The sequence below is a fragment of the Thermodesulforhabdaceae bacterium genome (genome assembly GCA_037482015.1).
Taxonomy (GTDB): Bacteria; Desulfobacterota; Syntrophobacteria; order Syntrophobacterales; family Thermodesulforhabdaceae; genus JAOACS01.
Genome location: JBBFKT010000001.1, coordinates 654,584 through 712,254, shown reverse-complemented (window position 1 = coordinate 712,254; position 57,671 = coordinate 654,584). Strand labels below are relative to the sequence as shown.

Genomic DNA, 57,671 nt, shown 5'->3' with positions numbered 1-57,671 from the left:
TCTCGAAAAAGGAGCTCTCCACGTAGCAATCAGCGATCCTTTTGATCAAGTTGCTATAGAAGGCATAACATCTTTTGCGGGAGCGAGATTTAAGCCTTTTATCGCTCCTGAAAACGAACTAAAAAAAATGATCGAATGGCATTACTATTTTCTTGAAACTCCCGTGGACAAAGAAATAGAAAAAATTCAACAAACTCTCGTTCGCAATCCATCAGCGAACATCCCGGTAGATGATCTGATAAGAAACATACTTGTGCTCGGCATAGTGAACAGAGCAACAGACATACATATTTCTCCAACTGCTCAAACCTCAAGAATATTCTACCGAATCGATGGACTGCTGGATTTAGCCTTTGTCTTTCCCATAACCGTTCACAGCCGACTTGTCAGTGCTATTAAAGTTCGCTCAGGAATGGACATAGCCGAACGGCGTCTCCCTCAGGATGGTAGAATGAGCTTTGAATTCCTCGGCGAGTCCTATGATCTCAGGGTTTCAACCGTTCAGCTACCACGTGGAGAAAACCTGGTCATTCGCCTTCTTCCCACACGTTCCACAATTCTTCATCTTTCATCACTTGGATTCAGCTCTGCTGAAGTTGCCAAACTGGAAGAACTTTTTCGAAAGCCTTACGGGATGGTGCTGGTTACAGGTCCAACAGGTAGCGGAAAGACGACAACCCTTTACTCCGCTCTTCGAATGATTGACGTAATTCATCTCAACGTTCTTACTGTGGAAAATCCCATAGAATATAACTTTCCTCTAATCCGACAAACTCAGACCCTGGAAGAAATCGGTTATGATTTTTCAACGGCTATCCGTCATTTTATGCGGCAGGATCCTGATGTTATTCTTGTAGGAGAAATCCGTGATGAAAAGACTGCTCAAATGGCTATAAGAGCCGCGCTAACCGGGCATCTTCTTCTGTCCACAGTTCACGCTAACAACGCCATTTCGGCAATTCCAAGATTGAGAGAGTTTGGAATAACCCCGGAAATGCTTGCATCCACGCTTCTCGGGATAACTGCCCAGCGCCTCGTCCGAACTATTTGTCCTCATTGTAAAGAACTTTATAAGCCTGAAACCAGGCTTCTTGCAAAATTCAACCTTCCCCCTGAAGGAGAATACTACCACGGTAAAGGATGCCAGCACTGTCGCGGAAAAGGTTACATAGGGAGAACTTCAATTACTGAAATCATCATCGTTTCTGAAAGACTGCAGAAGCTCATTGCTGAAAATGCTACGATTACTGCAATGCTTGATGTGCTGAAAGAGGAAAATTTTCAAGATCTTAGAGAGAGCGCTAAACAAAAGATTCTTTCCGGGATAACAACCGTTGAAGAAGCCAACAGAGTTTTAGGATAACGGCGTCATGCCCCTTATCAGGTATAAAGCCTTTGATCCAGGAACTGGAAGTATAAGCGTTGAGAGGGACGACTGCGAGGATATTCGCGAACTGATCGCCAGACTGCGAACGGAAGGAAAACTTCTACTTTCCTACAAAAGGGAAAGGCGCTTACTTCCAGAAAAAAAGGTTTCACGGCTTGAAATGGCTGAGATGTGCAGAAATCTTTCATTTTTGATATCAGCTGGGGTTCCTATTATTCAGGGGCTTGAAGATATTGCCGCCATGACTGAACACAAAGTCCTTGCCAGGACTCTAAGGCGGGTCGTTACCGATATACGAAGTGGAATGTCTTTTGCCGAAAGTCTTGAACAACACAAAAAAGTCTTTCCCCCCATTGTTAGAAATCTTGCCGCAATAGGCGAAGCGACCGGAAAGCTAGAAACCGCAATGTCTGAAGCTGCTGCGCATTTAACCAGAGTTCACGAAATCATCACTCAAAGTAACAGAGCAATGATCTATCCCGCCTTTGTAGTAAGCGCCATTGGTATTGCTCTGGGGGTCTGGTTTTTCTACGTTCTTCCCAAAATCTTTGCGGTCTTTCAGGAAATGCATATACGTCTTCCTCTGGCAACGAGAATTCTCATGGAAGTCGTTAAAATACTTAAACAATACTGGCTTGTTGCTCCTGCACTGGTTGCCCTGATAGCGATATGGATAGCTCTTGCAAGAATTTATGAACCCATAGGCTACAGGACAGAGCAATTTCTTCTTAAGGTTCCCATATTACGGAATGCAAAGCGGCTTTCTATAATGGCTTTCTTTTTCGAATACCTCAGTCTAATACTGGAAGCGGGGATAGATATTCTCACGGGGCTAAAAATCATGGCGGAAAGCGTCGAAAGCAGGATAATGAAGCGGATAATTCCTTCTATATCTGAAGATATTCAGGCAGGTCGCATGTTTTCAGAATCATGTGATCGAACAAAATTTTTCAAACCCATGGAAATTCGCATTATGCGAATAGGGGAGGAAAGTGGGAAACTCCCGGAACAACTTAAGATCCTTGGAGATTTCTACTACAAAAAGCTTATTGAATTTGTAGAGGCTTTACCCAAAATTATTGAGCCTCTGCTCATAACCGTAGTGGGCATAGTATTTCTCATCATAGTAGTTGCACTTATGGGTCCTGTGTATGAACTAATATCGGCTATAGGGAAGGCTTACTAATGCCTGGTGATTATCTATCTTTTTTTGGACTGAGCGACCACCCCTTTCGGCTCACGCCCGACACCCGGTATTTCTTTCCATCTTCAAAGCACAAAGCTGTCCTTGAAGTAATGAAATACGGCATAGATAGAGGCGAAGGGTTCATTGTCGTAACAGGGGATCCCGGAGCAGGCAAAACGATGTTACTGAGAGTTCTCTTAAAAGAGCTCGACCCAAATTTTGAAACAGCTCTTATTATTGCTCCTACCCTCGAACCAAAGGAACTTCTTCAGGCTATACTTGAGGATCTTGGGGTAGATTTTAACCCTTCAGATACCAAAGAACGACTTGTAAAAAAATTCCGCGATTATCTGCTGGATCTTGTAAACAAGGGAAAAAGACTACTTCTTGTAATAGACGAAGCGCAAAATCTTCCACTTTCAAGTATTGAAGAAATAAGACTTTTATCAAATCTGGAACTGGAAGACAGGAAACTTTTTCAGATACTTATGGTGGGCCAGCCTTCACTCGCATCTAAACTTAAATCGCCTGAACTATCTCAGCTTGCTCAACGGATCAGTGTTTGGGAACATGTGGCTCATCTGTCATCCGATGAAATGATTTGGTATATTCAACACAGGCTAGGAAGAGCCGGAGGAAGTCATATCCCGATAGAAAAGGGGGTTGAAAAGATATTACATCGCACTACCAGGGGAATACCCAGACTTATAAACAAAGTAATGGACAGATCTTTACTTGTTATGGCGGCAAAGTTTCAGCGAAGACTCACAAAAGATATTGTAAAAGAGGCAGTTCGATCTCTTGGTCCCACGCTTGACGATACCGGGATTAAAGGAAGTTCCTGGAATTGGGTCACTGTGGGATTGATTTGCCTATCGGGATTGGCTTTGGTTTTTGTCGGCTTTCTCATCTGGTGGTTTTTGGGGAAAAGACCATGAGCGATATTCTGGTTGCCACGCAGCGGGGAAACTCTTTTTGGGGTCTTGAATTTAAGAAAAAAAGAAAGGGGCAATTTTCTTGTTCCCGGGTAAAATCTTTCAATCCTGAAGAGCTTTCAGGAAGGCAAAATGTGACTGTGGTGGCGGATATTCAGCCTTTCCACTACGCTCGAGAAAGAGTCACCAAAGGGCCTCCTGAAGCCATTAGAATTCAATTGGTAGAACGAGTTGAAAGAATTGGAATTTTTAGAAATTCTCCCGAAATATTTTATAAACCGGAAACAGAAAGAGGTATGTATGTTGAATGTTCAATTTGTGCTGTAGATCCAGATCAACGTGATCTACTTCTTGATCAGTTAATAAAATACCGCATAGGTCCTAGAAGCTTATTCCATACGGCTATTGCAACGTCTGCATTCGTGCTTGATCAAGTTCCGAATGAAAGTGTTATCGCCGTTCATGGAGATGAAAAAAGCGGATGGATTATAATAACAGATTCCGCAGGAATAAGGTATTTGAGGAGTATAAAATTTGACGAGTTTCTGGGATTGTCTGATGTTGCCATTAAAGAAGAAATCGATCTTGCCGCTGGACAATACCGCCGCATGACGGGGTTAGATGTCACAAAGACTCTGGTTTTCGGCTCTATTCGGGGATTAATTCCAGAAGCAGATTCTCCGAGTAGATTAAAATGGTGTCCTGACGCTAACGAAGAAGATATTGCACAATATCCAGAACTATTTGGAGCGTTACTGGTTCCAGCGGAATTCATGATGTTACCGAAGCTGTGGGTTAGCTGGAATAAACATTTAAGCTGGGCAAAAAAGGTTGCCGTAGGAATGACTATCCTGGCGGTGACGAATGGAGCTCTGGCGGGATACTTCTTCAGAAAGGAACAGCAGATAAAAACATCAACGACCGTAAAAGCTCAGATTATCAGGACAAAGTCGGAAGAACTCACCAAAAAAATACCTTTTGAAAAGCTGAAACTCGTGGATGCTTACAAGAACTCTCTGGAAGCGTTTAAACGTGAACCCAAAATGGATGAATTTATAGCCTGGCTCGTTAACACCATTCCTTCCGATTTCAAGATAACACACATGTCGATTAAAAAATCTCTTCCTCAGCCGGGTAGTGCTCCCACGCCACAAATCACACCGTCACCTGCTACAACTTCTGGTGGGGAATCTGGAAGCTTCAGCGTAACAATATCGTTAGGAGCAATTACAAATTTCGAGGAAGCTCATCGAGTATTTCAAAATATTCTGGAAGCGGTGCATTCTCGATATTCTGTATCAAAAAGTGGTTTCAGATTTAATGATCGTGAGAACACAACTGAATGTAACTTCGAATTGAAATTGTGACGCTTTATGGTAATTATTTAAGCGGTGGTGAACTCTAAGGGGCTCAAAAAACCAAAATGAAAGTTGAACAGGCAGTATGGAACATCCATCGTAAAATTTTGATACTTTATATATGTGTTCTCTGCCTGTTAATTTTAGCTTCAGGATTTGCTATAAAAGAAGCTGTAGCTTATCGGTATGCTCTAGCCCTTGAAAAATCTATTCAGGCTGATGAAAAAAAATTGAACGCTCTTGAAAGATTTGTGGAAGAAATCAATCGCTACGAAATTCCTTTAAGCCGTCTTGGTCCACCAAGAGAAGCCACTGTGGAAGAAGAAATTCTGCTTGAACCTTTTGACAGCTTTTTAAGCAAGCTTTCGGCTATTTACGAAAATCAGGGTTTCTTTTTCTTAGAATCGATGGAAATAACAACCTGTCTTGAAATAAAAGATATGAAGTTAACTCGCAAAGAAAAGTGTGTCCCTACAGCCCGCATAAAAGGCAAGGTGGTGACCTTTACTCATGGAACGTTTTAGATCGATTCTTCCATGGATTGTTATTTGGTTACCCGCTGCAGCGGTTGTTGTAGTGTTTGGAATTGTGGGTGCGATAAGGTTATTATACGCAAAGCCTCCCACCTTTCCATCACTTGTGGGATCAATTCCCCAGACATCTCTGGCAGTCGTTGAAGAAAAAGAAACGCAACCTCGCCAATACGTTTACGACACAGCAAAAAAAACTCCCTTTATTGTTGATGTGACAGTAGAAGCCGCGAAAATACCCGAATCTGCCCAACATCCCAAAGAAAGAATACGTCTTACAGGGGTCTTTGTAGTAAACGGCAATAAAATGTGCCTTATTAACGGCACGAGCTACAGAGAAGGAAACAATATATACCAAAGAGGCACTGTGGCACACATTGGTTTAGACAACGTTATAATAAGGGTCAACAATGAAGAAAAAACCCTTCTGGTGGGTCAGGAAGCCGAAATATAGTTTTTTTCTTATGGCTATGATCTTGCTCTGGGGATGCACATCCACTGGAGATAAAAAGCCTGTCTATACTCAACCCAGTTATCAAGGTCCTGTGGGAGGAACAGTATCACAAAAAACAGAGCAGCCCTTTTCACCAGTTTTCAAAAGCCTTTCTCCGATTGATTCCAAAATTGTTTCCGTCTCGGTCGTCCAGGAGGACTACCATAATGTTCTTTTTTATCTTGCTAGAGAATCAGGACTCAATCTCGTTATAGATCGAGAAGCTGAAGCATCTATACCGCCGGAAAACAGGCTTATTACGGCTGAACTACAGAACTTTACTCTAAGGAAGGCTATCGACGCTATCACGGAAATGCTCAACGTTGGATACACCATAAAGGATGGAGTCTTGCGAATTCAGGCGACTCGGGAAGAAGTATTCAATCTAGGTTTTATCCTTACTCTGCGCTCATCAAGGTTCAACCTGGGAGGAGATGTGTTAGGAGGCGGCACTAGGAGCACTGGAGGCACGGCAACAGCCGAAATCGCCAATCCCCTTTCCGGGCTCTTTGAACTCAGCGGTGAAACCACCAAAGAGGGAAACGATATTTATTCTTTTATAGAAAAAAGCTTAAAAGATGGACTTTTGTCAAAGGACGGAACTTTTATTCTCGATCGCTTCACAGGAACTCTTATGGTAAGAGACCATCCCCGCAATATCCATAATGTCAAAACATTCATAGATCATCTAAGAACTCGCTACTCAAAACAGGTGATCATCGAGGCACGAATTGTCGAGGTAGCCTTAAATAAGGCTCATGAATTTGGAGTTCAATGGCAAACAATCTTGAATGAAGAAATAGGTCAAAAACCAACCGTATCCAGCGTAACTAACCTGTTTTGGGGATCCGGAGACGAAGCAAAAGCGCTGGTTGCTCACGTTACTGCTGCTCCATATTTTGAGGCCATCTTAAGAATGATAGAACGATACGGCACGGTAAACATCATATCAAATCCCAAAATCAGAGCAATGCACGGACAACCAGCTCTTATCAGTGCTGGAACATCCATTGCCTATGTAAAATCTATCAAGCGGGAAACCACCGTAACCAGTGGCACGGAGACCAGAGAAACCACTGTTGAAACATCCGCCGTTTTCGATGGCCTGGTCTTCGGGGTTATCCCATACGTGGATCAAGACGGTAGTATCCTTCTTCATCTGGTCCCAATAAAAAGCGATGTAGTGGCTCTGACTGAACGAACAATCGAAAATAACACTATTACTTTGCCTACAGTTAACCTGCGGGAAACCAGCACAGTTGTTAAAGTAAGACCGGAAGATATGGTGATTATTGGCGGCATTATTCTCGATAAACGCAAAGAAGATCATTCCAGGGTCCCGATTCTTGGCCGCATTCCCGGAATCGGGGCATTATTTGGACAAAAAACCAAGTCTCAAGAAAAGGTGGAACTGATTATTCTGCTCAGGTCTAGGGCAATGGTATGAGCCGGCTTTATGAGATAATCCGCCAGATGGAGGAACGCTCTTCTTCGCCCATTTCTCACCAGGAAATGGTTGTTATCTCGCCCCCAGAAGAAGACTCTCAGGTTAGAAAATGGTGGCGATCTTATCGAATTGCCGTTCTGGTTGGAGTTGTTACTATTTTTGCCGTTGCAGGGATCACTGTTGGACCTCGCTTGATTCCGGATGTTGCAACCAAAAGTAAAAGTGGCTTACATGAACATTCCCATGTTGCATCTACAAATTCTTCCGCTCCATTCCCCAGTATGGGGTCTTCTTCAAAAGAATCTTCCCAGGAACTTTCCTCGGAACCGGAAAAATCAGAAAAAAAGGATACACAAACTTCGGATATTAACTATGCTCAATCCAACGAACCATCTATCAGCAAAGAAAATGAATCTCTCAAACAAGAAGATCCATTATCAAGCAAGGATAAAATTGTCTCACCTGAACCAGAAAAAACAAGCGATTCTAAGAAAACAAAGGCTCGGTCAACAAAAACACAGGTGGAAACCAACAAAAAGACTGGAACACCTCGCCGTATTGATTCTCCTAACCCCAGTACACACACCGCCAGTAGGGACTCTATTCCCGTAACTCCAACAAAAACAAATTCAGAAAAACATACTACGCCACAACAACACCTCGCCAGTGTAGCAGCACCTCAGAGCGGCATGATTGTGCTGGCTGAAGAAGCCAGACAGCGTGGAGATATTGACGAAGCCATGCAGCTTTACAAACAGTATCTGAGCTTATACCAGGATCCCTATGTTATGAACAATTTAAGCGGAATACTGATTACAAAGGGGCAAATCAAAGAAGCCGAACAAATTCTCCAGGAAGCCTTTAAGCTTGCTCCAGCCGACCCGGACATTGCAGCAAATCTAATTGGAGTCGAAATAATGCTTGGAAGATCAAATCAAGCCTGTGAAATTTTCTCTAGATTCAAAAAAGACTCAACGCTGGCACCGCCGCCATCTATTAAGGCTCTTGAGCCTTATCTCGCCAATTGTCAGTAGTAGAAGAAAGGTTCTTATATTTTTTAGATCGAGGGAAAAATCAAAAAATCACTCTTTGCACCATTCCATCAGAAGGGCTTTTTCACGGCCTGAAGGGGTTAAGTAATAGCTCCGTCTTTCACCCACGACTTTGAAGCCATGACTTAGATAAAGCTTTAGGGCCGGTTCATTAGACGCTCGAACTTCTAAATGAATGCATCTAATCCCCTTTTCCAGAACAGCCTTCTGAATAACCCAGGAAAACATCATACTTCCTATACCACAACCCTGATGTTCAGGATGGACAGCAATGTTAAGAATTTCCATAAGGTCATGGATAATTCTAGAACAGACATACCCGATAATGTTTTTATTCATGCAGGCAACCCAGGAATAGCTTGCAGGATTATTGGCTTCTTCCGCGAACATCTCCGCAGTCCATGGTTCATACTGGACTTTCTGCTCAATTTCCAGGATCTCTTCGATGTGATTATAATCGAGGCGGTAAAAATCGAGTTCTGTAGTCTTACTCTGGTTCGAGCAGTTCATTAGCTCTTGCGATGTGTCTTTTTCCATACTCCTGCACCAGAGCTGCAAGCTCGCGCAAACTGTGATTATTTCTAGCAGAGTATGCTTTTATAATCATAGGAAGATTGACTCCGCAGACTACATCCACCTGAGGACCCGAAAAAGCGAGAGCAACATTCGTTGGGGTTCCTCCAAAAATGTCCGTAAGCAAAAGAACTCCTTTTCCCTGGTCAGCCTCTTTAATTTTTCGTTCTACTAAAGAGAAAACTTCCTCGTGAGACATCGAAGGATGGATTGAAACTGCGTGAAATCCGTCCATTGAACCAACAATCATCTCAGCCGTTTTAAGTAACGCATCAGCAAGAGAACAGTGAGTAACTATTAAAACACCAACAGACGAGGACGCATCAAGCCTATTCATGCCCAATATCCCTGTGAAACACCTTAACCAGGTAATCCTTTTCGGCGAACCATTTTTTGAAATATTCAGCCACAGCTACCGATCTGTGTTTACCACCTGTGCATCCAAAGGCAATCGTTAAATAGCGCTTACCCTCTTTGACATAGAGAGGCACAAGGAAATCAAAGAATTTTTTAAGTATATCTAGAAAAACCGTGGTTTCCTCATGCTCCATAATCCATTGGCTCACTTCGGGAGCACAACCAGTAAGGGGCTTAAGAGACTCTACAAAGTATGGATTAGGAAGGAATCTAAGATCCAGGACAAGATCTGCTTCTGCTGGAACACCATATTTGTAACCAAAAGAAAGAATCTGAACGGCAAGTTTTCCCTGTTTTGGATCGAAGGAGTAAGTTCTGAAGATAATTTCCTTCAGCATGTGAACGGAAAAAGTGCTGGTATCAATAATTCTATGGGCTCTAGTTCTAAGTTGTGAAAGGAGCTTCCTTTCTTGCTCAATAGCCTGCACAAGAAAACGTTCACTCTCCGTCTTATTTGACAACTCCAATGGATGTACTCGCCTCGTCTGACTATATCTACGTTGAAGCACTTCCGTTGACGCTTCAAGAAATAGAATTTCTAACGCATATCCTTCTCGCTCTATTTCATCAAAAACTTTCTCGTATCCGGCAAGAAAACTCCTTTCTCGAATATCTATCCCCAGAGCGATCTTCTCAATATCAGCCATCTCTTCTTTGCAAAGCTTTAATAGAGCTGGAAGGAGGGGAATCGGAAGATTATCGATACAAAAATAGCCAATATCTTCAAAGGCTTCAATAACTGTGCTCTTGCCAGATCCTGAAAGTCCCGTAACCACTACGATGCGAAAATTCGTTATCATGGTCGAAGCACGTCACGAACCGTTGTCATACTGTTTGATTACATCGAGAATTTCCTTACGAGTTCTAGCGTGAAGAAGCTTCTCCTGCACTTCTTTATTTTTGAGGAGCCGTGCAATCTTAGCTAGAACTTTTAAATGCAAACCAGGACAGTTTTCCGGAGCAAGAAGAGCAAATATAAGATAGACAGGCTTGGAATCCATTGCGTCAAAATCTACACCTCGGCGGGATCTAGCAAAGAGAAGCACCGGAAGAGAGCGAGAACAATCGGCAAAACGGTCTTGGGGCAGTTTACCGTGGGGGATAGCAATTCCATCCCCCACTCCTGTGCTTCCTAGCCTTTCTCTTTCCATGAGCACTTGAAACACTTCTTCGGCATTGAAAGAAGGATAACACTTAGCCAGTGTATTACTTATCTGCTTCAAAAGTTCGGTCTTTCCCGAGGCTTCTACCTCAGTGATAATCCCTTCTTCGGACAACAAATCTCCAATTTTCATATGACTATTACCCACGTTCCTCGCGAGCCCATCCGTTATAGAGTTAGGTTTCTATAAGCCCGTAGTAACCGTCTCTACGTTTATAGAGGACATTAATACGTCCCGTATGTCTATTCACGAAAACCAGAACATCTTTTTTAGCCGAATTAAGTTGAAGCACTGCCTCTTCTACATCTATAGGTTTGGGATCATAAGATTCAGAGTAAATAACAGGCTCATCCTCATCTATGGCGCCTCCCGGCACCACTGTTAAATTATTCTTTCCAGCAGATCGAATATTTCCTGATCTTCTTCGTTTTTCAAGTTGTTTTTTGATTTGAGCTTCCACGGTATCAGCAAGAAGATCGATAGAATTGAAAATATCTTCTGTTTCTTCGGAAGCATTAATGTTTATCCCGTTTGAGTTTATGCTTACCTCAGCTATCTGTCGGAACTTTTCGGTTTTCAACACTATACTGACCTCTATGGGTTCAGTAAGGTAGCGCTTAACACGCCCTATCTTTTCTTCTGCATAAGCTCTAACCCGCTCTGATGGTTCCATGTGTCTGAAAGTTACGTTGATTTGCATGGCTTCCTCCGTTGTTGTGTTAGTGCATACCGAAATGTGTTCATATCATATAGCATAGCATTAGAATGTGGGTTTCTTCCTTTTATGAGAAGGCAAAATGTTCATCATTTCCCTGTACTTGGCAACAGTTCTTCTGGCTATCCTAATTCCCTCCTTTTCCAACATGTTTGCAATCTCTTGATCACTGTAAGGATTGTTAGGATCCTCGCTTTTTATAATAGTTCTAATCTTTTCCTTCACAGTCTCTGAAGCAACATCCTCCCCTCCTTCTGTTCTTCTAACAGAGCTGTTGAAGAAATACTTCATCTCAAAAAGCCCGTGGGGAGTCTGCATGTATTTGTTTGCGGTAACCCGGCTGACTGTGGATTCATGCATACCTACATCAGCCGCTACATCGCGAAGTACCATGGGTTTTAAGTAACCAAGGCCTTTTTCGAAAAATTCTCTTTGTAATCGAACAATGCTTTCGGCAACTTTGTAAATCGTTTTCTGCCTTTGATGAATACTTTTAACAAGCCACGTGGCAGAACGAAGTTTATTCTGGATGTAGTCTTTTGTTTCCTGGCTTAATTTTTCTGGATGTTTGAGGCATTGAAGATAATAAGGGCTAATTTTAAGCTTTGGAATTCCTTCATCGTTGAGAAGAACCACAAATTCATCATCAACCTTTACCACAAAAACATCTGGGCTTATGTATTGAGGTTCTTCATCAGAATAGGCTCGTCCAGGGCGAGGATCCAGATTTTGAATAGCTTCCACAGCTACTTTTAGTTCTTCGGGGCTACATTTAAGCCTGTTAATGAGAGCCTGATAATTTTTCGTCTCAAGATAGTGAAGATAGTTTTGAATAATCGTCTCTACTAATTCATTTCCGGGTATCAAATGGCGAGCTTGTATGAGAAGGCATTCCTTAAGATCTCTAGCAGCAACTCCTAAAGGATCAAAAAGCTGAACGGCTTTGAGCACTTTTTCTACTTCCTCGGTGGAAGCATTTGTAAGTTTTACAATTTCATCAATGGTAGCTTCAAGATAACCGTTCGGGTTAAGATTCCCTATGATCTCTTCACCAATCTCTTTTTCCCGCTCCGTGAGGTTCGACAGGTTCAACTGCCATAAGAGATGTTCCCGCAAGGATGCTGGTTTTGTAAGGCGTTGTTCAAAAGATGGAAATTCTTCGCTTTCTTCCCATTCTCTTAGTCCCACAGTAGCCGATGAAGAGCTATATTCATCAGCAAAAGTCTCCCAATCAAAGTCGTCTTTTACTCTTTCGGATATTTCAACCTCCCTTACTTCTTCAGACTCTGACGGAACTGAGACATCGCTTTCAACATCAGAAACTTCTTCAAATTCTTCAACCGAGTCCACCTCTTCAAGTACAGGGTTTATTTCCAACTCCTGTTGAATAGTCTGGATTAACTCAAGGCGAGAAAGTTGGAGAAGCTTGATCGCCTGCTGAAGTTGAGGCGTCATTACAAGCTGAGGAGCTAATTTGAGTTGTTGTTTGAGTTCAAAAGCCATAACTTTTACACTCCAACTTTATGCTATGTTTGTAAAAACTACTGGTTGTTTGTTTTAGAACTCGTCACCAGCTAACAACCAATAGCCAGTAGCCAAGGAGCTGATAGCTAATATAGTGAAAGTATCCGCCTGGCTGCTACCCGTTGGCTACTTTTTTCAAAACTCCCCTTTAAGTTCTTACATCCCCCAACCGAAAAGACTCCCCCAGGTAAACTCTTCTCGCCTGTTCATTTGCAATTATTTCATCAGGGGTTCCACGCCCCAAAACTCTGCCTTCGTAAATTATATAGGCCTCGTCACAAACACTAAGAGTAGCACTAACATTATGATCCGAAAGAAGCACTCCAATTTTCTTCTCTTTGAGAGACTTTATCGTTCCCTGCACATCTTTAACCGTTATGGGATCTATACCTGCAAAAGGCTCATCCATAAGTATAAAACGAGGATTGGTAGCGAGAGCTCTACAAATTTCCACTTTTCTACGTTCCCCACCCGAAAGCCTATCAGCTTTTACATTTGCCACATGTTCCAGACCAAATTCCGCAAGCAGATTTTCCGTCATCTCTTTACATTTTTTCCTGTCTCTATTGAGCATCTCAAGAACGGCCATGATATTCTCCGCCGCCGTTAACCCTCTAAACACTGATGACTCCTGAGGCAGATAGGTTATGCCCTTAAGGGCCCTTTCATATATAGGATAACCGATAAGATTCTCGCCGTCCAAAAAAACTGCTCCTTCATCGGGTTCTACTAATCCCACAATACAGTAAAAGGTTGTTGATTTCCCTGCTCCGTTCGGCCCAAGTAGACCCACCACCTGTCCTTGATACACGCTGAGGCTAACATCGTCAACCACTCGTCTTTTGCCGTATCTTTTGACAAGCCCAACTGCTCTAAGTCCTTCGTCTCCCATATACTAACCATCTACTTCGAAGTCTTGCCGGCTTGGGTCTGACTTGGAGTAAGAATCACCTGAACAGGTTTTTCCTGTCCCCCTTCCACTACACTTCGGCCTTCCTTCAAATAGATCGTGATCATTTGTCCAGAAATACGATCTTGTCCCTGAGCCACCACAGGATTTCCAACTAGAAGCACTTTCTGCGGGCCAACGTAATAGATCGCCTTGTCAGATGAAGCCACTTTGGTGCCCTGCACTATTCTAACGCTGCCCTCAAGTTCTATCCTGTCCAACTGTTCTCCAAGAGGTTTATCCATAACAACTTGTTCTCCCTGTTTGCCGTAAATATAAAGGCGATCTGCTGTTATCGTTACATCATCACGTCTTACCACCACATGACCTTCAAAAACAACAACTCTCTTTTTCTCATCAAATACCATACGATCGCTATTAAGCTGGATGGGAGAATCATTCTGAAAAGCTTTCTCTCGCTGAGCCAAAGCAAAAGAACCCCATGTTAGACTCACCAAAAACATCACTAACAGAACAGCTTTCTTCTTTGCCATTTGCACCTCAATTTACTATTAAAGGCTCTAACATTGCGACCCTATCATGATCGTCTTTTTACCTTCTTCTTTTTTCGCCAAATACAGATTGCAATTCGACCTTAACTCCACCATCACCATAACCTTTACCTTCTTCCAGATTATATCTCCACTTTCCCACCTGTCCATTGAGCCAACTGGATGAAATCACAAGGGAGGAGTTGGACGAAAGCTCTTTTTCTCTGTTACTGTAAATGGCCCTTTCTGTTTTAAGAACGGCGCCATCCGGAAGTGTTACTAAAACATTACCCGAAAGTTCAATATCCTTAACCCCAGCCCAAAATATTCCTTTGTCGGCAGAGAGCTTAATAACCTGACCGTTTTTCAAGTAAAACTCTGCCTGAACATCTGCCAGGATGCTCTTCTTTTGGTCCAAGAAAACATTAACTTCCTTTGCCAGTATCTTCCAGCATTGCCTTCCATCTTCCCCGATTTCCGTATATTTCATTCCTTCAAGTCTTATTCCACGGTCGCTTCGTTCCGAAGATGTTTGGGAATCTTTGGAAGGTTCGGCTACCCTTTGAGGAACTTCTTCTTTTTGATGCCACGCAAAATAAACAACCATTATTAAAATCAAAACACCTAGAATCCCAGCCTTCTTGGCTTTCATAGGTTTCCTCTTATCGGGGCGGGTTAGAACCCATCCCTTACCCGAAAAAATGTCGCCACTAACATATAGTTTCTCTATTCTTCAAAATATCGTTTTGTTACCTCTTTCCAAAAACCTTTTACCTGAAGGACTATTTCGCAAACCTCCCGGCAGGCTCCTCTTCCCCCGGGTTTTTTTGTTACATAGTGAGCGTAAGGAAAAACGTGAACGCTTGCATTGGGAACCGCTACCGACCATCCAACACGCCTCATAACCGGAATATCTATTAAATCGTCGCCCACGTAGCCAATTTCTTGAGCCTGGAATCCCAGCCTGTTGGTTATGTCCTCGTAAGCTTCTAATTTCCGCTTGATGTTTTGATACACATACTGAACACCTATTTCCTCGGCCCGCATCTCTGTAACCTTTGAATAGCGCCCTGAAAGAAAGGCCACTTCAATGCCTGCTCTAATAAGAAGTTTCAATCCATGTCCATCCTGGACATCGAAAATTTTCATTTCTGATCCATTGTCGAGGTAAATAATGGATCCGTCCGTAAGAACTCCATCCACATCAAAAACCATAAGGCGAATCTTCTTGACTCGCTCAATGTTATCACGCCCAAGGCGTTCTATAAGAATATGTTCGTAAGTTCCAAGAGTATCCATGTTTCTCATCCATTTTGTAAAGACAGATCAGATAAATGCCTTTTCTTTGGCATTTGCCTCCCACGAATAACTTCAAATATAGCCACAAGTTCCTTTAAGCATTGCGAAACATCTTCAAGACGGAGAGAGTTGGGTCCATCGCACAGAGCCTTTTCAGGAGCTGGATGAACTTCCATAAAAATTCCATCAGCCCCCACCGCTACAGCAGCCCGAGCCAATAGAGGAGCATATTGCCTATCTCCCCCGGAACAGACTCCCAATCCCCCAGGCTGTTGAACACTGTGGGTAGCGTCAAACACTACAGGAACTCCAAAGTTTTTCATTATTGCAATTGATCTCATGTCCACTACAAGATTGTTATAACCAAAAGTGGTTCCTCTTTCTGTGACAATTATTCGGTCGTTGCCGATAACTCTAGCTTTCTCTATCACTTTGTCCATATCCCAGGGAGCCATAAACTGACCTTTTTTAATGTTAACAATTCGATCTGTTTGTGCAGCAGCTACTAGGATATCGGTTTGGCGGCAAAGGAAAGCTGGGATTTGAATCACATCGCAAACTTCTCCAGCCATGTGAGCTTCTCTAGGGGAATGAACATCTGTTAACACAGGCACTCCAAGTTCTTGTTTGAGCCTGAACAGCCATTGTAGGCCTTTTTCAAGTCCAGGACCGCGGAAAGATTTAATAGAAGTTCGATTTGCCTTATCGTAGGAACTCTTAAAAATGTATAGCACCCCAAGTTGCTGGCAAAGATCACGAACATTTTCCCCTACTTCCAGCATCAACTCATAACTTTCCATTACGCACGGGCCAGCTATAAGGAAAAGACTGTTGCCTTGTTTAATTTGATCCCAAAGCGATTGATTCTTCATTTTCTTGACTCTGCTAATTCAAGAGACCTACCTACGAAAGAAAAAAACAAGGGATGAGATTCCATAGGGCGAGATTTAAATTCAGGGTGAAATTGGCAGCCCAAAAACCAGGGATGATCTTTCAATTCCACAATTTCCACAAGGTTTCGATCCGGTGAAAGTCCTGTAAATCTCATTCCATGCTTTTCGAGAATTTCTCGATACTCGTTGTTGAACTCAAACCTGTGCCTGTGTCTTTCCCACAGTTCCTTTACGCCGTAGGCTTCAAAGGCAAGGCTTCCTTCTTCAAGCACACATGGATAGGCGCCAAGCCGCATAGTGCCCCCGAGATTTGACATCTCATCACGGCGAATTCGCTGCTGACTCTTATAATCAAACCACTCTCTCATTAAATAGATAACCGGATTAGGGGTGTGGCTGTTAAATTCCTGGCTATGAGCGTCGTGAAGACCAGCCACATTTCTGGCAAACTCAACAACGGCAAGTTGCATACCAAGACAAATCCCGAAAAAGGGGATCTTGTTTTCTCTAGCATATTTTATGGCTTTGATTTTTCCTTCTATACCACGATTTCCAAAGCCGCCTGGCACCAGAATACCGTGAACGCCTTCCAGAAGAGCTTCCCCTCCTTCTTTTTCTACCTCCTCCGAGTCTATATAAACCAACTCCACTTTGGCATCCTGTGCCCATCCGGCATGATAGAGGGCTTCGTTAAGGCTCTTATAAGATTCCTTAAGATGCACGTATTTTCCTACTATGCCTATACGAACATCTCTGGAGGCGTTACGAATCCTTGCAAGAAGCTTCTCCCAATCATCCAGAACGGGGGATCTTGTCCAGATGTTTAGAAGCTGGACAATGCGTTCATCAAGTCCTTCTTTGTGGAGTAAAAGAGGAACCTCATAGATACAATCTACGTCAATGGCTGTTATAACTGATTCGGGTTCGACATTACAAAAATGGGCAATCTTAGCTTTGAGGTCTGATGAAAGATGGCGTTCGGTTCGGCACAGAAGAATATCAGGCTGAATACCGATGCTGCGAAGTTCCTTTACACTGTGTTGAGTGGGCTTGGTTTTCAGTTCTCCCGAACTTTTAAGGTAAGGAACAAGAGTTACATGAATATAAATGACATTTTCACGTCCCACATCGTTTCTGAACTGTCGGATGGCTTCCAAAAAGGGCAGGCTCTCTATGTCTCCCACTGTCCCGCCGATTTCAACAATCACTATATCCTCATCATTTACAACTCCTCGGATTGCATTCTTAATTTCGTCAGTAATGTGAGGAATAACCTGAACAGTGCTTCCTAGATAGTCTCCTCGGCGTTCCTTGTTGATGACAGAAAAGTAGATACTTCCTGAAGTGTAGTTGTTCTTTTTTGACATTACAGCATGAGTAAACCGCTCGTAATGCCCTAGGTCGAGATCAGTTTCGGCACCATCATCCGTTACATAAACTTCACCATGCTGGTATGGGTTCATAGTTCCAGGATCAACGTTGATGTAGGGGTCTAGCTTCTGAAGAGTCACTCGTAATCCCCGGCTTTCCATTAGAGCGCCAATAGACGCCGCAGCCAGCCCCTTCCCAAGAGATGAAAGCACTCCTCCCGTGATGAAAATGTATTTTGGGTGCCTCAATTTATATCCTCCATGTCGCATTTTCTCACAGTATCGTAACAAACAAAGATTTTTCGTTACACCAGACCATAAATAAAATATTCTAGCCAACCATTTCACGAAAACTTTTCGCTAATTCTTCAGGCGTAGTCGAAATAATCTCGTTTTCCATAAGCTTTTGAAGATAATAGTCGTCGGTGCGATAATGTGGGACAAAGTTCTGTCTGCAAACAAGTCTTATAAATGCACCGTAATAGGGAGAATCATCTCCAAGCGGGCTACCAAAGAGCGAAAAGTTAAAAGTAGAAAAACCCAACGAGTAGTAAAACTTAAGGCTCAGGGACACACCGCGAGAAAGAGCCGCCACATCATCCTCTTCCCATTTAAGAATATTGCCTTTTTCTGGAAAGATGCCAAGTATTTCGTTTGTTCCAATTGGAGAAAAAGCCATAATCCAGTGACTCTCGCCAAGCTTCATCACATACCGCTCATTCTTTTCACTCTCCACTTCCACCAAGTCCTTCCAGTAGGATCGACCATTCTGGTCGTAATAGCGACGAGAAGCCTGGAGAACTCTTTCCTGATGTGTTGAAGGGACAGGGGATATTAAAATCTGAACATGAGGATGAAAAACGCTGGATCCGGCAGGAGGCAGGTAATTAGCGTTGATGGTGGCATAAACCATTTGTGGATCCTTGCGAAAAACTGTCCTGACAAATTCTAAAGACACACTAAAAGCGTCCGACAGAAGATCTTCTGGAAAATTGTCAAGGCTTCGGTAATGATCTACCCCAAGCATAATAACGGCATGATAGGACGATGTAGGGAAAAGGTTCGGGAAAAGCACCACTTCGCCTTTTCGAAGCCTTCCACCGGATATAAGATCTTCTGGATATTTTGGAGTCATTTTCTCCCATTTGCCGTCACAAAGAAAACAGGAAGGTCTTGTCGCATCAGCAATGGACTGAACATAAGAGGGATCTGGCGCAGGAAAGAGAATATCTTTCTTGCCCTGAATAGCAGGACTGAAAACGCTCACATGCCCAAGAAGGGGATCTTTTCTGAATTCAAGCATTTGTTCATCAAGTTCCCAGTTTTTGAGAGGATTCCTAAAAGGCGCAACACTTCGAAAAGTCCAAAATTCCAGTGCCATTCCTTTACCCTCCTTGCTGGAAATTCATCGGCTCTACATACTCCCGAATTTTCCCGCTTTCCACAGCTTCAAAGAATTCTTCAGCCATTTGCCTTCCTGCATCCACTCCCTTCATCCAGTAAGACAGCCGATCAGCGTCTCTGCCCTTAAAAGCATAGAAATCATTTCGATCGGGTATCTTACCACCAGGAAGACTTTCAACCAAAGCTTTTGTAGGGCAAACAAGAAGGACTCGAGACATATTAGCACGACTCGGCATCCTGGGACGATACTTATCAAACCATCCTGGAATAATCCGATCAGTGTAATGAGGGTAAAGAACAAAAGAGTTGTCATTAAGGCTGTAGGGCAAATCGAGATGGTAGTCTATAAGCCCGCCATCACGATACACACCTGGAGGTGCACCGGGAATGTCCCGAATTGACTTCATAACCAGGGGTATGGATCCTGAAGCAAGTAGAGCTTGCCGGATGTTGTTTTCGGAAAACGGAATGATTTCTGTCGAAAACAGATCATTTGAAAAATCCACTGGAAGCTGATCTCTAGGGTCGGCAAAAACCACTCTTTTAAGGAAATACCTCATGGCGCTACGCTTTATTAAATTAGCAAGTCCAATTATTGCCACAGCGAAAGTCAGAGTAAAAGTATCGTCGGAAAAACCTACTTTTTCATGCCTTACAGCAATAACAGAAAGCCTGCACAAAGGGTTCTTAAAGGGTTCCTGCCGCCTATCCTGCGGCAAAAATCTGTCGAGTATTCTCAATGTCTCAAGAGTTATTTCCTTAACCGATGGGTTTAGAGAATATCGCTGGCTTATATAGGCATCGAAAAATTCGTCAATTGTCCGAACTGGATCTCTGGAACTTAAAGCTGTCAGCCGCCAGGCACCTATAGAGGACCCGATAAGATGTAGAGGCGTTCCATCCATTCCAATTTTACGGTGAACGATGAGCGAAGCCAGATGTCTATCAAAATGGTAAAGAACAAGCCACTTAGGTCCTCCAGCCGCACCTGCAACAATTCGGATGTTACTAAGTTTGATCCCTTCATCTCTAATAACAGGTAAAATAGAATCCCCCGCTAGAACCCTCACATACCGTCCCATGAAAACCTCCACACGAGTAGAAAAATAAAATGCCAGCTATTCCATATCTCAGCAGGGGCTTTTATCACATATCATCCCCACGGGCAACCATAGGGGTAAGATGTTAAAAATAGGCTGTTCGGAAATTATCCTTTATTTGGAATCTTTTTAAGCCCTTGCGTTTTGATTACGCTGGAACAAGATCGTTGATTAAAATAGCGCATCATGAGTAGGGGCATGGCATGCCATGCCCCTACGATACTCTGATGACAAACATGGAATACTCAAGTCAGAGCCTGTTCAGTGCGGATGATGTGTTCATAATAATTGCATTGCCAGACGGGCGCGCCGGGCGTCCTTCGACATTGGTTGATAGGGAATCGTGCGCGAAGAATGGTTCCGTTAAGCGGACGTCTTGGGCGCGAATCAAATTGTGCCACGGAGAATTCGTTGTCATGCCCAACCGCATTCACGGCATTTTGTGGATTGTGGACAGCGCGATGGGAACCGGTCGTTGGGATAGGGGCGGTCAGCTTGACCGAAGGCGGCGGTAGGATATTGGGAGGGTCGCCGTCCTCGGCGACCGATACACAGGGAATTAACCCTGTTCTCGGCGACCGATGCATTCGAAATTTTACAGTTCCCTGTGGCCATTAGTAATATGGCAGTTGCGCTTCCCTTCGCTCGCTGTGATCAACTCATGGGAGGACTTTCAACCCCAGGAGTACGCTCATGCCGGGCGCTCCTACCAATGTTTTTTTACAACACATTCCACGAACGACCTTGACAGGATAAAAAGAATTTGAATATTGTGGCAGCAGTAAAATTGCAAGCCTGGGGGGTAGGTAATGGGCAGAGCTTACCGATGTATAAAGATAGTCTTTATATCCTTTGCCGTGGTTATGGCGAGTGGGGTTTCACATTTTGCGTGGAGCGAAAACGGAAAATCCATCACACCGTTAAGGCACCTTGCCATTCCTTACGCCAATTTTAATACGGGATACGGCACAGGATTCGATATGGAAATCGTGAAGTTGTTTGCTCAAAAAATAGGCAGACCTTACGAATATGTAGAAACATCGTGGCAAAACGTAATTTCGGATCTTATCGGAAAAGAGATCTCCGTAACCGGCAACGAAGTCACGTTAGGAAATAACGTCCCCATTAAGGGCGATATTATTTGCACTGGGTTTACAGTTCTTCCATGGCGAGAAAAAATAGTGTCTTTCTCAAACCCAACTTTCCCAACTCAAGTTTGGGTTGTGACGTCCAGCAAATCGCCCCTTGTTCCCATCAGCCCCTTTGGTAATGTGGAAAAAGACATAAAAGCCACAAAAGAAATATTGAAAAACCGAACTGTTATGGGAATCAAGGGCTTATGTGTAGATCCTGTGCTTTACGGTATAGATAAAATAGCTACCGTAAAATACTTTGATGGAATTCTTAACGATTTGGCTGGGGTCGTTATAAAAGGCGATTCAGAAGTTATAATTCTGGATGCACCTGATACTTTTGTTGCTCTTCAGAAATGGCCTGGACAAATTAAAATATTAGGTCCAGTATCAGAAAAGCAAACTATGGCTTGTGCTTTCCGAAAAGAGGATAGGGAAATGCTAGAGTCTTTCAACCAATTTCTTAAAGAAATTCAGGAAAGCGGGTTTTATATGAAGCTTATTGAAAAATACTATCCAGCTGCACCTATCTATTTCCCTGAATTTTTCCAGAAGTTACAAGGACAAGCAAAGAATGAGGCGAAAAATAATAACTAGTATCCATATTCTATTCGTTATTTGCGCCTTTTTACTGTGCTACATTGGATATATTCTATTCGTGAACTTCAAAACCGAGTTGCAGCGAGAAAGGTTGCTTTCAGAACTCTTCACCGCTGAAGCAACGCATATAAAGAACCAGACTGATTTCCTGCTAACTGTATATGACAAAATTATGAAAGATCTTAGCTCGGATATACGTGTCGCTGCTTACTTTATTAGTAAACGTATGGGAATGAGCGAGGCCTACGGATTATGGATTTCCAAAATGGAAGCTGTAAAGTCTCTTGAGGAACGTTACTGCCAAAATATCCCGGGTTCTATATGCCTTGATACCATGATCCTTATTGATAATGACCAAAAGATTCTCGCTTATGTTGGTTCTTCAGAAGTTTTAGAAAGTATCCCCGAGGAAGCGTTTTCAAAAAAAGAAAATCTCCCTGTGCCATCTTATGGAATGATTTGCTCTGTAAGAAACGTAATGGTTGAAAATCAAAAAGAAGGTTACGTTATTGGTTGTGTAAAAGATGGGACAATACTAGGTGAATTTAAGCGCTACGCTGGCATTAGAAGCAAATTTGTCGAATTAGCAAGTTTTGAATGGGCAAATAGAACTGAAAAGCTGGTTTTCTACTGGGAAAATGGATCTGGATGGAAGCTGATGTGGAAAGATGGGGAGATAGACTCTCTCAAGCCGCATAGAGAAAGTAAAGCGTTAAACTTTGATCTCCATGGTGGAATTGGACAACTCTGGGTCTATTCTAGACCTTTACCTGCAGGCGTCCAGCATATGATGGCCTACATTCTCGGGATTGGTGCACTTCTATGCCTGACCATCATAATCCACAGCTTAAGACAATTTATCGGTCAACTCTCAGATCTGAACCTTAAACTCAAACAGAAAGCCAAAGAAGCGGAAGAAGCCAGTCAAGCAAAGAGCCGTTATGTCTCCTACATTTCCCATGAAATAAGAACTCCTTTAAATTACATCCTGGGATACGCTCAGATGCTGGTCGAAGACCCATCCATTCCTGAGGGCAAACGACACTTTCTTCAATCCATTGTTCAGGGCGGGGAGCTAGTTATAAAAATCATAAATGACGTTCTGGATATTGCTAAGGTAGAAGCAGGAACTTTGGATTTAAAACCCGAACCTTTCAGTGTGAAGGATTGCTTCCAAGAAATTGCACAGACGGCAAAGCTCGGAGCCATTCAAAAAGGCATTCGCCTTCAGTTCATGTACAACTGGGAAGGCGACTTCAAAGAAGATGTCTGGGTTATTGGGGACAAACTAAAATGCCAGCAGATTATGATGAACTTCTTAAGTAACGCTATTAAAGTCACCCCCGAAGGGGGCACAGTTAAGGTAGAGACAAGAGTGGAAGAAACAGACGACAAGAAAATCAAAATATCTGTTGATATTCATGATTCTGGACCTGGTTTATCTCCCGAAGAGCAGGAAAACCTTTTCATCCCCTTTTACCAGACCAAAACGGGAGCAAAACTCGGAGGAACCGGACTGGGGTTGTATTTTGCCCACAAACTTGTTGAGCTTTTAGGCGGCAAAGTATCGGTAGAAAGTGAAATTGGTAAGGGAACTTTAATTCGCTTTAAGCATGCCATTGGAAAGAGCCACTCCGCTCGACCACCTGGAAGAAACAGCGATAAATGATCAACATTTTTCATCAGAAGCCATCCCAATGCCACCATTTAGAGTTATCATCTGCGACGACGATCCCGGAACTAGAGAACTATTTAGAAATTGGTGCCGAAGTGTTAACCTTAGGGTGGAAGATGCCGAGGATGGAAAAACCCTTTTTGGAAAACTTCTCGTATTTAAGCCCCACATCATCATTCTCGATATAGAGTTGCCTGATATAAATGGAATCACATGCATAGAAAAAATCCGAAAAGATAACGAATATAAATCAGTTAAGATCATAGTCATCACAGGCAAGGCTTATGCAGGCTATGAAGAAAAGGCTCTCAAGGCTGGAGCTGATGCTTTTATGTTAAAGCCCGTCAATCCAAAAGAGCTTTTCAAGACTATATCGGAATTTTACAAACCAGAAGCGGCCGATGGATCCATATTGGACGATAAAGAAATACCAGAAGATCTCGTTGAGGAACTTAAACGTCTCATACTGAGAGCGGACATCCAGGGATTTACCCGAAAACTAAAGGCATCTTCCACTCTAATACGTCAAGAACTAATCAGTTCACTTCTCAACCTGGCTAGAGACTATCGTTATAACGAAATTATTGAAACCCTGGATAAAAGTCTAACCAAAGGGAAAGAATCCAATGGGGATGTTAGCAAACAATCTATTCCAAGGCAGTAATGAAGGGACTCAACATCAACCCTTCAAAGGTAACATCCTTGTAGTGGACGACACAAAGGAAAACCTTGATATGCTAACTTCCCTTCTGTCTCTCCAGGGCTATCTTGCCAGACCTGTTCCTAACGGAGAAATGGCTCTCAAAGCATGCGAAATAGATCCACCGGAACTTATTCTTCTAGACATCAACATGCCTGGTATGAACGGATACGAAGTAGCAAGGCGCTTAAAAGAAAATCCAGCCCTAAAAAACATCCCGATCATTTTTGTCAGCGGCTTACACGAAGAAAGAAACATCCTTCAGGGGTTCAAATTCGGAAGTGTGGATTACATCGCCAAACCCTTTCGAATAAATGAACTTCTTGCCAGAGTAGAAACTCACCTGAAGCTATACAGAACACAGCAAGAGCTTGAACTATATTCGAATCATCTGGAAAAGCTGGTTCATCAGCAGGTGTCAAAACTAACGGAGGCTTACAAAGCAACGATATTCGCCATGGCAAAGCTTGCAGAATACAGGGACGACAACACAGGACACCACATTGAGCGAGTGCGCCTTTATGTTAAAACGCTTGCTCAACAACTGGCTGAAAAAAGCCCGTATAAGGATGTCATAACTGATACGTTCATCGAAAGAATTTTTGAAGCGAGCCCGCTTCACGACATCGGAAAGATTGCAATTCCTGATGCAATACTGTTAAAACCAGGGCGGCTTACTCCAGAAGAAATGGACATAATGAAGCTTCACACCGTGATTGGAGCATCGGTGCTAAAAGATGTTTATTCAAAACATACTTCTAATGAGTTTGTAGCTATGAGCATAGAAATCGCCATGAGTCACCACGAGCGATGGGATGGTAAGGGATATCCTGAAGGACTTAAAGGTGAGCAAATTCCTTTGCCAGCTCGCATTGTTGCTCTAGCTGACGTTTACGATGCTCTAAGGTCAAAACGCCCCTACAAGGATCCCATGTCTCACGAAAAGGCATTGGAAATCATTCAATCGGAAAAAGGTGGACATTTTGACCCACACGTGGTTGATGCTTTTCTGGAAAAACACACGGTCATAGAAGAGATATCCGAAACTTTAAAGAATGGCTACAACCATGTTGTATTGGGCAATTTGGCAGATGCATTTAAGAGGGCATGACCGAAGAACTTAAGTTCTCTGATTTTTCTTGTCTCATAAGGGAGATCCACATGACATTTCCGGTTTATTTTGTTGGGTCTGGACCCGGAGATCCAGAACTTATTACGGTCAAGGGCAAAAGATTAATAGAAGAAGCGGATCGTATAATCTATGCTGGATCGCTTGTGTCAGAAAAGCTTCTTTCTTTTGCAAAACCCCAAGCGCTTCTTATTGACAGTGCTTCCCTTACACTTGAAGATACTCACGCATTGATAGTCGAAGGATACCGTAATGGAGAACTTGTGGTTCGTCTTCATTCAGGTGATCCATCTCTCTACGGAGCCATTCACGAACAGATGGCGTTGCTTGAGCGAGAAGGTATTCCATACGAGGTTGTCCCGGGAGTATCAGTAGTTTTCGCCGCAGCGGCAAAACTGAAGCGAGAGTTAACCGTGCCAGGGGGCTCCCAGACTCTAATTCTAACAAGACTCGGCGGGAAAACCCCTGTGCCGGAGAGAGAATCTCTTAAATCTCTTGCATCTCACAGAGCAACGCTTGCTATATATTTGAGCGTGCAATCCATTGAACGAGTCGTTGATAACCTTTCTGAAAGCTATCCTTCCGACACGCCCGTAATTGTTGCTTATCGAGTTGGATGGCCCGATGAAGCCTTCATATGCGGCACTCTAGAAAACATCGTTCAAAAAGTAAAAGATGAGGGAATTACTCGCCAGGCATTGATACTTGTGGGAGAAGTCTTCGGCAAGCTGGACGAAACCAAACGCTCTCTTCTATACGACGGTAGCTTTTCTCATGGCTTCAGACAGGCAAGACAGTGAACAAATCGCTATCGTGGCAATAACCAAAGAAGCCATAGAGCTGGCTTTACGGCTTGCTGATATTCTGAAAAACGCTACCGTCTATATCTTTCAAAAAAACTACAATGCCCTAAAAGGCTATTCGGCGGCGGTCAGGCCATTTGACAATATTTCTTCAGTATTTCCCGAGATCTGGAATCGCCACAATGTGATCATTTGCATAATGGCAACCGGTATTGTAGTCCGCACTGTTGCATCTCTTATAAGAAATAAAAAATCCGATCCTGCCGTATTAGTTATAGACGAACAAGGCAGGTTTGTTATAAGCCTTCTTTCTGGCCATTATGGCGGTGCTAATGCCTGGGCACAGCGAATGGCGGAACTTCTGGGAGCAACTCCTGTTATCACAACATCATCTGACGTAAAAGGTAAGATAGCTCTCGATTTACTGGCACGAGACAATGGGCTTGTTATCGTAGAACATCCTGACGATCCGTCGATAAGTCTTGCCGCTACCATGAGACGTCTTTTAGACGATGAGCCTATGTGGATATTTGACCCCGAAAGTCGTATTGTTTCTCAGCTTACAAAGGACTATCCATCGTTAACCAGCGTGCCGGAATCTTCCTTGCTGCGGAAGGTTAATACTTACGGAATATGGGTCTCAGAAAGACTTCCTCCAGAAGATCTCAGATGCCTTCGGTTTCATCCCAAAAATCTTATTGTTGGAATAGGCTGTAACCGAGGCACATCGGCAGACGAAATAGTCTCGCTAATAAAGAAGGTTTTACAGCAAGAAGGGCTTTTCATCGGGTCTATTCAGGCTCTCGTCTCAGTTGAAATTAAACAGGATGAGGCAGGACTCAAAGAAGCTTCCGAAAGGCTGGGTGTCCCGCTCTTTTTTGTTTCCATAAAAAGCCTTGATACCGTATCTGTCTTAAACCCATCAGAAATCGTGAAAAAACACATAGGAGTAAAAGGAGTATGCGAAGCCGCACCGATAGCTCTAAACCCCTCAGCTCAGCTGATAGTGCCGAAGACCAAATCGGCAAACGCAACGGCTGCAATAGCACGGGTTCCCTTTCAATTGTCAGCTTAGGACCCGGAGCCCCAGAATACATGATCCCTGAAGCTATGGATGCGTTGAAATCTGCCGATATTATTGTCGGTTACAAAACTTATATTTCACTTATTCGGCATCTATTTCCATCTAAGACTTTTATCAGCAAGGGCATGCGTCAGGAAGTGGAAAGATGTCGTATCGCCATCGAAAAAGCCTTGGAAGGAAAGGATGTTGCTCTGGTGTCCAGTGGCGATGCAGGAATTTACGGTATGGCTGGCCTTGTGCTGGAACTGTGCAAGGAAAGTGGAATTTTGGCAGCGCGAGAGTCCATAAACAAGGAAAATTGCAAATCCATCGAGGTTAGGATTATTCCTGGAGTGTCTGCCCTTAACGCAGCGTCATCCATATTGGGAGCCCCAATAATGCACGATTTTGCTTCCATTAGCTTAAGTGATCACCTTACTCCGTGGGAACTGATTGAAAAAAGGATTAACCTGGCTTCTGAAGGGGATTTCATCATCGTGCTGTATAATCCCAGAAGTGCCACCAGGCCTCACTTGCTGGAAAAAGCTATATCCGTCATTAAAACCCACAGATCGCCTGAAACGCCGGTTGGAATTATATGGCGAGCAATGAGAGAAGGTCAAAAATCTCTAGTTTGTTCTCTTGATACAATACCAATAGAAGACGTTGACATGCATTCTGTTATCATCGTTGGTAATAGCCAGACCTATGTATGGAACGGCTGGATGATTACTCCGCGAGGATATAAAATTCAGAGCGAATAAAGCCAAGTAGAAGGTATTGGTTCAAGTTAAAAACGTAAAACGCAATATTTACGACCGATTTGATATTAGGCGGAAAGATAATTTCTGGCTCTTGCCAGAGCCATAAGCGGGAAGTAGTGCCGATACATGTTGTAATTGATCATGAAGCCCCGACTCAGTTCAACCCCCTGCTCAAGCGTTTTGCCATTCTCATCAAGAGTTGTTCTGGCTCCATGTCCATACCCAGGGAAACCGGTAGCCGTGTAATATGGCTCATCCCACGTGCCATCCCTTTGGGTATCTACAAGAAAGCCAATCCCCCTACGAACGGCTTCTTCGTAACGGCGATCTTTAGTAGCAATTAGACCAAGGATTGCCCAGGCAGTCTGGGACGGCGTGCTGGGCCCAACACCTCTTAAAGTGGGATCCATGTAAGATGCTGGAGTTTCTCCCCATCCTCCATCTTCATTTTGATGTTCTACTATCCAGTGGGCTGCTCTACGAATGTAAAGAGAATTCATATCTTCTCCCAGAACGCTCAAAGCCTGAAGGACTGCCGATGTGCCATATATGTGATTAACTCCCCATCTCCCAAACCAGCTTCCGTCTTTTTCCTGTTCGGATTTGATGTAGCTAAGGGCTTTTTTTATTGCCGTATCCTGAGCCGTTCTTCCTAAAGTGGCAAAGGCTTCCACAACATGAGCCGTAACATCTACACTTGGAGGATCAAGCACTTCACCAAAATCGCAGAAAGGAATACGTGTGATTAACCAATTCGTGTTGTCTTTATCAAAAGCCGCCCATCCACCATTTGAAGACTGGAGGGCTCTAACCCATTGTTCTGCTTTGACAAGAGCGGTGCGGACACGTTGAGCGTGGGAACTACTAAGGCTTGGAAGCATTCTGGCAAGAGCTATCAGCGCAACCGCCGTATCATCGACGTCGGGATACCACCGATTAGCCATTTCAAAAGCCCATCCACCAGGTTCTGATTTGGCTTTGTAATACCAATCGCCTTTTTCGAGCACCTGGTTTTCAAGAACCCACTGAGTAGCAGATTTCAACATGGGAGCTACAGATGGGTAATCAATACCAACATCCAGTAAAGCGACCATTGCAAGCACAGTATCCCAAACAGGAGAATTACTTGCCTGAATATGCCAACCACCATCTTTCCAGTAGGACCAGTGAGGCTCATCCAGAGCTTTTAGTCCCTTTGCCATGATGGGATGATCTAAAGGAAAGCCTTCGATATTAAGAGCAATAAGCCCATACACCCAGGGAGGTTGAATACCGCCCCAGGCTCCATCAACTTCCTGATGGCGAATAATCCATTCAAGACAAAGCTTTATAGCCGTCTCTCTTCCTATTTTTATCGGAAAGGCGTTGTAACGAGAAAATGTTCTGTCAATCCAGTAAAAGAAACTATCCCATGAGAAAAGCCGATCCGGCTTCTTCAGGCTTGGCTTTATAACATCACGCCCATCCGGGAAAAGCTCATCAAGCCGCAAACCTGGTGGAAGATGCTTAACCGGACGTCTTGCACACAAAATCATTAAAGGCACGAGAGTAGCTCTAGCCCACGAAGCGAATTCATAAATGTTTATGGGGAACCAATGTGGGGCAAAAATAAATTCTGGCGGTATGGTAGGGGTTTTTTCCCAGGGCCATTCACCAATAAGAGCAAGCCAGTATTGAGTAAAAACTCTTACGGAGTTTACCCCTCCATGGGAAAGAATCCAATCACGAGCCCTACGAAGAGCTGGATGATCAGCCGAAAAGCCAGCCGAACGGAGAGCAGCATAGCATTCAACCGTGGCATTAATATCGCCTGCTGGAGCATTATAATAAACTTCCCAGGAACCATCAGGTCTTTGAGCATCAAGAATGGTTTTTATCAGACCTTCTTTCTTCACGGGATCATCAATACCCAGCAGATAGAAAGCGAGGAGCCATTCCGCTTCCATGCAGCTATTAGACTCGAGCCATCCCATCCAGTATCCTTCTGGCTTCTGAGCATCCTTAAGCCACTCCACCGCTTCCTGGATGGATCGCTCTAGCTTGTCCGGCTTTACATCCCTGCATGCAACTTCCGCCATAAGCCCCTACCCTTCTATAGCCATTGCCTATTTCCCTTCTTCCCCTTCCTCGTGCCAAGCCCCAACTTTGTAACTTATAAAAACTTTTAATACATTATCAAGGTATCGGCGGTCTAGATTTTCGATCGCCTTATCTAAATTTTTTTCTTTTTCGTCTCCAAAAAGCTTTACAAGGTTAGATCTATACTGCCACCAGAAAATGGTGACCGCTTCTATCATAAGAGTGAACATGTGAGGATCGATAGCGGGATTTATTACACCAGCTTCCTGAGCTTTCGCAACTTCTTGAGCAAGCAATTCTATGCTTTCTTTTTCTCCTGGCCATAAATCTGTATCGCCTTCCAGACAAGCCCATATGCTAAGCCGAATGATGTTTTCATTATCTTTTACAAACCAAAAAAAAGACTCAATGCCTTCTGAAAGAAACCGTTCGGGTTTGATATTTTGATCAGTTTCGGCAACCGACCTATGAGACCACCTTTCCCAGAATCGCTCAATCGCTAGCCTTTTAACCTCGTGATAAAGCATTTTCTTGCTACCAAAATGATGATGGATGAGCGCTTGAGAAACGCCGGAAGCCTCGGAGATGTCACGCATAGAAGTGCCTGCAAATCCGCGCTCGGAAAATAACTTTTCCGCCGCGTCAAGGATCGCCTTTCTAGTAAGATCCGAGTCTCTATCTCTTTTGTAATCACGCACTTCCTGCAACATCTCCCTTCAAAACCCCAACATATATTGATTGATCGATCAATAAATTTCATAAAATTTTGTCACCAAAAAGTCAACTTGTTTATAAATAAGGTTAAAAACTTGTTACCAAATTGCTTCATTACAATCCCCAGATCCCAGCATACTCTTTCCTACCTTCTCCTGCCCAAATAGGCGTCACTCAATATGCCCGGCACAACAGGAAGTTCCTCAGCAGGGGGAGGAAGAAAATCAAAAAACTTCCCGATAAAATCCATAACCATACGGAAGGTCGCCCCCCATAAAATTTCCGTAGCCACCCCGTCCTGGTGTATAAAACAAAGAAAATCCTGGTAGTGAATATTCACTCCGGCATCCAAACGTTTGGGATAGTTGTAAAGACGATAACGAGCATACCTCGATGGATCTAAAAGTTCCGAAAAGGGTATCCACAAAATCTTCTCTACCTCATAGGAATTTTCCATCATCATTACCGAAGATGCGCTAATCACTCCAACAACCGGCACTATTACCTTTCGGAACATAACAAGTCGGTATGGGGATAATACTCCACATACCTTTACCTTGAATGGATTAAGTCGAATTTCCTCCCAGGCTTCCCTTAGAGCAGTTACAGCGAGTAGGGAAATAGCTTTTCTTATTTTCAGGGGATACTTTGACAAACTGTCGTGAAAAACCATAAGAAACCGAGCAATTATATTATCCAGCGGCCTTTTAATGCCCCCACCAGGAAAACACAAATCCCCCGGTTGCACCACATAACGAGACCGCTTATTTAGAATAATCCCAAGCTCTTCGTTAACGCCTTCGAGCTCCATCTTCTTCCTTCTCTTGGGATCCGAGCATATCAAAAACAAAACAGCCGTAATCTCACAGTCCTTTCCCTGAGGATTCAATAAATAGTCGCTAATTTCGCCAAAGGTTTCCCAAGAGAGATCTTTATAAAGCACGCTCGAGATGGTCTCGAACAAATGCTGAACATTATTTACAGACCATGTCTTAACTTCTCGCATTTCTTCCATTCTTCTTCCAACACCTTCGCTGAATAATTTCGAGCCACACCGGCACCAAAACGCCTTTGAAAAGCCTCTGGTGTAAAAACCATAGCCTTATGTCCAGCAAGAAGCCACTGGAACCTGCGAGTCATTACCTTAATGTCCTCATCGTCCGGATGAGACGCAACGTATGCTTTCAGGCGATTATAGTGTTCCACATGAGGAGCAATAAGGCTTTCTTTCAGTTTATCCTTTTCAGGCGATGCATAACACCGATCCACCCTTTCATCTAAACACATAACAAGTCCCAACGCCATTTTTACGTCATCTAAGCGATAAAAGCTCAAAAAATCAGGTGGAACCAGTCCATCAAGTTCCTTTGTCACTTCTTCCATTCGTTCCTTAAGAAGGTTGCCTGATACAACCCCATGTCCTCGCTCAGTGTATTTCTGGATTTTCCTTCGGACGGCTTCTCGTTTTTCAATAAGAGCCAACACAGCTTCAAGCCTTTCCATTCCAAGCGTAAATAGATGCTTTCTTACAAATTCCACCTTTTCCGCTACCCTTGCCCAAACAACGGTCGAAATTGGAACGAGTTCCGGTATGGAAAACACATCGGCGATAATGAACTGCCTTAGTTTTTCGTTAAGGGCGGGCATTCCTCCATTTGAGACCATAAAAAACGCTGCCTGATGGAGTTTTTGCGGGATGATCCAGGATGAGGCATATTTTGACAACACAGGACGAATAGCTTCCTCGAACAGCCTGAGGAGTCCTCTACTCGTTTCCCGCTGAGCTTCCGTAGGCGACCTAAAAAGCCTAACGGCCACACCAGCGTCCTTTCCTACATCCACTAGCCCCAAATAGGCATAAACCGTTCCTATTGAAGGCTCGTTAACAATTTCAATGCGATCCGGAAGAGATTCATCAAAAAATTCTTTGATCCCCGTCCTTTCCCAACGCTTTTTTGCTTCCTCCCATCGATCATCCTGGTAGTCTCTTGGAGCCTTTTCAAGAAAATCTTCTACATTTCTCCCTGCTGCTCGCACTTTTCCCGAAGAGTCAACTACTTCTATTCTGAAAGAAAGATGAAAAGGAATTTCAACTCCTGCCAACTCTCCAGGGCTTATTTTTAATCCTCTAACAGCTTCTAAAGCCTCGGAAAGGGCGACCCAGAAGCTTTCCTGAGGAAGAAGTTCTGGACGATGGATGTAGCTAAGGACTTCTTTCACCGTATCCTGAATAGGTATAAGCTCCCGACGTATGGCTTTAGGAAGTCCTTTGATAACATGTAAAACCTTCTCATCTAGATAACCCGGCACAGTCCAGCCGAGAATGCCTTCTCGATAGGCTCTACCAATAAGATCAACAGAACTAAGCGGCACCGTAATGGTTATTCCGTCCTCGTCAGAACCGGGACTAAAGCGATAAGTAAGAGGAAATTCCGTGCCAAAGATTTTTATATGACCTGGGAAGTTATACTCCATGTCTTCAGAAAGAGCTTCCTTAAGCAGATCATCCTTCGTCATACGAAGGTATCGATCCATGGGGTAGCGCTCAGATGTATTTTCTCTACGTCTTGAGTTGGTCTCACTCTGAGTTTTCCTCCGAAGATTTTCATCCCCGGAAGGAAAACTTGCTTTTCCAGAGTGGCTTTCGGTTTTCCAGAAGCACCTCATAAAACGGTCAAAGCTTCTAGCATCAGAAATTCCTTGGGGAAGTCTAGCATCGTAAAACCGCACAAGAGCCTCTGTGTCCACTACCACTCCACGTCGGCGAATTCTTTCTTCGGTATTACGAAGTTCCTGAAGAATCTTTTCGTTATGGATCATAAAAGGATAGGTTTTCCCAAGTTTCCCTTCAACCAACGCCTCTCGAATGAAAATCTTCCGCGCTTCCTCAGGATTTATACGGCCGTAAGAGACAAGACGATCCTCCACTATTGGCAATCCCTGGTAGGTAACTTTCTCAAAGGCAGTTACTATTCCCCGCTTCTGATTCCAATGTGGATCTCGATAGGAATACTGGCACAGATGTCGCCCGACTTCTTCTATCCAGCTCGGGTCTATTTCTGCTACACAGCGAGCAAAAATACGGCTTGTTTCAACCACTTCTGCCGCCATAATCCACGGCGGGTTGTTTTTAACGAAAGATCCCGGAAAGATGAAAATCTCTTTATCTCGCACTCCACGATACCGACCTCGTCCTTCATGCATAGCAACCAATCCGCCGGAAGAACCAAGAAATCCCGAAAGTAGGCTACAATGTATAGCTTCGTAATCGGCTGGAGTATCACTCAGTTCAAGCTCACCCAGTTCTTCAAGAGTTTCAATGATTTCTTCGTAAACGTTGATCCATTCCCGCATAATTCTGTAAGACAGAAAATGCCTTCTACACCATTCTTTTTGTTTTGATCGACTCAGCCCCGATTCTGCTTCACGGTGGAAAGCTTTCCAGATGTTGAGAAGACTCAGGAAATCAGACCGCGGATCGGCAAAGATTTCATGAATTTTGTCGGCTACAGCTTCTTCACCTAAAGGTCTTTTTCTTGGATCCTGGATGTTAAGGGCGGCCACGATTACGAGCACTTCCCGAAGAGCCTTTCTACGACGTGCTTCAATGAGGATGCGAGAAAGACGGGGATCTAGGGGAAGACGCGCCATTATGCGTCCCGTAGGAGTAAGATTAACGTTTTCATCGATAGCTCCCAATTGACGCAGAGCTAGAAAGCCTTCTCTAATGGCGGTGCGATGAGGAGGATCAAGGAAAGGAAAAGATTCCACGTCACCTAACCCCAAAGCAAGCATACGCAGGATTACTTCGGCGAGATTGGATCGCTTAATTTCCGGTGGAGTAAACTCCTGGCGGGTTAGATAATCCTCTTCGCTATAAAGTCTAATGCAGACTCCGGGACCGGTTCTTCCACAACGCCCCTTTCTCTGATCGGCGCTAGCTCGCGATATGGGAAGAATAGGAAGAGATCGTATGCCTGTTTTTGGACTGTAGTGAGATATGCGTGCAAGACCTGTATCAACAACAAAACTTATATTGGGAATTGTAAGAGATGTTTCAGCTACATTTGTAGCAACTATTATTTTACGATGGGGTGAGGGTTCAAAAATTCTTTCCTGTTCCCAGGATGCCTGCCTTGCATAAAGCGGGAAAACTTGAGCTTTTTCAAGATTGCGCTCACTAAGCCTTTGGACCGTCTCCCGTATATCGCGTTCTGTGGGCATAAAAACCAGAATGTCGCCTCGAAAAAATGGATGTTTTTCCATATTTATCAGTTCATCTACCACATCAACGGCTTGATCTACATAATTCCATTCATCTGAATCACTATCAAGCTCCCATGGACGATATACAACATCAACTGGGTAGAGCTTAGACGGAATTTCAATTATAGGAACATCGATTCCAAGGGATTGGCTGAAAGCGTCGGCAAATTTTTGAGGGTCAATAGTTGCGGAAGATATGATAATGGTCAGATCGTCCCGCTCGGAAACTACGTTTCTGAGCATTCCAATAAGAAGATCGATGTTCAGGCTTCTTTCGTGAGCCTCATCGACCATGATCACTTCGTAGCTGCTGAAAAATTTATCCTGTTGAGCTTCGGCAAGAAGCATGCCGTCGGTTAGAAATTTTATGACCGTTTGTGGAGTTGTGAAATCCTGAAATCGTATCTTATAGCCTACGATGTGGCGCCAATCAGGACCGAGTTCTCTTGCTACCTGCCTTGCCAGAGCTATAGCAGCAATTCGGCGGGGTTGAGTGCATCCAATAAATCCCCTTAATCCTTTGCCTGCTTCTAGACACATCTTGGGAATCTGAGTGCTTTTACCGGACCCTGTCGTCCCTGCCACAACAAGCACGCGATGCTCTGAAATTAGCCGAACTATCTCATCCTTTTTGGCAACTATAGGCAGTTCTGGAGGGTAGGTAATGGAAGGCGGCAAAATCCTGGGTTTAGAAAGCCCTGCCATTCTCCTGAAATAACTACCTTGCTATCATTGCCCGCATCATATCGGCAGCATTTTCCGCATGATTGGAAATATCACCAACGAGTTCAACAAGTCGGATCAGATGAAAAGCCATGATGTCCCTTTCAAATGGATATTCAAAAAGGTCTGCAAGAAGTTTTCTTTCTACCTGATCCGACTGAAATTCGTATTCCCTTATTTGCCGTATGGCGGCTTTTACTGTATCTCTCGTTTCTTCAGAAAAATTGGAGAAGTAGCTTTCTGAAGCCGAAACCATAGGATAGATAGCCTTAAGGGAGTAAATAGAACGATCTATGAGCAGCAAAAAGTCGTCAACCAGTTCAATTGGAACGCAACTCTGTTTGTAGGACAGCCAGTGAAGCACATTCTGCACAGAATCCAACACCTTGTCTTGTTCTCTAAGATAGGCAAAAAGCTGAAACTTATCCATAGGGAGTAATACGCCTCTGGGAAGATGCCCCCTTATATTACGCTTGATTACATCACCCTGATTTTCTAATATGATAACCTTATTATGAAGATTTTCAAACTCTTTGAAGTCTCCCTCCAGGAAGCACATAAAGGCATTTTTATAAACAGGTGCGACTTCCCTAATGATATCTGCATGCTTTAAGAGCCCCGGAAAAGGTGATTGTCGAAAGAGTTTTAAAAAAGCCGTCCTCATTAAATCGTCTCCTTCTAAGTTTCGACTTTCTTAAACAATAGCGTAAAGTTTGCTTTTACTACAAAAAGATGAATTTTAGAAGCTTAAAAATGATCATCGCCGGAATGGCTGAAAGGGGGATGGTTGCCACCCAGTATGATATAATACGCCATACGACTCCTAGATCTACAGCAGCCATACCACCCGCAAGGCCTACCCCTACCACAGCTCCAACGGCAGCGTGGGTGGTGGAAACGGGAAGCCCCAATTTTGATGCAACAAGCACTGAAGTAGCAGTTCCAAAATCTACGGCGTAACCTCTAGTATTGTTCAGCTCGGTTATCTTATGACCAACTGTCTCAATCACTTTGTGGCCCCACATAAAAACCCCCAAAGCGATGAATCCTCCTCCAATAGCAAGCATCCAGAAGGGAACTACAGTTTTGGAGGTTATCATGCCCGTTTTGTATATGGCATAAATAGCTGCAAGAGGCCCTACAGCATTAGCCACATCGTTAGCTCCATGGGCAAAGGCTACATAACAGGCAGTAAAGATCTGAAGCTTACGGAAAACGTCCTCAGCGGGATTTCCTGTTTTAGTGCCGGCTTTGAGCATCCTTTTAGCCCAAATTTGAATTGCAAATCCAACCGAGATAGCGACGATTAATGCAACTAGCACCCCTACAGATGCAACATACTTAAACCTGGCTCCAAAGGAAGTCCCTAAAAAGATAGAAACCAAAACAACAAAGAAAGTAATACCTCCAAATAACGGACTCCACTTTACCGTCTGATCAAACACATCGTAACTTCTAAGAATGAGTCTTCTGATAGAAACAAATATAAGAAAAGCTACCACCCCAGCAAAAACGGGCGATACAATCCAGCTCATAACAATAAACCCTAACTTTCCCCAGTGTATAGCTCTTAAACCGCCCTCCATAAGCCCCACACCTATTAGAGCCCCAACTATAGAGTGAGTTGTCGAGACAGGATACTGACACCATGTGGAAACAAAGACCCAAAAACTTGCCGAAAGTAAAGCCGCAAGAAAACCAAGCATAAGAACTTGAGGAGCAAAAGATACAGCCTCCAAGTCTATGATGCCTTTGGTGATCGTGGAAGTAACATGAGCACCCAGAAGAACCGCACCTGAAAAGTCAAGGATAGCACCAATAATAAGAGCCTGCCTTAGAGTGATTGCCTTAGCGCCAACAGGAGATGCCATACCGTTTGCGACATCATTTGCCCCGATGTTCCACGCCATATAGGCGCCAGCAAAAAAGCCCAGAATTAAAACCCATAATTCCATTAATCACTAATCCTTTTAAGTCTGGATAGAAATATTAAAAACCCTTATCGCATTTTGAGTCGTTTGGTCACCAAGACTTTCCAAATCCATCCCTTTTATATTTGCTATCTCCATGGCTGTATAAAAAACATAGGATGGTTCGTTGGGCTTACCTCGATAGGGAACCGGTGCAAGAAAAGGCGCATCGGTTTCAACAAGTATGCTATTTACAGGCACCCTCTTTACTACATCCCGAAGAATCAAGGCATTAGAGTAGGTTATCACGCCTGGAATAGAAATGTAAAAACCGAGATCAAGGCACCTTTTAGCTATTTCCCAATCGCCTGAAAAACAGTGAACAACCCCTCCTGCAAGTTTAGGTGCCACAGGTTCAACAAGAGAAAAGAAATCATCAAAAGCTTCCCTAACATGAAAAACCACGGGCTTCCCAACCTCGACAGCAATTTCCAACTGCTCCTGGAAGCACCGCCTTTGAATCGCTCTTGGCTGACGATCTCGATAGTAATCCAGTCCTATCTCTCCCAAAGCCACCACTTCTTTCTTGGCAAGAAGATCTCTAAGCTGATCCTTTTCCTGGGCTGAAAGCTCATGAGCTCCGTGAGGATGAACGCCTGCGGTAGCAGAAACTCTTGGAAAAGACTGAGCAAGCTTCAAGGCGAAAAAACTGCTTTTAAGGTCAATCCCAACGGTTACAATGTGAACAACCGACCGCTCTAGAGCTCTACGGAACACTCCTTCCAGATCCTGAGATAACTCAGGAAAATCAAGATGAGCATGAGTATCAATAAGCATCATATGGATCTCCTTAATTAGTTGTAAGGTGCTTGTGAAGATCGCAGAATCTTATAATTTCTGCTCCCTAAAATGCAAAACAAAAATTCCACTCTGAAAACCCTTCATCCAAGCGGATTATCAAAGAAGGTTCCCATTACTTCGAAAGCATTTCATTGTGTTCGCCTAAGGGAAATGGTAAACATGTTTTATAACTGATTGGCAACAGAGAGGAATTCAGGACATCTTTTAATCTGTTGATCGTTACCCCCTTTTCTAGTATAGGGAGGAAGTGGAGTCCGTAACCTTAATGGCAAAACTCAAACTGGAGAAGAATCTCATGGACAATAACAGAGAAGCCATATCTTTACTAAGGGAACTTGTGGAATATATCGAAAACCACTATGTCTTCGATAAAGTCTCAGACAGTGGTTGCGGATACATCGACCCTCACCGCTCAGATGCCTTTCAGGACATACTCAACCGGGCAAAAGAATTTTTAGCAAGATTTAAATAGCCTATCTCTCTTTCATCATGAACAGAGCCGAAATAGAGAAATTACACCATAGAAAAGCTCTGGGTGGCTCGCTTTATCGCTATAAACAAGATGGAAACTATTCTGGCAATCAATGGGTATTTCTAAACAATTTTTCGTCTTGCCTTGTAATGATAGGACACCGCAGGCTAATCTTATCACTACCTTCCTGGAAGAGGAGTTTTCGCTATGAAAGATATTCATCCCCTCAGGGGGTTATCATGGGTTGTTTTGTCGATCATATTAAGTTCCATTACCGCAGAAGGTATTATAAATAAAAATACGGACGACTTGAATAGTTACACTACAACAACTTTATTTGCAGCCCAGGATACTTTCACAAACTATCAGGCACAGGCGTGTTCGCAGGAAATACCTCCGTTTCCATTAAAACTTGCAGGTCTCTCTAAAGAAAAGCAGGTTTATCGAGAGAACACTTCTTCACCAAATAAGCCGTTCAAGATAATCATCGGATCCATAAGCGACAATCTTTATAGTTCGGCTGTGAAAGCCGGGCTTCATCCTTCGCTTATACTGGATCTTGCAGATATTTTTTCTTCTTACATAGACTTTGCAACTGATATTCGTAAAGGCGATACTTTTTCCGTTGTTTTGGGAACAACACCACATCCAACAAAGGCAGGGTCAAAACAGTGGATGATACTTGCAGCAAAAGTAACTGTTCAGGGGGAAACCTATGAAGCCTTTTTCTTTCAACCTTCTGGTCAGAAAGGGGCATATTATGATGGGGAAGGAAAATCCCTTGCTAGAGCCTTTCTGAAAGCTCCTTTACAATATAGAAGAATTTCATCCATGTTCACAAAAAGTCGATTCCATCCCATTCTGAGAATTTACAGACCTCATTTTGGTATTGATTATGCCGCACCTACTGGAACACCTGTAAGCGCTATTGGAGCAGGCAAAATAGTTTTTATGGGTAGGAAAGGAGGATTTGGAAATCTGGTGGAAATAAAACATAACGGCGTATATTCTAGCTCTTACGGACATCTTTCCAGGTTTGCTAAAGGACTAAGAGTAGGTAAATATGTAGAACGAGGCGAAGTGATAGGCTATGTTGGTTCGACCGGTCTTTCCACAGGACCTCACCTGGATTTTAGATTCTATGCCAATGGACGACCTGTAAACTTCATGGCAATATCCGATTCCATTCCTATGGAATCTATTCCTAAAGCTCTAGCTGGAAAATTCAAAGCCACCGCCGAAAACTATCGAACTCTTATAACTCAGGAAGAAGCCAGGAAAGTTGTGATGAAAAGCCAATAAAACCAAATCAGACCATGATCTTTCTCCATGTCCAGCTTCTCGATGCAACAGAAACCATCCTTACTTACAGCCTCGAAGATAGAAAAGAGCCGGATTGGGATCTTCGAGGCTGTAGAGTTCTTGTTCCCATAGGCCGCCATCACAGGCTTGGACTGGTGCTGGATGTAAGTGCCGAAGAACCATCGGGTATCACTACCAAACCGATAATAGCAATCCTTGATTCGCAACCAGTTTTACCTCAAGACTTGATAAACCTGTGCCGACGCATTTCCTCATATTACTTGTATCCGCTTGGACTCACATTACTAATGGCACTTCCCGAGCCACTTCGCAGAAAACCCCCTAAAAAGCCCCAAACTTTACGAACAACAAAAGCAGCCGTGCTTTTATGCTCACCAGAAGACATAAAGGATAGAGCCTTCGACGAAGGGTTGAAAGAACTCTTCGCAAGATATCCATCAGGACTTCCCCTGTCCAGAATTCGAGAATATCTCAAGAAAGATTCGAATCGTTTTATCGTTAAAGCCAAGAAAAAAGGCTGGATCGATGTAATATTGGTTCCAGATGAAGATGTGCTGGAATCGCACTTTAGCCAGACAATTGAAACGTCTGTGCCCGAACAACTTACTGCAGATCAGGCAAGGATTATTGAAAAAGCCGTAATAGCTCTAACGAAAAGTTCTTTCGCACCCTATTTGCTTTACGGAGTTACAGGAAGTGGAAAAACGGAGATTTACCTGCGCCTTGCTGAAAAAGCCTTAGCAATGGGGAAATCAGCGCTTGTGCTTGCTCCAGAGATAGCTCTCATTACCCAACTCGAAGCCATATTCAGAAACCGTTTCGGTGAATTACTTGCTGTGTGGCACAGCGGACTTTCTCCCCAGGTGAGACTATCTCAGTGGGAAGCTCTTCTAAAGGGCAAGAAAAAAGTTGCGCTGGGAACAAGATCCGCCGTCTTTTTACCCATACAAAACTGCGGGCTTATAATAGTCGATGAAGAACACGATCCATCCTACAAACAGGAAGACCGCATGCGTTACAACGCTCGCGATGTGGCTCTTATGCGCGCTCAAATGCTACAAATTCCTATCCTGCTAGGATCTGCTACTCCTTCTCTTCAATCCTATCACAACGCCAGAGAAGGGCGTTACGGGCTTTTTACAATCACTCAAAGAGTCCACGGACAACCTCTTCCGGAAATAGAAGTGATTGACATGAGACGTGAACGCTCTCCAAGGATATTCTCGAAGCGACTCAGAGAAGCTCTGGAGGAGACTTTTGCCAAGGGTTTACAGGCGCTTCTTTTTTTGAATCGCCGGGGCTACTCACCTTGCGTGCTCTGTAGATCCTGTGGTTATGTGGCCACCTGTCGGAGATGTAGTATCCCGCTAACTTATCATGTTGATGAACAAAATCTCAGATGCCATTACTGCGGTTTCTCAATGGAAAAATTGCAGATCTGTCCCATGTGTGAAAAAAACGTTCTACTCTATTTAGGCTTTGGAACAGAAAAGGTCGAAAATGAAATCAAGAAAATCCTGCCCCAGGCTCAAATCGCAAGAATAGACCGGGATGTTATAAAAAATATGAAAGATTTGGTTTCAGTCCTGAATCAAGTTAGACAAGGTAAAGTGCATATCATTATTGGAACTCAGATGATTACCAAGGGGCACGATTTTCCTATGCTCTCACTAACCGGGGTTATTAACGCTGATGTAGCTTTAGCACTTCCGGACCTTCGCTCAGGAGAATTGACGGCTCAACAACTGTTGCAGGTTTCGGGAAGATCCGGACGGCGAGACTCTATCGGGAGAGTTATAATACAAACCTACAACCCATACCATTATGTTATTGAATCAGCCACTAAAGGTGATTACTCACTATTTTGCGAGAAAGAACTAGAGTCTCGGGAAAAACTTTTATACCCACCTTACGCGAGAATGGCTAGAATCATCTGTGAATCAACCGACATGCAAAAAGCTTATGATAGTGTTTACAGTCTTGCCGATTTCATGAGAGAAACGGTCAGGAATGTGGATCAAGAAAGCTGTGTAATAATTGGTCCTGCTCCTGCTCCATCTTTTAAGCTGAGAGATCGATACAGGTGGCATATTCTTCTAAAAGCCAAACAAAGTGGGCTCCTTACGGAATTTCTGGAAAAGGTCTGGCACAGCAATTTAGTCGACAGGTTAAGGAGAAAAGTTCGAGTTATAGTTGATCGAGATCCTGTAACCTGTCTGTAGGCTGTTTCCAAAAAGGTCTAGAATGTTATCTTTTTACGCTTTTTTAAGAAGAGCCTTTCGGGCGCCCTTGACTATGTCCGTCTCTGTATGATATTAAAAACTCACCTGAGGCTGGCGTAGCTCAACGGAAGAGCAGCTGATTTGTAATCAGCAGGTTGCGGGTTCGAATCCCACCGCCAGCTCCAGCAAAAAAGACTTGCATTTTGATTTAAAAGTGTGTAAAGAATATCGGCTCTGATAGTGGAGAGGTTCCCGAGTGGCCAAAGGGAGCAGACTGTAAATCTGTTGGCTTGCGCCTTCGGAGGTTCGAATCCTCCCCTCTCCACCAGAAAGCATAAAGTAACATGTAGGAGATGATGGCGCTGGGCGGGCCGTCGTCGCTGAACTACATGGGCAGATGTTTTGAAAGGTAGGGATTGGGAGAGGAGGGGAATCTTCCAAGCAAAGTTGGTAAGCCCACGTAGCTCAGGAGGTAGAGCACTTCCTTGGTAAGGAAGAGGTTCACCGGTTCGAGCCCGGTCGTGGGCTCCATTTTTTTTGCCCATAATGTGGTAATGCAAATCCGTCCTTCAGCGCCTCACTTGGTCAGCAAAAGTCAAAAAGCTCGATGTTAGCAGTGTTAAACGAGTATTATAATGGGTAGAAGGAGAGGACGATGGGAAAGAAGAAATTTGAGCGTAAGAAGCCGCATGTAAATGTGGGAACGATAGGACACATTGACCATGGGAAGACGACGTTGACGGCGGCGATTACAAAGCAATTGTCGTTTAAGGGGTCTGCGGAGTTTGTTCCCTTTGATCAGATTGACAAAGCGCCGGAAGAGAGAGAACGAGGCATTACGATAGCGACAGCACATGTGGAGTATGAGACCGACAAGAGACATTATGCCCATGTGGACTGCCCAGGTCACGCTGACTACATCAAGAACATGATTACCGGTGCGGCGCAGATGGATGGAGCGATTCTGGTGGTGGCAGCAGACGATGGACCGATGCCACAGACTAGAGAACACATTCTTCTTGCAAGGCAGGTAGGAGTTCCCTACATTGTGGTGTTTCTTAACAAGGTCGATATGGTTGATGATCCAGAGCTTATAGAACTTGTAGAACTTGAAGTAAGAGAACTTCTTACAAATTACGGATTTCCCGGGGATGAAGTGCCTGTAGTTAAGGGATCTGCTCTGAAGGCTCTGGAATCTAACGATCCCAACAGCCCTGAAGCAAAATGCATCTTTGAACTTATGGAGGCTATAGATAACTATATCCCCGAGCCTATAAGAGATGTAGACAAGCCATTTCTCATGCCTATAGAAGACGTCTTCTCCATAAGTGGACGAGGAACAGTAGTAACGGGTAGAGTAGAACGAGGTATAATAAAAGTTGGAGACGAAGTTGAGATAGTAGGTTTTGGACCTACTCAGAAGACGGTTTGCACAAGTATTGAAATGTTCAGAAAGATTCTGGATGAAGGACGAGCAGGAGACAATATAGGAATACTCCTTAGAGGTATTAAGAAGGAAGAAGTAGAAAGAGGAATGGTTGTAGCAAAGCCGGGAAGCATAACACCTCACACCAAGTTCAAGGCAGAAGTTTACGTGCTAAAGAAAGAAGAAGGTGGAAGACATACGCCTTTCTTCTCGGGCTACAGACCTCAATTCTACTTCAGAACAACAGACGTTACCGGAACGATCAAACTCCCCGATGGAGTAGAAATGATAATGCCCGGGGATAACACAAACATTGAAGTGGAACTCATTACCCCGGTCGCTCTCGAAAAGGAACTCCGCTTCGCAATCCGTGAAGGAGGCCGCACCGTCGGCGCAGGAGTTATTACGGAAATTTTACAGTAACCATCAAAAAGGTGGATTACCATGCGAGTTTTAATAACGTTAGCCTGTTCAGAATGCAAACGTAGGAATTATACAACTACGAAAAACAAAAAGACGACCCCAGACAAATTGGCTTTTAGAAAATACTGTCCGTCGTGCAGAAAGCACACGGAGCACAAAGAAACCAAGTAGAAAAAATCAAGCGGAGAGAACGGGAAAGCTCGTTCTCTCCTTTTGTGTCGTTAAACAAATTGAAAAAAGTTCACAGTGAGTATTTATGGGGACGAAAAGACCTTCAAAGCAAAGTGAAAACATATTAACCAGAATCGGAAACTGGGTAAACTCACTCCGAAGCTACCTTAGGGAGGTAGTTTACGAACTTAAAAAGGTGGTATGGCCATCTCGGAAACAAACGATAGGGACGACAGCCATTGTTGTTATCGTAGTTATGATTTTCGGAATATACCTGGGTATAGTGGATGCTATATTTAGCCATGTCATGCGATGGTTTCTAGGGTAACACCGATATAGAATTGGAGATAAGCAGTGGCCGGTGGAGAATTAGAAAAAAAATGGTATATCGTGCACACTTACTCTGGCTTTGAACACAAGGTGAGTGTGGCCATAAAGGAGCGGGCAAAAACTGCCGGTCTCGATCAACTTTTCGGAGAAATTCTCGTCCCTACGGAAAAAGTTATTGAGATTGTAAAAGGGAAAAGAAAATCTTCATCCAGGAAATTTTATCCTGGTTACATTATTGTTCAGATGGTTCTTAATGATGAGACGTGGCATCTTGTCAGAACAACCCCAAAAGTAACCGGACTTATTGGAAGCAAAGAAAAACCTGTTCCGATTCCGGAAGAAGAAGTAGAGCGCATCAAAAAGCAGATGGCCGAAGGGGCTCAGAAGCCACGTCCAAAACAGAGTTTTGAAAAGGGAGATCAGGTTCGAGTTGAGGAAGGTCCTTTTGCTAACTTCCATGGAATAGTGGATGAGGTGCTTACGGAAAAAGGTAAAGTGCGAGTGCTTGTGAGCATTTTCGGACGACCTACACCTGTAGAACTTTCCTTTGAGCAAGTAACTCGCCTATAGGGGGAAATATATGGCAAAAAAAGTAATAGCCAACATTAAACTTCAGGTTCCGGCGGGGCAAGCAAATCCTTCGCCACCCATTGGTCCTGCTTTGGGACAGCACGGCGTAAACATTATGGAGTTTTGCAAAGCGTTCAACGCAAAAACCCAGGGACAGGAAGGAATGATCATCCCTGTGGTGATTACCGTTTACTCAGATAAATCTTTTACCTTTATTACCAAAACCCCACCTGCTTCAGTGCTTCTAAAAAAGGCTGCTCAGATAGCAAAGGGATCTCAAGAACCTGGGCGGGCAAAGGTTGGAACGGTTACGAGATCCCAAATTGAAGAAATTGCAAAGCTAAAACTTCCTGATCTAAATGCTAGAGACCTTGAAAAGGCAATAAAGACTATCGAAGGAACGGCAAAAAGCATGGGGTTGGAAATCGTCGATTGAATCCAGATTAAGGAAGGGCATTGAAAAATGGCAAAGCGAGGAAAGAAATACCTAAATGCGCGCACGAAGGTAGATCCCTTTAAGAAATACACCTTTGAAGAAGCGGTAAAGCTTGCGATTGAATGTTCATACGTGCGCTTTGACGAAACTTTGGATATAGCTGTAAGGCTTGGAGTCGATCCCCGTCATGCCGACCAGATGGTTCGTGGAACGGTAGTCCTTCCAAACGGACTTGGAAAGGAAGTTCGAGTGCTTGTATTTGCCAAAGGTGAAAAGGTTAAAGAAGCGCTCGATGCAGGGGCAGACTATGCTGGCGCAGAAGAATACATAGAAAAGATTCAAAAGGAAGGCTGGTTGGAATTCGACAAAGCCGTAGCCACTCCCGATATGATGGGTGCAGTGGGAAAGATTGGCAAAATTCTTGGCCCTAGAGGCTTGATGCCGAACGCCAAGCTCGGAACAGTCACTCTCGATGTAGCAAAGGTAGTTAAAGAAATCAAAGCAGGAAAGCTCGACTTCAAAGTAGAAAAAACAGGTATAGTTCATGCTCCTATGGGTAAGGTTTCCTTTGGTCCTGAAAAGTTGCTAGAAAATATCGCAGCCTTTATAGATACTCTCATCAGACTAAAGCCTGCCACATCGAAGGGGACTTACATACGAGGTATCGCCATATCAACAACTATGGGACCAGGCATCAAAATCGACCCACTCTCGCTAAAGACCATGGTAGCGTGAGCGAGTATTTGCAGATACGAATGAGCGCACGTATAGTGTGCCAAAAACAAGCTGCCGTTCGGTGCTTTCATCGTTCCAAGACAGTTGGTACGCTTCCTTGGGAAACCTGGGGCGTTTAAATCCGCAAGGACACTAGAAGCGGAGCCCACCGAGACGTATGGAGCTTACCGATTCGGCAGGGTGCATATCGACGCCTTGTTGTAAGAACGGAAAGCACGCCGGCAGAAGAAAAGAAAGGAGGGTTGAGGCGTTTGACTCTAAAGAGGAGCGAAAAAGGAAAAATACTGGAAGAGTTGCACGAGAAGCTGTCTAAAGCCAGTGCAACGGTGCTCACAGACTTCAAAGGGCTTACAGTAGCGGAAATGATGACGCTCCGAGATGCTCTCGCGGCAGAAAAGATCGAATACAAAGTGGTGAAAAACACTTTGATGCGAATGGCGTGCCGTGGAACAGAAGCATCGGTGCTGGAACCCCTCATTCAGGGCACTTGTGCTATAGCCATTGGATACGATGACCCGACTGTTCCTGCTAGAATTCTCAAAAAAATAACCAAGACCCATGATAAGCTCAAAATCAAAGGGGGAGCCCTGGGAGGAAAAATTCTTACTGCTGAAGAGGTTATGGCTTTAGCCGACCTCCCATCAAAGCAGGAATTGCGGGCTCAACTGCTGGGTGTCCTGGCAGCAGTCCCAACGGCTTTAGTAACAGCTCTGAGTGGTATTCCAAGAAACTTTGTTGGAGTGCTTGCAGCTCTAAAACAAAAGAAAGAAGAACAACAAGGCGACGCATAAGGAAGGAGGCAAAAGAAAATGGCAGAAATTACCAAAGAAGATGTTATTCAGTTTATCGAAAATATGACAGTTCTGGAACTCAGCCAGCTTATTAAAGAACTCGAAGAACGTTTCGGAGTAACAGCGGCTGCACCAGTTGCTATGGCTGCTATGCCAATGGCAGGCGCTGCCGCACCAGGTGCTGCTGCACCGGCTGAAGAAGAAAAGACAGAATTTACCGTCGTTCTTACATCTGTCGGAGCTAATAAAATCCAGGTAATTAAAGAAATCCGTGCCATCACTAACCTCGGACTGAAAGAAGCAAAGGATCTAGTGGAAAATGTGCCCTCTACCGTTAAAGAGGGTATCCCGAAGCAGGAAGCCGAGGACATCGCAAAGAAGTTGAAAGACGCTGGAGCTACCGTCGAAATTAAGTAGAAACGATAATACAGCTTAGAATTTAGCATCGGAAATCGGTTTCTTCCTGAACCGATTTCCGATTTATCTTTTTGTTAATTTTAAGAGATAAACGGAAGTAAAAACCTATGCAAAAAAGTAGCTTAGGAGAAACCATGGCGACGGCTTTAACTTATGGATACGAAACAAGAAAAAATTTCGGCAAAATTAAGAAAATAACAGAAATTCCTTACCTACTCGAAATGCAACAGGAAAGCTATCGTCAGTTTCTGCAATATGAAGTTCCACCTGAAAAAAGAGAGAAAAAAGGGCTCCAAGAAGTCTTCGAATCTGTTTTCCCGATAGAAGATTATGCTAAAACAGCTCGTCTTGAATTTGTATCTTATTCCTTTGGAGAAGTTAAATACGACGTTCGAGAATGCCTTGCCCGTGGCATGACCTATGAGGCTCCTCTAAAAATCGTGGTAAGACTCGTTACATTCGATGTTGATAAAGAAAAAGGTTCCAGAGAAATTCGAGACATCAAAGAAAATGAAATATATTTTGGTACAATACCCCTCATGACCGACAACGGAACATTTATTATAAATGGAACCGAAAGGGTCATCGTAAGCCAGCTACAGCGGTCGCCAGGTATTTTCTTTGACCACGATAAGGGAAAGACCCACTCAAGCGGCAAAATTCTCTATTCCGCCAGAATTATACCTCTTAGAGGTTCCTGGTTGGACTTTGAATTCGATCACAAAGATATCCTTTACGTTAAAATTGACCGCCGTAAACGATTCCCCGCAACAATCCTTCTAAAAGCTTTGGGCTACAACGTTGAAGAATTACTTAATACTTTTTACAAAAGTGAACGAGTAAGAATCATTGATGAAGTTAATACCGAAAAGATGCTCGATCCTGAGACTCTCGCCGGCATGAAGGCTCCAGATGATATAAAACACCCTCAAACCGGTGAGATCATCGCCAAAAAAGGAAGAAAGCTTGGTAAACAGCTCATAAGAAAATTACTGGAAATTGGGATCAAGTCTATCCCCATCGCTACAGATGAAATCATTGGATCGGTGTTAAGCCATGATGTTATTGATTTTAGCACGGGGGAGATCATAGCTGAGTGTAACGACGAGATACAACCGGAGACAATTAAAGAATTTCTCAATAGAGGCATTCACGAGATCGAAATACTACACATGCAAAGCCCTTCTTTCAGAAACACCCTTTTGCAGGATAAGGGGGTTGTATCCAAAACTGACGCTATTGCAGAAATTTATCGTAGAATGAGACCTGGTAATCCCTATACCCCCGAAGCAGCAGAAGAATACTTCAACAATCTTTTCTTTAATCCTGACACTTACGATCTTTCCGAAGTGGGTCGGTTAAAAATTAATTCTCAGCTTAACATCAACATCCCTCTTTCTCAACGCACTCTGCGTCGAGAAGATATTTTGGAAGCCGTCCGTCGGCTTATAGAACTCAAAGAGTCTCAAGGACCTGTTGATGACATCGATAATTTGGGTAACCGCCGTGTAAGATCTGTCGGTGAACTTCTGGAAAATCAATATCGAATTGGACTTGTGCGGATGGAGCGAACGATCAAGGAAAGAATGATCGTCCAGGAGATCGAAACCCTTATGCCTCACGATCTCGTAAATTCCAAACCGGTGATGGCCGTGGTTAAGGAGTTCTTTGGAACCAGCCAACTTTCCCAATTCATGGATCAAACTAATCCTCTTTCTGAAGTTACACACAAAAGACGCCTTAGCGCTCTCGGCCCAGGAGGACTCACGCGAGAAAGAGCAGGTTTTGAAGTGCGGGACGTCCATCCCACTCATTATGGCCGTATATGTCCGATTGAAACCCCTGAAGGACCCAACATAGGTCTAATTGTTTCTTTGTCCACCTACGCGCGAGTCAACCAATACGGCTTTATAGAAACTCCATATCGAAAAGTCGAAAACGGACGAGTTACAGACGAGGTTGTTTACCTCACCGCGATGGACGAAAAGGATTATCCTATTGCTCAGGCCAACGCACCCATTGATGAAAACGGTTACCTGCTGGATGAAAAGCTCACGGCAAGAAAAAGTGGCGAATATGTTCTTGTATCTCGTGACGAAGTTAAATACATGGACGTATCTCCAAACCAGATAGTCAGTGTATCTGCCGCACTTATCCCATTCCTGGAACACGATGACGCAAACCGAGCTCTCATGGGATCTAATATGCAACGTCAAGCGGTTCCGCTGGTTAAAACCGAGGCACCTCTCGTAGGCACCGGTATAGAACATATCGTTGCTCGCGATAGTGGCATTACTGTCATAGCAAAACGAGACGGCATAGTGGAGTATGTTGACGCTACACGAATTGTTGTCCGAGCGACTGAAGAAGCTCCTGACGAGAGCTTTGTTGATATTTATGATCTCATCAAATTCCAGAGATCTAATCAGAACACATGCTTCACTCAAAAACCCCTGGTAAGACCGGGTATGACCGTCAAGCAAGGACAAATCATTGCTGATGGTCCTTCCACCGATAATGGAGAACTTGCCCTTGGGCAGAACGTGCTGGTAGCATTCATGAGCTGGGGAGGATACAATTTTGAAGATTCCATCCTAGTTAGTGAAAGAATCGTCCGGGATGATGTTTTTACATCTATTCACATTGAAGAATTCGAAGTATTTGCCAGGGACACAAAGCTTGGAAAAGAAGAAATAACAAGGGATATTCCTAATGTTAGCGAAGAACTTTTGAAAAACCTGGATGAAAGTGGCATTGTCAAAATAGGAGCATACGTCAAGCCAAATGATATACTCGTAGGTAAGGTAACACCCAAAGGGGAAACTCAACTTACTCCCGAAGAAAGACTTCTAAGAGCCATTTTTGGTGAAAAGGCAAGCGACGTTAAGGACAGTTCTCTGCGAGTTCCCCCAGGAGTGGAAGGGATAGTTATTGATGCTCAGGTTTTTTCAAGACGAGGCATAGAAAAAGACCAGCGCATGCAGAAGATCGAAGACGCTCAAATCGCAAAACTACAGAAAGACATGCGTGATGAATCTGAAATCATCCGAAGAATGGCTGCAAAAAAGCTCGCTAAACTACTTGAAGGAAAAACCTCCGGTTCAACCTTAAGAGACGGAAAAAATATTTACATTAAAAAAGGTGATCCAATCACAGAAGATGTTCTGCTCGAAATGCCACCCGTTATGTGGGCAAAGATAGTTCCCGCTGAATCCCCTGCCCTAGCTCAAGAAATTGAAATAATTCACGAGACATACCAGAATCACATAAAGCAGGTTCGAGCACTTTTTGAAAAGAAGGCAGAAAAAATCCGAAGTGGTGATGATCTTCCGCCAGGGGTCCTCAAAATGGTCAAGGTTTACGTCGCCACCAAGAGAAAACTTCAGGTGGGGGACAAGATGGCAGGCCGCCACGGCAATAAAGGAGTGGTATCTAGAATACTTCCTGTAGAAGATATGCCCTACCTGGAAGACGGCACACCCGTGGACATAGTTTTGAATCCTCTTGGTGTTCCTTCTCGTATGAATGTTGGGCAAATTCTGGAAACTCACCTTGGCTGGGCTGCAAAAGGACTTGGTGAACAGATCGGCAAGCTTCTCGAAAACTTCAAAGAACGGGAAACCATAGAGCAAAAACTTAGAAGGATTTACTCTGAGTTGGAACTCGACAGGATTCTCAAAAACAAATCTGATGAAGAACTGAAGGGAATGGCTCCAAGGCTTGTAAGAGGGCTTCCCGTAGCTAGCCCGGTATTTGACGGATCAAGTGAGGAAGAAATTCAGGAATTTCTAAAAGAAGCGGGACTTCCCGAATCAGGTCAGGTAATACTTTACGATGGAAGAACAGGCGAGCCCTTCGACAATCCTGTAACAGTGGGTGTTATGTATATGCTAAAGCTCCATCACCTTGTAGATGATAAAATCCATGCCCGTTCCATTGGACCCTACTCTCTTGTTACTCAACAACCCCTTGGTGGAAAGGCTCAGTTCGGCGGACAGAGACTCGGGGAAATGGAAGTCTGGACAATGGAAGCTTACGGCGCTGCCTATGCTCTTCAGGAATTCCTTACTGTTAAATCCGACGATATCCAGGGTAGAACTCGCATGTATGCAAAAATCGTAAAAGGCGACAACACTCTTGAAGCAGGAATACCCGAATCCTTCAAGGTAATGACTAAGGAACTTCAAGCTCTTGCTCTGGACTTCAGACCGCTTGATGAAGTGGATGAAGAAGATGAAGAATTTAAGAAGTAAAAAAATTTGTAGGGGTGAATCATTAAGGCACCCCTACCTAACGAAATTAAGTAAGCAACAAAGGAGGCAAAGCCTTGAAAGACCTCTATAGTAACATATCATTCAGAAAAGACATTTTTAACTTTAACGCCGTAAAAATTTCCATAGCATCACCGGAAATTATTCGGCAGTGGTCTTTTGGGGAGGTTAAAAAACCTGAAACGATCAACTACAGAACCTTCAAACCGGAAAAAGATGGTCTCTTCTGCGCCCGAATTTTCGGACCGATCAAAAACTGGGAATGCCTTTGTGGAAAATACAAACGGATGAAACATCGAGGAGTTGTTTGCGAAAAGTGTGGAGTTGAAGTTATCCAGTCAACGGTCCGAAGAGAGCGAATGGGGCATATAGAACTAGCTTCACCTGTGGCTCATATTTGGTTTCTGAGAAGTCTCCCTAGCAAGATAGGCAACCTCCTCGATTTATCACTAAGAGATCTTGAACGAGTGCTCTATTTTGATTCCTATATTGTGCTTTCTGCTCCTTCGGGAGTTGAAAAAATTAAAAAAGGTGATCTTATAACCGATGAGCAATACAGAAAACTGGCAGAAGAATTAGGGCCTGAATTTAGAGCAGGCATTGGAGCAGAAGCCATACAGGAACTTTTGCGGGAACTCGACTTAGACGCTATCATCGAGGAACTCCACCAAGAAATTGAGAGCACCTCTTCTGAAGCAAAAAAGAAAAAACTTGGCAAAAGACTACGAATTGTCGACGCTTTTAGAGACTCTGGAAATAAACCTGAATGGATGATTCTTGAAGTCATCCCCGTTCTTCCTCCAGATCTGAGGCCTCTCGTTCCTCTTGACGGAGGACGTTTCGCTACAAGCGATCTTAATGACCTCTATCGTCGCCTCATCAACCGAAACAACCGCTTGAAGAAACTGCAGGAACTCGGAGCGCCCGATATTATCGTTCGCAACGAAAAAAGAATGCTCCAAGAAGCAGCCGATGTGCTTTTCGATAACGGACGCAGAGGCAAGGTAGTTCTGGGAAGCAACAAGCGACCACTTAAATCCCTAAGCGATATGCTAAAGGGGAAGCAGGGACGCTTTCGCCAGAACCTTCTTGGAAAGAGAGTTGATTACTCAGGTCGAACAGTTATCGTCATAGGCCCCAACCTGAGACTCCATCAGTGTGGCCTTCCCAAAAGGATGGCTCTGGAACTCTTCAAGCCCTTTATATTAGGTAAACTTGAAGAAAAAGGGGTTGTTTCCAGCGTTCAGATGGCGAAAAAACTAGTAGAAAAAGAAGTCCCCGAAGTATGGGACGCTTTGGAGGAAGTGGTCAGAGAATTTCCTGTGTTACTTAACCGAGCCCCTACCCTTCACCGACTTGGCATTCAAGCCTTCGAGCCTATTCTCATTGAAGGGAAAGCTATCCAGCTTCATCCGCTCGTTTGCACAGCCTTCAATGCAGATTTCGACGGCGATCAGATGGCTGTTCATGTTCCACTTTCAGTGGAAGCTCAGGCTGAAGCCAGGGTGCTTATGATGTCGAGCAACAACATCCTTAGCCCAGCTCACGGAGATCCGATTATTGTACCCACTCAAGATATAGTGCTCGGACTTTATTACATGACCAGAGAAAAACCCTTCACTTTAGGTGAAGGGCAACTGTTTTACAGTCCCGAAGAGGTTCGTCGCGCTTATGATGCAGGATCTGTAAACCTTCACGCCAGAATTCAGGTCCGAATGAATGGAAAGTTCGTCCAGACAACGGTTGGCAGAGTGCTCCTTTCAGAAATTCTTCCGCCCACATTAGATTTCGATCTTGTAAACAAGGTCATGACCAAAAAAGCGATAGCAAAGTTGATAGACGAATGCTACCGCAAAGTTGGCACAAAGGCCACCGTAATCTTAGCAGATCGCTTAAAAGATCTCGGTTATGCGATGGCTACTAAAAGCGGTATCTCCATAGCTATCAAAAATATGGTCATCCCTAAGAAAAAACCGGAAATACTGAAGAAAGCCTTTGAAGAAGTCGAAGAAATCGAACGGCAATACAGTGAAGGACTTATAACCGAGGGAGAAAAATACAACAAAGTAGTCGATACCTGGGCTAAAGCCACAGAAGATATTTCAGCGGAAATGATGAAAGAAATCGCCATGGAGAAAGTTGTCGGGAAGGAAGGCCAGGAAGAAGAGATGCAGTCTTTCAACCCGATCTACATGATGGCTGATTCTGGAGCTCGAGGTAGTAAAGAACAGATGAGACAGCTAGCGGGTATGCGAGGATTGATGGCTAAGCCTTCTGGTGAAATCATAGAAACTCCCATTACGGCAAACTTCCGTGAAGGACTCACCGTGCTTCAATACTTCATTTCCACTCATGGTGCTCGAAAGGGACTTGCCGACACTGCTCTCAAAACAGCAAACGCCGGTTATCTCACTCGCCGACTCGTTGATGTGGCTCAGGATGTAGTAATCGCAGAAGAAGATTGCGGCTCTCTTGACGGCATAGAACAAACTGCTCTTCTTGAAGCAGGAGAAATCATCCAACAGCTAAGCGAAAGAATCCTTGGTAGAATTGCTCATGAGGATATTGTGGATCCTGTTACGGGAGAAGTGCTTGTACGGTCCGGGGAAGAAATAAATGAAGAAGCCGTAAAGAAAATTGAAGAAGCCGGTATTGAAAGAGTTTCCATAAGATCACCTCTGACTTGCAAAAGCCATAGAGGTGTATGCATTAAATGCTATGGTCGAGATCTTGCTCAGGGGAAACCGGTAGAAATCGGTGAAGCCGTGGGGATTATAGCAGCTCAATCAATCGGGGAACCAGGAACTCAGCTCACCATGAGAACCTTCCATATCGGTGGTGCGGTAAGTAAACGAGTTGAGCAAACATCTATTTCAAACCGTTATCCTGGTATAGTAAGGTTTATAAACCTCCATACTGTTGTCAACCGCGCTGGGGAACTTATTGCGATAAATCGCAATGGGGAACTAGTCATAGAAAGTGCAACCACGGGTCGAGAGCGCGAGCGATACCGTATCATCTACGGAGCTAGGATAAAGGTAAAAGACGGTGATGTTGTTGAAGCAGAAACATCCATTGCAGAATGGGATCCGTTCAACACGCCGATTCTTACGGAAAAAGAAGGAATAGTCAAATTTGGTGATCTTATTGAAGGACAAACCCTTCAGGAAAAAATAGACCCTGTAACGGGTAAGGCAAGTAAGTTTGTATCCGAATACAAAGAAACAGATCTGAGACCTCGAGTATCCATAAAGGATACAAAGGGAAGAACCATAGCAAGATATTATCTGCCGGTAGGAGCAATCCTTATGGTTAACGAGGGGGATGAAGTCTATCCCGGTGATGTTCTTGCGAAAATCCCAAGAGAAACTACTAAAACCAAGGATATAACTGGAGGTCTCCCACGAGTTGCTGAACTGTTTGAAGTTAGAAGACCAAAAGAACATGCTATCATAGCTGAAATAGACGGAATTGTTCACTTTGGAAGAGATACAAAGGGCAAGAGAAAAATAGTTATCGAACCAGAAGTTGGAGAACCACGGGAATATCTCATTCCTAAGGGGAAACACATCATAGTTCATGAGGGCGACTATGTCAGAGCTGGAGAACCTTTAATGGATGGATCTCCGGATCCTCATGACATCTTAAGAGTTCAAGGAGAAAAGGCGATAGCAAAATATTTGCTTGACGAAATCCAGCGAGTTTACAGACTCCAGGGTGTTCGCATTAACGATAAACACATAGAAGTAATTGTGCGACAGATGATCAAACGAGTTAAAATCACCAATCCTGGCGATTCTGGCTTTTTGCCAGGCGAACAGGTAGAAAGACACATCTTCGAAGAAACAAATGAGAGACTTATTGCTCAGGGGAAAACCCCTGCAGAAGCAGAACCACTGCTTCTGGGAATTACAAAGGCTTCTCTTAGCACCGATAGCTTCATATCTGCCGCATCGTTCCAGGAAACTACTAAAGTTCTTACGGACGCTGCATCATCAGGACGAGTAGATAAGCTTAGAGGACTGAAGGAAAATGTTATCCTGGGAAGATTAATCCCGGCTGGCACGGGGTTACCTAAGTATAGAGCAATCAGAGAGAGAGCAATTAATAGATAGGCGGTTTCAATATGAGAGTGTTACAAAAGTATTGACAAGCTGGCCATAAACTTGTATGGATGCAAGGCTTTGCAGGGAAAAGAAAAAGACAACGAAGAAGGGGTATAGGATATGCCAACGATAAGCCAGTTGGTAAGAAAAGGACGAGAAAAGGTAAAACGTAAATCCAAATCACCGGCTCTTCAGGGTTCTCCACAGAAACGTGGAGTATGTGTGAGGGTATACACTACTACCCCAAAGAAACCAAATTCGGCTCTACGTAAAGTTGCAAGAGTGCGCCTTACTAACGGGTATGAAGTAACCGCTTACATTCCCGGGATCGGCCACAATCTTCAGGAACACTCAGTCGTGTTGATAAGAGGAGGTCGAGTCAAAGACCTTCCTGGTGTTAGATATCACATTATTAGAGGGACCCTGGATGCAAGCGGTGTAGCAAACAGAAAGCAGGGCCGTTCCAAATATGGGGCTAAAAAGCCCAAATAGGTTTGAGTGTTACGGGGCAAAGTTTTTACAGCAGACGCTTTAAACAGACTAAAGAACAAGTAAAGACCAGATACTAGGGGTCGGGGAAGAACAAATGCCAAGGCGAAGAGAAGTTAAGAAACGAGATGTTTTGCCAGATCCTAAATACAACAGCAAACTGGTTGCGAAGTTTGTCAACAATGTCATGAGGTCCGGCAAGAAGAGCGTTGCAGAGCGGATAGTATACGGAGCTTTTGACTTTATCGCCCAGAAGACAAACAAGGATCCTCTGGAAGTCTTTCACCAGGCTCTTGACAGCGTGCGCCCAATAGTTGAAGTAAAATCCCGAAGAGTCGGAGGAGCAACCTATCAAGTGCCTGTGGAAGTTCGCCCTGAACGCCGCGATTCCCTCGCTATGAAATGGATCATTTCCTATGCACGACAACGATCGGAAAAAACAATGATCTCTAAGCTTGCAGGGGAACTTCTAGATGCATCTCAAAATCGAGGTGGAGCCGTTAAAAAGCGTGAAGATACTCACCGCATGGCAGAAGCTAACAAAGCTTTTGCTCATTATCGGTGGTAGGACGGCTTACGAGGGAATAAAAAGGAGAGGACGATGGGAAAGAAGAAATTTGAGCGTAAGAAGCCGCATGTAAATGTGGGAACGATAGGACACATTGACCATGGGAAGACGACGTTGACGGCGGCGATTACAAAGCAGTTGTCGTTTAAGGGGTCTGCGGAGTTTGTTCCCTTTGATCAGATTGACAAAGCGCCGGAAGAGAGAGAACGAGGCAT

52 protein-coding genes and 3 tRNA genes (1 of these 55 cut by a window edge) are annotated in these 57,671 nt (G+C 43.8%); 34 read left to right on the top strand and 21 right to left on the bottom strand.

Going from position 1 to position 57,671, the window contains the following annotated elements:
* The 8 genes in view from WHS38_03320 to WHS38_03285 are tightly spaced (at most 56 nt apart) and all read left to right on the top strand, a layout consistent with a single transcriptional unit that may run on beyond the window.
* Positions 1 to 1,363, top strand: partial view of a GspE/PulE family protein gene (locus WHS38_03320; GenBank protein ID MEJ5299998.1) — the 3' portion only. The gene continues 275 nt to the left of window position 1, outside the view; the window shows 1,363 of its 1,638 coding nt (coding positions 276-1,638); its start codon lies beyond the left edge, outside the window; its stop codon occupies positions 1,361 to 1,363.
* 7 nt (positions 1,364 to 1,370) lie between these two features.
* Complete coding sequence (locus WHS38_03315; GenBank protein ID MEJ5299997.1) at positions 1,371 to 2,573, top strand: type II secretion system F family protein; 1,203 nt, start codon at positions 1,371 to 1,373, stop codon at positions 2,571 to 2,573.
* Entirely contained in the window at positions 2,573 to 3,511 is a 939-nt protein-coding gene (locus WHS38_03310; GenBank protein MEJ5299996.1) for an AAA family ATPase, read from the top strand. The genes WHS38_03315 and WHS38_03310 overlap by 1 nt, the downstream gene beginning before the upstream one ends.
* Positions 3,508 to 4,875 carry a hypothetical protein gene (locus tag WHS38_03305; GenBank protein MEJ5299995.1) on the top strand — a complete coding sequence of 456 codons (1,368 nt, stop codon included), beginning with the start codon at positions 3,508 to 3,510 and terminating at the stop codon, positions 4,873 to 4,875. Before WHS38_03310 ends, WHS38_03305 begins: the two co-directional genes overlap by 4 nt.
* A gap of 56 nt (positions 4,876 to 4,931) precedes the next feature.
* A complete protein-coding gene (locus WHS38_03300) occupies positions 4,932 to 5,390 on the top strand; it encodes a hypothetical protein (protein MEJ5299994.1) in 459 nt (152 codons plus the stop codon).
* Positions 5,377 to 5,850, top strand: coding sequence for a hypothetical protein (locus WHS38_03295; protein ID MEJ5299993.1), 474 nt, complete (start codon positions 5,377 to 5,379; stop codon positions 5,848 to 5,850). The genes WHS38_03300 and WHS38_03295 overlap by 14 nt, the downstream gene beginning before the upstream one ends.
* Complete coding sequence (locus WHS38_03290; GenBank protein MEJ5299992.1) at positions 5,807 to 7,336, top strand: hypothetical protein; 1,530 nt, start codon at positions 5,807 to 5,809, stop codon at positions 7,334 to 7,336. The genes WHS38_03295 and WHS38_03290 overlap by 44 nt, the downstream gene beginning before the upstream one ends.
* Positions 7,333 to 8,370: a tetratricopeptide repeat protein gene (locus WHS38_03285; protein ID MEJ5299991.1), complete on the top strand. Its 1,038-nt coding sequence runs from the start codon at positions 7,333 to 7,335 to the stop codon at positions 8,368 to 8,370. Before WHS38_03290 ends, WHS38_03285 begins: the two co-directional genes overlap by 4 nt.
* A gap of 48 nt (positions 8,371 to 8,418) precedes the next feature.
* Here the strand turns inward: WHS38_03285 and rimI are convergent, their stop codons facing one another.
* The 14 genes from rimI to WHS38_03215 form a co-directional block, all read right to left on the bottom strand.
* The gene (gene rimI / locus WHS38_03280) at positions 8,419 to 8,925 is read right to left on the bottom strand and encodes a ribosomal protein S18-alanine N-acetyltransferase (protein ID MEJ5299990.1); all 507 of its coding nucleotides are present in this window, start codon (positions 8,923 to 8,925) and stop codon (positions 8,419 to 8,421) included.
* On the bottom strand, positions 8,876 to 9,298 hold the full coding sequence (locus tag WHS38_03275; GenBank protein MEJ5299989.1) for a PTS sugar transporter subunit IIA: 423 nt from the start codon (positions 9,296 to 9,298) through the stop codon (positions 8,876 to 8,878). Before WHS38_03275 ends, rimI begins: the two co-directional genes overlap by 50 nt.
* The gene (gene rapZ / locus WHS38_03270) at positions 9,291 to 10,178 is read right to left on the bottom strand and encodes an RNase adapter RapZ (protein MEJ5299988.1); all 888 of its coding nucleotides are present in this window, start codon (positions 10,176 to 10,178) and stop codon (positions 9,291 to 9,293) included. The genes WHS38_03275 and rapZ overlap by 8 nt, the downstream gene beginning before the upstream one ends.
* 12 nt (positions 10,179 to 10,190) lie before the next feature.
* A complete protein-coding gene (locus WHS38_03265) occupies positions 10,191 to 10,673 on the bottom strand; it encodes a PTS sugar transporter subunit IIA (protein ID MEJ5299987.1) in 483 nt (160 codons plus the stop codon).
* A 43-nt stretch (positions 10,674 to 10,716) separates the two neighbouring features.
* Positions 10,717 to 11,241, bottom strand: a complete 525-nt coding sequence (raiA, locus tag WHS38_03260) for a ribosome-associated translation inhibitor RaiA (GenBank protein MEJ5299986.1) — start codon at positions 11,239 to 11,241, stop codon at positions 10,717 to 10,719.
* Between the two features lie 60 nt (positions 11,242 to 11,301).
* The gene (gene rpoN, locus WHS38_03255; GenBank protein MEJ5299985.1) at positions 11,302 to 12,759 is read right to left on the bottom strand and encodes an RNA polymerase factor sigma-54; all 1,458 of its coding nucleotides are present in this window, start codon (positions 12,757 to 12,759) and stop codon (positions 11,302 to 11,304) included.
* 169 nt (positions 12,760 to 12,928) lie between these two features.
* Positions 12,929 to 13,672 (bottom strand): LPS export ABC transporter ATP-binding protein, encoded by a 744-nt coding sequence (gene lptB / locus WHS38_03250; GenBank protein ID MEJ5299984.1) that lies wholly within the window; start codon positions 13,670 to 13,672, stop codon positions 12,929 to 12,931.
* A gap of 11 nt (positions 13,673 to 13,683) precedes the next feature.
* Complete coding sequence (gene lptA, locus WHS38_03245) at positions 13,684 to 14,223, bottom strand: lipopolysaccharide transport periplasmic protein LptA (GenBank protein ID MEJ5299983.1); 540 nt, start codon at positions 14,221 to 14,223, stop codon at positions 13,684 to 13,686.
* A gap of 58 nt (positions 14,224 to 14,281) precedes the next feature.
* Positions 14,282 to 14,872 carry an LPS export ABC transporter periplasmic protein LptC gene (lptC, locus tag WHS38_03240; GenBank protein MEJ5299982.1) on the bottom strand — a complete coding sequence of 197 codons (591 nt, stop codon included), beginning with the start codon at positions 14,870 to 14,872 and terminating at the stop codon, positions 14,282 to 14,284.
* A 74-nt stretch (positions 14,873 to 14,946) separates the two neighbouring features.
* On the bottom strand, positions 14,947 to 15,519 hold the full coding sequence (locus tag WHS38_03235; GenBank protein MEJ5299981.1) for an HAD-IIIA family hydrolase: 573 nt from the start codon (positions 15,517 to 15,519) through the stop codon (positions 14,947 to 14,949).
* A gap of 5 nt (positions 15,520 to 15,524) precedes the next feature.
* The gene (gene kdsA, locus WHS38_03230; GenBank protein MEJ5299980.1) at positions 15,525 to 16,391 is read right to left on the bottom strand and encodes a 3-deoxy-8-phosphooctulonate synthase; all 867 of its coding nucleotides are present in this window, start codon (positions 16,389 to 16,391) and stop codon (positions 15,525 to 15,527) included.
* Positions 16,388 to 18,031 (bottom strand): CTP synthase, encoded by a 1,644-nt coding sequence (locus WHS38_03225; protein MEJ5299979.1) that lies wholly within the window; start codon positions 18,029 to 18,031, stop codon positions 16,388 to 16,390. Before WHS38_03225 ends, kdsA begins: the two co-directional genes overlap by 4 nt.
* 82 nt (positions 18,032 to 18,113) lie before the next feature.
* Complete coding sequence (locus WHS38_03220) at positions 18,114 to 19,163, bottom strand: hypothetical protein (protein MEJ5299978.1); 1,050 nt, start codon at positions 19,161 to 19,163, stop codon at positions 18,114 to 18,116.
* Between the two features lie 4 nt (positions 19,164 to 19,167).
* Positions 19,168 to 20,268, bottom strand: coding sequence for a patatin-like phospholipase family protein (locus WHS38_03215; GenBank protein MEJ5299977.1), 1,101 nt, complete (start codon positions 20,266 to 20,268; stop codon positions 19,168 to 19,170).
* 827 nt (positions 20,269 to 21,095) lie between these two features.
* Here WHS38_03215 and WHS38_03210 point away from each other — a divergent pair.
* From WHS38_03210 to cobJ, 7 genes are read left to right on the top strand one after another with little or no spacing between them, the layout of a single operon-like run.
* Positions 21,096 to 22,016 carry a transporter substrate-binding domain-containing protein gene (locus WHS38_03210; protein MEJ5299976.1) on the top strand — a complete coding sequence of 307 codons (921 nt, stop codon included), beginning with the start codon at positions 21,096 to 21,098 and terminating at the stop codon, positions 22,014 to 22,016.
* Positions 21,994 to 23,688: an ATP-binding protein gene (locus tag WHS38_03205; GenBank protein ID MEJ5299975.1), complete on the top strand. Its 1,695-nt coding sequence runs from the start codon at positions 21,994 to 21,996 to the stop codon at positions 23,686 to 23,688. The genes WHS38_03210 and WHS38_03205 overlap by 23 nt, the downstream gene beginning before the upstream one ends.
* A gap of 28 nt (positions 23,689 to 23,716) precedes the next feature.
* Entirely contained in the window at positions 23,717 to 24,358 is a 642-nt protein-coding gene (locus WHS38_03200; GenBank protein ID MEJ5299974.1) for a response regulator, read from the top strand.
* Entirely contained in the window at positions 24,321 to 25,505 is a 1,185-nt protein-coding gene (locus WHS38_03195) for a two-component system response regulator (GenBank protein MEJ5299973.1), read from the top strand. Before WHS38_03200 ends, WHS38_03195 begins: the two co-directional genes overlap by 38 nt.
* Positions 25,506 to 25,555: 50 nt before the next feature.
* Positions 25,556 to 26,323: a precorrin-4 C(11)-methyltransferase gene (cobM, locus tag WHS38_03190; protein ID MEJ5299972.1), complete on the top strand. Its 768-nt coding sequence runs from the start codon at positions 25,556 to 25,558 to the stop codon at positions 26,321 to 26,323.
* The gene (locus tag WHS38_03185; GenBank protein ID MEJ5299971.1) at positions 26,298 to 27,401 is read left to right on the top strand and encodes a cobalamin biosynthesis protein; all 1,104 of its coding nucleotides are present in this window, start codon (positions 26,298 to 26,300) and stop codon (positions 27,399 to 27,401) included. Before cobM ends, WHS38_03185 begins: the two co-directional genes overlap by 26 nt.
* Before the next feature lie 20 nt (positions 27,402 to 27,421).
* Positions 27,422 to 28,153, top strand: coding sequence for a precorrin-3B C(17)-methyltransferase (gene cobJ, locus WHS38_03180; GenBank protein ID MEJ5299970.1), 732 nt, complete (start codon positions 27,422 to 27,424; stop codon positions 28,151 to 28,153).
* 65 nt (positions 28,154 to 28,218) lie between these two features.
* Here the strand turns inward: cobJ and shc are convergent, their stop codons facing one another.
* The 7 genes from shc to WHS38_03145 all read right to left on the bottom strand — a co-directional run bounded on the left by shc (position 28,219) and on the right by WHS38_03145 (position 38,685).
* The gene (gene shc / locus WHS38_03175) at positions 28,219 to 30,231 is read right to left on the bottom strand and encodes a squalene--hopene cyclase (GenBank protein MEJ5299969.1); all 2,013 of its coding nucleotides are present in this window, start codon (positions 30,229 to 30,231) and stop codon (positions 28,219 to 28,221) included.
* A gap of 27 nt (positions 30,232 to 30,258) precedes the next feature.
* Positions 30,259 to 30,930, bottom strand: a complete 672-nt coding sequence (locus WHS38_03170; protein MEJ5299968.1) for a TetR/AcrR family transcriptional regulator — start codon at positions 30,928 to 30,930, stop codon at positions 30,259 to 30,261.
* 161 nt (positions 30,931 to 31,091) lie between these two features.
* Positions 31,092 to 31,961 (bottom strand): CoA pyrophosphatase, encoded by an 870-nt coding sequence (locus WHS38_03165; protein ID MEJ5299967.1) that lies wholly within the window; start codon positions 31,959 to 31,961, stop codon positions 31,092 to 31,094.
* The gene (gene hrpA, locus WHS38_03160) at positions 31,925 to 35,917 is read right to left on the bottom strand and encodes an ATP-dependent RNA helicase HrpA (GenBank protein ID MEJ5299966.1); all 3,993 of its coding nucleotides are present in this window, start codon (positions 35,915 to 35,917) and stop codon (positions 31,925 to 31,927) included. The genes WHS38_03165 and hrpA overlap by 37 nt, the downstream gene beginning before the upstream one ends.
* 13 nt (positions 35,918 to 35,930) lie before the next feature.
* On the bottom strand, positions 35,931 to 36,599 hold the full coding sequence (locus tag WHS38_03155) for a TIGR00153 family protein (protein ID MEJ5299965.1): 669 nt from the start codon (positions 36,597 to 36,599) through the stop codon (positions 35,931 to 35,933).
* Between the two features lie 58 nt (positions 36,600 to 36,657).
* Entirely contained in the window at positions 36,658 to 37,890 is a 1,233-nt protein-coding gene (locus WHS38_03150) for an inorganic phosphate transporter (protein MEJ5299964.1), read from the bottom strand.
* A gap of 15 nt (positions 37,891 to 37,905) precedes the next feature.
* Positions 37,906 to 38,685, bottom strand: coding sequence for a TatD family hydrolase (locus WHS38_03145; protein MEJ5299963.1), 780 nt, complete (start codon positions 38,683 to 38,685; stop codon positions 37,906 to 37,908).
* A gap of 286 nt (positions 38,686 to 38,971) precedes the next feature.
* Between WHS38_03145 and WHS38_03140 the strand changes: the two genes are divergently transcribed.
* The 19 genes from WHS38_03140 to WHS38_03050 all read left to right on the top strand — a co-directional run.
* Complete coding sequence (locus WHS38_03140; protein ID MEJ5299962.1) at positions 38,972 to 39,178, top strand: hypothetical protein; 207 nt, start codon at positions 38,972 to 38,974, stop codon at positions 39,176 to 39,178.
* A gap of 207 nt (positions 39,179 to 39,385) precedes the next feature.
* Positions 39,386 to 40,480: a peptidoglycan DD-metalloendopeptidase family protein gene (locus WHS38_03135; GenBank protein ID MEJ5299961.1), complete on the top strand. Its 1,095-nt coding sequence runs from the start codon at positions 39,386 to 39,388 to the stop codon at positions 40,478 to 40,480.
* Positions 40,481 to 40,494: 14 nt separating this feature from the next.
* Entirely contained in the window at positions 40,495 to 42,723 is a 2,229-nt protein-coding gene (priA, locus tag WHS38_03130) for a primosomal protein N' (protein ID MEJ5299960.1), read from the top strand.
* Positions 42,724 to 42,833: 110 nt separating this feature from the next.
* Positions 42,834 to 42,908: transfer RNA gene (locus WHS38_03125), tRNA-Thr, on the top strand.
* A gap of 57 nt (positions 42,909 to 42,965) precedes the next feature.
* A tRNA-Tyr gene (locus tag WHS38_03120) sits at positions 42,966 to 43,051 on the top strand.
* A 126-nt stretch (positions 43,052 to 43,177) separates the two neighbouring features.
* Positions 43,178 to 43,254, top strand: a tRNA-Thr gene (locus tag WHS38_03115).
* A 124-nt stretch (positions 43,255 to 43,378) separates the two neighbouring features.
* The gene (tuf, locus tag WHS38_03110; protein ID MEJ5299959.1) at positions 43,379 to 44,572 is read left to right on the top strand and encodes an elongation factor Tu; all 1,194 of its coding nucleotides are present in this window, start codon (positions 43,379 to 43,381) and stop codon (positions 44,570 to 44,572) included.
* A gap of 21 nt (positions 44,573 to 44,593) precedes the next feature.
* A complete protein-coding gene (gene rpmG / locus WHS38_03105) occupies positions 44,594 to 44,743 on the top strand; it encodes a 50S ribosomal protein L33 (GenBank protein MEJ5299958.1) in 150 nt (49 codons plus the stop codon).
* A gap of 85 nt (positions 44,744 to 44,828) precedes the next feature.
* A complete protein-coding gene (secE, locus tag WHS38_03100) occupies positions 44,829 to 45,071 on the top strand; it encodes a preprotein translocase subunit SecE (GenBank protein ID MEJ5299957.1) in 243 nt (80 codons plus the stop codon).
* 26 nt (positions 45,072 to 45,097) lie between these two features.
* Positions 45,098 to 45,643, top strand: a complete 546-nt coding sequence (gene nusG / locus WHS38_03095; protein ID MEJ5299956.1) for a transcription termination/antitermination protein NusG — start codon at positions 45,098 to 45,100, stop codon at positions 45,641 to 45,643.
* Positions 45,644 to 45,653: 10 nt separating this feature from the next.
* Complete coding sequence (gene rplK, locus WHS38_03090) at positions 45,654 to 46,079, top strand: 50S ribosomal protein L11 (protein MEJ5299955.1); 426 nt, start codon at positions 45,654 to 45,656, stop codon at positions 46,077 to 46,079.
* 27 nt (positions 46,080 to 46,106) lie between these two features.
* Complete coding sequence (gene rplA, locus WHS38_03085; protein ID MEJ5299954.1) at positions 46,107 to 46,814, top strand: 50S ribosomal protein L1; 708 nt, start codon at positions 46,107 to 46,109, stop codon at positions 46,812 to 46,814.
* A 251-nt stretch (positions 46,815 to 47,065) separates the two neighbouring features.
* Positions 47,066 to 47,605: a 50S ribosomal protein L10 gene (gene rplJ, locus WHS38_03080; protein ID MEJ5299953.1), complete on the top strand. Its 540-nt coding sequence runs from the start codon at positions 47,066 to 47,068 to the stop codon at positions 47,603 to 47,605.
* A gap of 18 nt (positions 47,606 to 47,623) precedes the next feature.
* Positions 47,624 to 48,022 carry a 50S ribosomal protein L7/L12 gene (gene rplL, locus WHS38_03075; protein MEJ5299952.1) on the top strand — a complete coding sequence of 133 codons (399 nt, stop codon included), beginning with the start codon at positions 47,624 to 47,626 and terminating at the stop codon, positions 48,020 to 48,022.
* A gap of 134 nt (positions 48,023 to 48,156) precedes the next feature.
* On the top strand, positions 48,157 to 52,275 hold the full coding sequence (gene rpoB, locus WHS38_03070) for a DNA-directed RNA polymerase subunit beta (GenBank protein ID MEJ5299951.1): 4,119 nt from the start codon (positions 48,157 to 48,159) through the stop codon (positions 52,273 to 52,275).
* 74 nt (positions 52,276 to 52,349) lie between these two features.
* A complete protein-coding gene (gene rpoC / locus WHS38_03065) occupies positions 52,350 to 56,408 on the top strand; it encodes a DNA-directed RNA polymerase subunit beta' (GenBank protein MEJ5299950.1) in 4,059 nt (1,352 codons plus the stop codon).
* Between the two features lie 111 nt (positions 56,409 to 56,519).
* Complete coding sequence (gene rpsL / locus WHS38_03060; protein ID MEJ5299949.1) at positions 56,520 to 56,891, top strand: 30S ribosomal protein S12; 372 nt, start codon at positions 56,520 to 56,522, stop codon at positions 56,889 to 56,891.
* A gap of 94 nt (positions 56,892 to 56,985) precedes the next feature.
* Positions 56,986 to 57,456: a 30S ribosomal protein S7 gene (gene rpsG, locus WHS38_03055; GenBank protein MEJ5299948.1), complete on the top strand. Its 471-nt coding sequence runs from the start codon at positions 56,986 to 56,988 to the stop codon at positions 57,454 to 57,456.
* 33 nt (positions 57,457 to 57,489) lie between these two features.
* A partial coding sequence (locus WHS38_03050; protein ID MEJ5299947.1) for a GTP-binding protein occupies positions 57,490 to 57,671 on the top strand: 182 nt, incomplete at its 3' end.

Coding starts and splice junctions, on each gene's coding strand:
- WHS38_03315 (MEJ5299997.1), top strand. CDS start 1,371: ATGCCCCTTATCAGGTATAAAGCCTTTGATCCAGGAACTGGAAGTATA.
- WHS38_03310 (MEJ5299996.1), top strand. CDS start 2,573: ATGCCTGGTGATTATCTATCTTTTTTTGGACTGAGCGACCACCCCTTT.
- WHS38_03305 (MEJ5299995.1), top strand. CDS start 3,508: ATGAGCGATATTCTGGTTGCCACGCAGCGGGGAAACTCTTTTTGGGGT.
- WHS38_03300 (MEJ5299994.1), top strand. CDS start 4,932: ATGAAAGTTGAACAGGCAGTATGGAACATCCATCGTAAAATTTTGATA.
- WHS38_03295 (MEJ5299993.1), top strand. CDS start 5,377: ATGGAACGTTTTAGATCGATTCTTCCATGGATTGTTATTTGGTTACCC.
- WHS38_03290 (MEJ5299992.1), top strand. CDS start 5,807: ATGAAGAAAAAACCCTTCTGGTGGGTCAGGAAGCCGAAATATAGTTTT.
- WHS38_03285 (MEJ5299991.1), top strand. CDS start 7,333: ATGAGCCGGCTTTATGAGATAATCCGCCAGATGGAGGAACGCTCTTCT.
- rimI (MEJ5299990.1), bottom strand. CDS start 8,925: ATGGAAAAAGACACATCGCAAGAGCTAATGAACTGCTCGAACCAGAGT.
- WHS38_03275 (MEJ5299989.1), bottom strand. CDS start 9,298: ATGAATAGGCTTGATGCGTCCTCGTCTGTTGGTGTTTTAATAGTTACT.
- rapZ (MEJ5299988.1), bottom strand. CDS start 10,178: ATGATAACGAATTTTCGCATCGTAGTGGTTACGGGACTTTCAGGATCT.
- WHS38_03265 (MEJ5299987.1), bottom strand. CDS start 10,673: ATGAAAATTGGAGATTTGTTGTCCGAAGAAGGGATTATCACTGAGGTA.
- raiA (MEJ5299986.1), bottom strand. CDS start 11,241: ATGCAAATCAACGTAACTTTCAGACACATGGAACCATCAGAGCGGGTT.
- rpoN (MEJ5299985.1), bottom strand. CDS start 12,759: ATGGCTTTTGAACTCAAACAACAACTCAAATTAGCTCCTCAGCTTGTA.
- lptB (MEJ5299984.1), bottom strand. CDS start 13,672: ATGGGAGACGAAGGACTTAGAGCAGTTGGGCTTGTCAAAAGATACGGC.
- lptA (MEJ5299983.1), bottom strand. CDS start 14,223: ATGGCAAAGAAGAAAGCTGTTCTGTTAGTGATGTTTTTGGTGAGTCTA.
- lptC (MEJ5299982.1), bottom strand. CDS start 14,872: ATGAAAGCCAAGAAGGCTGGGATTCTAGGTGTTTTGATTTTAATAATG.
- WHS38_03235 (MEJ5299981.1), bottom strand. CDS start 15,519: ATGGATACTCTTGGAACTTACGAACATATTCTTATAGAACGCCTTGGG.
- kdsA (MEJ5299980.1), bottom strand. CDS start 16,391: ATGAAGAATCAATCGCTTTGGGATCAAATTAAACAAGGCAACAGTCTT.
- WHS38_03220 (MEJ5299978.1), bottom strand. CDS start 19,163: ATGGCACTGGAATTTTGGACTTTTCGAAGTGTTGCGCCTTTTAGGAAT.
- WHS38_03215 (MEJ5299977.1), bottom strand. CDS start 20,268: ATGGGACGGTATGTGAGGGTTCTAGCGGGGGATTCTATTTTACCTGTT.
- WHS38_03210 (MEJ5299976.1), top strand. CDS start 21,096: ATGGGCAGAGCTTACCGATGTATAAAGATAGTCTTTATATCCTTTGCC.
- WHS38_03205 (MEJ5299975.1), top strand. CDS start 21,994: ATGAGGCGAAAAATAATAACTAGTATCCATATTCTATTCGTTATTTGC.
- WHS38_03200 (MEJ5299974.1), top strand. CDS start 23,717: ATGCCACCATTTAGAGTTATCATCTGCGACGACGATCCCGGAACTAGA.
- WHS38_03195 (MEJ5299973.1), top strand. CDS start 24,321: ATGGGGATGTTAGCAAACAATCTATTCCAAGGCAGTAATGAAGGGACT.
- cobM (MEJ5299972.1), top strand. CDS start 25,556: ATGACATTTCCGGTTTATTTTGTTGGGTCTGGACCCGGAGATCCAGAA.
- WHS38_03185 (MEJ5299971.1), top strand. CDS start 26,298: ATGGCTTCAGACAGGCAAGACAGTGAACAAATCGCTATCGTGGCAATA.
- cobJ (MEJ5299970.1), top strand. CDS start 27,422: ATGATCCCTGAAGCTATGGATGCGTTGAAATCTGCCGATATTATTGTC.
- shc (MEJ5299969.1), bottom strand. CDS start 30,231: ATGGCGGAAGTTGCATGCAGGGATGTAAAGCCGGACAAGCTAGAGCGA.
- WHS38_03165 (MEJ5299967.1), bottom strand. CDS start 31,961: ATGGAAGAAATGCGAGAAGTTAAGACATGGTCTGTAAATAATGTTCAG.
- hrpA (MEJ5299966.1), bottom strand. CDS start 35,917: ATGGCAGGGCTTTCTAAACCCAGGATTTTGCCGCCTTCCATTACCTAC.
- WHS38_03155 (MEJ5299965.1), bottom strand. CDS start 36,599: ATGAGGACGGCTTTTTTAAAACTCTTTCGACAATCACCTTTTCCGGGG.
- WHS38_03150 (MEJ5299964.1), bottom strand. CDS start 37,890: ATGGAATTATGGGTTTTAATTCTGGGCTTTTTTGCTGGCGCCTATATG.
- WHS38_03145 (MEJ5299963.1), bottom strand. CDS start 38,685: ATGATGCTTATTGATACTCATGCTCATCTTGATTTTCCTGAGTTATCT.
- WHS38_03140 (MEJ5299962.1), top strand. CDS start 38,972: ATGGCAAAACTCAAACTGGAGAAGAATCTCATGGACAATAACAGAGAA.
- WHS38_03135 (MEJ5299961.1), top strand. CDS start 39,386: ATGAAAGATATTCATCCCCTCAGGGGGTTATCATGGGTTGTTTTGTCG.
- priA (MEJ5299960.1), top strand. CDS start 40,495: ATGATCTTTCTCCATGTCCAGCTTCTCGATGCAACAGAAACCATCCTT.
- tuf (MEJ5299959.1), top strand. CDS start 43,379: ATGGGAAAGAAGAAATTTGAGCGTAAGAAGCCGCATGTAAATGTGGGA.
- rpmG (MEJ5299958.1), top strand. CDS start 44,594: ATGCGAGTTTTAATAACGTTAGCCTGTTCAGAATGCAAACGTAGGAAT.
- secE (MEJ5299957.1), top strand. CDS start 44,829: ATGGGGACGAAAAGACCTTCAAAGCAAAGTGAAAACATATTAACCAGA.
- rplK (MEJ5299955.1), top strand. CDS start 45,654: ATGGCAAAAAAAGTAATAGCCAACATTAAACTTCAGGTTCCGGCGGGG.
- rplA (MEJ5299954.1), top strand. CDS start 46,107: ATGGCAAAGCGAGGAAAGAAATACCTAAATGCGCGCACGAAGGTAGAT.
- rplL (MEJ5299952.1), top strand. CDS start 47,624: ATGGCAGAAATTACCAAAGAAGATGTTATTCAGTTTATCGAAAATATG.
- rpoB (MEJ5299951.1), top strand. CDS start 48,157: ATGGCGACGGCTTTAACTTATGGATACGAAACAAGAAAAAATTTCGGC.
- rpsL (MEJ5299949.1), top strand. CDS start 56,520: ATGCCAACGATAAGCCAGTTGGTAAGAAAAGGACGAGAAAAGGTAAAA.
- rpsG (MEJ5299948.1), top strand. CDS start 56,986: ATGCCAAGGCGAAGAGAAGTTAAGAAACGAGATGTTTTGCCAGATCCT.